This is a genomic window from Caulobacter sp. SRI_014 (genome assembly GCF_057586315.1).
In genome coordinates this window covers 1-53799 of record NZ_JBYCZQ010000012.1, presented here as the reverse complement: position 1 = coordinate 53799, position 53799 = coordinate 1, and the positions used below count along the sequence as shown (strand labels likewise).

Genomic DNA, 53799 nt, shown 5'->3' with positions numbered 1-53799 from the left:
GAACAGGCTCATCTGGGCCGTCAATGGCCGGGCAAGATCGACAAAGGGCGGAAGAACCGCGGTGAAGAACAGCAGGGCCTTGGGATTGGACAGCTGGACCGCGAACCCGTCGCGGAAGGCGGACCGCTCCAGGTGGGTCTGCGGCGTCTCGCTGTCGGGGTCATTGCGCACGCCGCTGAGGATGGACGAGACGCCCAGCCAGGCGACGTAAGCCGCGCCCAGCCAGGTGAGGATCTGGAACACCTGCGGGAAGGCGGTGACCAGGGCGCTGAGGCCGAGCGCCGCCCCGATGAACCAGACCAGGGTGGCGCAGCTCATCCCCGCCACGCCACGGATCACCGCGCCCTTGCCCCGGTGCATGCCGGTGGCGATGGAGAACAGGTTGGCCGGCCCGGGCGTCACCGCCAGCACCGCCATGATGCCCAGGAAGGTGACGTATTTGTGCGGGTCGACGGGCAGCTGCATGGCGGCTGCTGCTTGAAGCGGTTGGGCGATGGGGTCAATGATAGCAGTGTGAGACACCGGTGTCATAACCCTGACGGAGCCTTTCCATGAGCCTGCTTGCGCCCCTGATCGCCGCCTTTCTGGTCGCCGCGCCGCCGGCCGTTATCGTCCGTGAGGCGGATGTCGCCCGGCAGGAGGTTCCGCCGCACAAGGGCGTCGGGATGAGCACGGCCTACCGGATGTCGGATGCAGCGCCGGGCCGCAACTTCGAGTTCCGCAAGCGAGCGATGGACCCCGGCTCGTCGATCGGCCTGCATGTGCTCGGCCACGACGAAGTCTATTACGTGCTCTCGGGAACCGGGGTGGTGACCTCCGACGGCAAGGAATTCCCGGTCGAGGCGGGGACGGCGGCCTACCTGTATGAGGGCGCCGATGTCGGCGTCCGCCAGACGGGGACCGAGCCGCTGGTGCTGATCATCGCCTATCCGCTGAAGGAACGGGTGGCGGTTCCGAAGCCCTGAACCGTCATCCCGGCCGGAAGCCCGCAGGGCTGGAGAGCCGGGACCCAGGGGCGGCTTCACCCGACGGTCGCGGCGGCGTGTCTGGCGCCTTGTCACCCCCTGGGTCCCGGATCGACCCTTCGGGTCGTCCGGGATGACGATCTGGAGTCAGAGGCCCAGCCTTTTGGCCCGTCCGGCAATGGTCAACGCCAGCCTTTCGGCGATCAGTCGGTCCGGGCTGCCCGTCTGTTTGCAGGCCTTGTCCGCCGCCAGAATCTCCGGCTGCAGGGCGTCCAGGTGGTCCAGCTTCCAGGCCCGCGCCTGACGCAGGAACTCCTTTTCCTGCTTCCAGAAAACGCCGCTGGCCTTGGCGGCCTCGGGCAGGCCGGCGCCGCTGGCGACCAGGGTCAGGGTGCGGCGCAGCTTGGCCAGGTGCATGCCCATGGCCCGGACGGCCGGCGGGCCGCTCTCGCCCTCGGCGGCGGCGCGGGCCAGGCCCTGATGCGCGGCCCCGAGGCGGCCCCCGAAGGCGTCGTTGGCGGCGTCGAACAGCGAGGCCTCGGGCTCGACCCCAAGAAACTCTTCCAGCTCGGCGCTGGAGACCTGGCGCCCGCTGCCGGGGCCGATCCACAGGATCAGCCGCTCGATCTCCTGACGGGCGACGCCGCGTTCCTTGGGCATGCGCGAGGCGAAGAGGTCGAGGGCGGCCGAATCGAGGCTGACCTTGTCGGCGGCCAGGGCCTCACGGGTCATGCGGGCGACATCGCCCTGCTCGTCCTCGTAGCAGGGGATGGCGGCGGCGGCGTTCGCCTTCTCGGCCGCCTTGCGCAGGGCCGAGTCGCGGCCGAGCGCCCCGGCCTCGATGATCAGGAAGGCGTCGGGGTTGAGCTTGCCCTCGGCATGGGCGGTCAGCGCCTCGGCGGCTGTCTTGTCGGGGGCCGCCCGCTCGCCGGTCAGCCGCACGCGGATCAGCCGCCGGCCGCCCATCATCGAGAGGGCGGTGAGTTCCTCCTCCAGCTTGCCCGCCTGGTCGAGATCGGTCTCGGTCAGCATGGCGACGTTGAAGGGGTCGTTCAGGTCCGGGGTAATGCGCTTGGCCAGCATGTCGGCCCGCTCGCGCACCCCGCCCCGGTCCTTGCCGTACAGCAGCACCGCCCGGATGTTGTCCGGCGGGCCTTTCAGGATGCGGTCGACGTCGGGGCGTTTGGAAACGATCATGGCGGGGTCAACCTACTGACTTTGCCGGGCGAGGCCCAGATAGGCGCGGCCGAGACGGACCAGTTCGTCCTCGAAATCCTGTGAGGTCAGGAACGGCGCGTCCTCCAGCACCGCCGCCCGCATGGCGCCGTGGATGGCGCGGGAGAGGACGAACTGCTGGACGGGGGTGAGGGGCTCTCCGTCACGGGCCCGGACCGGGGGCAGGCGGTCGAAGCCGGCCGCAAGGGCCTTGGGATCGCGGACCGCCAGCTGGGCGCGCACCGCCGCCTTGCGCGCCGTCTGGCGGCCGTCGAAGGCCTGCAGAAAGGCGCGGATCATCGCCCGGTCGGCGGCGAGGCCTTCCGGCGGGACGGCGGCGACGGCGTCGACCTTGGCCTGCTCCCGTTCGGACAGGGCCACGAGGATGGCCTGCTTGTCGGGGAAGTAGCGGTAGACGGCGCCGATGCTGACCCCGGCCCGAATGGCCACGGCGTTGGTGTTGAAGGCGCCCTCGCCGCCGGTCTCCAGAATCTGAGCCGCCGCTTCGAGGATGGCCTCGACGCTGGCCCGGGCGCGGGCCTGGCGGGGCGTGACGCGCCGCAGGGCGGGGGGTTGGTCGGTCATGGTCTCGGCGGGGGAAAGCTGAGTAGCTAAAAAGTGAGCATTGCTCATATTTGGCGGGAACCGCAAGGAGCCGCCATGACCTGGGCCACTGACCGTCTCGACCTGATTGTCGCCGGCAAGGCCGATCCGCCGCCGGTGGTCGCGACCCTGAAGCTGGGCCTGCTCGACGCCTGGGGCGACGGCTGGATCCGCAAGGTCTGGCGGCCGTCGCCCGAGCTGGAGAATGGCGACGGCACCATGTTCGGCGGCTATCTGGCGGCCCTGGCCGACCAGGCCCTGGCCTTCGCGGCGATGACGGTGGTGGGCGAGGCCCAGGCCTATCGGACGATCAACCTGCAGATCAATTTCGTACGGGTGACGGGGATGGTCCCGCTGACCATCGAGGCCAAGGTGGTGGCGGTGACCAAACAGGTGATCACCGTCCGGGCAGACTTCCGCCGCGAGGACGGGGCGCTGGTCGCCGAGGCGACCGCGCAGCAGTTCCTGATGCCGTTTCCGGGGGCAGGTTGAGGGCCGGAGGGCGCGCGATGCCCACCCCCGCCCGCTACCGTCATCCCAGGGCTTGTCCCTAGGATCAAGCTGTCCGCTAGCTCTCACGGTGGGGTGGAGGCGCGGCCGCGCCTCCAAGGCAAAGGCTTGTCGCGGCTGAACCTGGATCCTAGGCACAAGGCCTAGGATGACGGTAGCGGGGAGGGGGGGCGGGCCGGGTCTCGGGACCCCTAGCCGTTCCGCTTCAGCATCCACACCGCCAGGTCCATCTGGATCTTGCGGGCCAGTTCGTCGGCGACCTTCTGTTCGGCGTCCTGCTGGGCGGCGATGGCGGCGTAGGGCTGTTCGGCGCGGTCGAAGGTGACCTCGGCGGTGCTGATGCCCTGGGTCGCCGTCGAGCCGTCGGCGCGGCTGACCAGCTTCCAGTTGGCGACCACGACATATTCGTAGCGGCTGGCCACCCCATCGGTGCGGCGGCCGCGCGGGATGCGGCTTTCCTTGAGGGTCAGCTCGAGGCGCCATTCGGCGGGCCGGGAGTCGCGGGCCAGGGCGTCGTCGAGGGACTCGCGCAGCAGGGCGCCGGTGCGGCCCTCCGGCGCGATGGTCTCGACCGCCGACAGCCCCGGCGAGACGCCGGGGGCCGCGTACAGGGGGGTGAAGCCGCAACCGCCCAGCGGCAGGCTGAAGAGGGCAAGCACGGCGAAGAGGACAGGTGTGCGCATCAGTTGGCCACGATGTTGATGATGCGGTCCTGGACCACGATCACCTTGCGAACGGTCAGACCGGCAAGATGGGCCGAAACGCCGGCGTCCGCCAGCGCCAGGGCTTCGACATCGGCCGAGGCCGCGCCCTTGGGGGCCACGACCTCGCCGCGCCGCTTGCCGTTGATCTGCACCGGCAGGGTGACCTCGTTGTCCGAGGCCAGGGCGGCGTCGGCCTTGGGCCAGGCCGCATCGACGACCATGCCGGTCTTGCCCAGCCGCTCCCAGCAGGCTTCGGCCAGGTGGGGGGTGAAGGGGTTGATCAGCCGGGCCAGCACATCCAGCGCCTCGGCGCGGGCGGCCAGGACGGCCGGAGAGGCGCCGGCGGCCGGGTAGCCTTTGAGGATGTTCAGGAACTCGTACAGCTTGGCGATGCCGCTGTTGAACCGGAACCGTTCGATGGAGTCGGTGACCGGGCCGATCAGCTTGTGGGTGGCCTTGCGCAGGTCCAGGGCGGCGGCATCGCTGTCGTCGAAGGCCGGCGCCGCGCCCTCAGCTTGCGCGTCGAACTCGGCCCAGACGCGGTGGACGAAGCGGCCGGCGCCCTCGACGCCGGCGTTGGTCCACTCGACGTCACGTTCGGGCGGGCTGTCGCTCATCACGAACAGGCGGGCGGCGTCGACGCCATAAGTTTCGAAGATGCCTTCAGGCGCGACGACGTTCTTCTTGGACTTCGACATCTTCTCGATGTCGCCGATGACCAGCTGTTCGCCGGTCGCCTTCACCCGGGCGACGCGCACGCCGCTCTCGGTGGCGAACTCGATGCAGTCGGGCTCGACCCATTCGCCGTCGGACGACTTGTAGGTCTCGTGGGTGACCATGCCCTGGGTGAACAGGCCGGTGAACGGCTCGGCCACGCTCAGCATGCCCTCGTCCTTCAGGGCGCGGGTGATGAAGCGGGCGTAGAGCAGGTGCAGCACGGCATGCTCGACCCCGCCGATGTACTGATCGACGCCCAGCCACTTGTCGGCGGCGGCCTTGTCGATGGGCTCCTTCGCATGCGGGTTGGCGAAGCGGGCGAAGTACCAGCTGGAGTCCACGAAGGTGTCCAGGGTGTCGGTCTCGCGCTGGGCGTCGGCGCCGCAGCTCGGGCACTTCACATTCTTCCAGGTCGGATGGCGCAGCAGCGGGTTGCCGGGGACCTCGAAGCTGACGTCCTCGGGCAGGACCACGGGCAGCTGGTCGTCCGGCACCGGCACGGGGCCGCAGGACGGGCAATGAATGATCGGGATCGGACAGCCCCAGTAGCGCTGGCGGGAGACCCCCCAGTCGCGCAGGCGGTAGACGGTGGCGCCCTTGCCCTGGTTCTGGGCCTCGACGCGCTGCACGGCGGCGGCCTTGGCCTGTTCGACCGTCATGCCGTCCATGAAGTCGGAATTGAAGATCTTGCCGGGGCCGACATAGGCCTCGGTTCCAACCGTGAAGCTGGCCGGGTCGGCGTCGCCGGGCAGGACCACCGGCTTGACGGTCAGGCCATATTTGCGGGCGAAGTCCAGGTCGCGCTGGTCATGGGCCGGACAGCCGAAGATGGCCCCCGTGCCGTAGTCCATCAGCACGAAGTTGGCGATCCAGACCGGCAGCTTCCAGGTCGGGTCGAAGGGATGGACGACCGACAGGCCGGTATCCAGGCCCAGCTTTTCGGCCCCCTCGATCTCGGCCTCGCTGGTGCCGCCGGCGCGGCACAGCTTGATGAACTCGGCGACCTTGGGGTCGGAGGACAGCTGTTCGGCCAGGGGGTGATCCGGGGCGATGGCCAGGAAGCTGGCCCCGTACAGGGTGTCGGGGCGGGTGGTATAGACCTCCAGGCCATCCTCGAATCCCGCGGGGGACGAATCGAACTTCCAGGTCAGGCGCAGCCCCTGGCTCCGCCCGATCCAGTTCTCCTGCATGATCCGGACCTTCTCCGGCCAGCGGTCCAGGGTCTTCAGGCCCTCGATCAGGTCGTCGGCGTAGTCGGTGATGCGCAGGAACCACTGGGTCAGCTTGCGCTTCTCGACGATGGCGTCGGAGCGCCAGCCGCGGCCGTCGATGACCTGTTCGTTGGCCAGGACGGTCATGTCGACAGGGTCCCAGTTGACCGTGGCTTCCCGGCGATAGACCAGGCCGCGCTGCAGCAGCTTCAGGAACCACCTTTGTTGCTGGCCGTAATATTCGGGGTCGCAGGTGGCGAATTCGCGCGACCAGTCGATGCTGGTGCCCAGCACCTTGAAGGGCTCGCGCATGGCCGCGATGTTGTCGTAGGTCCAGCCCTTGGGATGGACGCCGCGCTCCATGGCCGCGTTCTCGGCCGGCATGCCGAAGGCGTCCCAGCCCATCGGGTGCAGCACCGCATGGCCTTGCGCCCGCTTGTAGCGCGCCACCACGTCGCCCATCGTGTAGTTGCGCACATGGCCCATGTGCATGCGCCCCGACGGGTAGGGGAACATCTCGAGGATGTAGTATTTCGGGCGCGGATCGTTGTCCGCCGTGCGGAACACATCGGCGTCGGCCCAGGCTTTACGCCAGCGGGGCTCGGTTTCCTTGGGATTGTAGCGTGCCATGGCCGGTCCTTTAGGGCGCGGCCTGCGTGGCAACAAGAGTCACGACGCAGGAGCGCCGTGACTCCTGAGGTTTATTCGCCGCCGAGGTTCGCAAGCCGAAGCTTGCGGGCCCGGTCGAGGATGGCGTTTTCCATGTCGGCTTCGGTCTGGGCGGCCGTCGGCGCGTCGACCCAGTTGCCGTTGTCGTTGACCTGCTTGAAGACGCTGACGTTCAGGGCGTCGGCGCGCAGGCGGGTGTCGAGGATGTAGACGGTGACCTTGAAGCGCTCGTTCGGCGTCGCGGCGTCGGTGTACCAGTCGGTGATGATGACGCCGCCATAGGGATCGGCCGAGGCCAGCGGCATGAACTTGATGACGTCGGTGGCGGCGCGCCACAGATAGCCGTTGACGCCGATCTCCGTGCCCTTCGACGCCTTCTTGCCGCCGATGCCCAGGAAGCCGCCGTTGCCGTCCTTGACGGTCTTCGGACCGCTGGACCCGCAGGCCGCCAAAGCGCCCGCCAACATCACCACCGCGCCCAACCTGAACGCCCCGCGCGCAAACCGCATGCTCTATCGCTCCAAATCCACTAGCGCCCTGCGCTGCAGATATTCTGTTCGGTGCGTCTACATCATGGCAAGAGAAGGTCCAACGCTGAAATCTCGTGACCTTCCCGCCACAGGCGAGGTTTGAATCGACCGGCGGGCGTTGGAGTCCGTTGACCCAAAGTCGCCCAGATCGCTTATATAATAGGAATTGAGCTGACGGCCCGCCCCCGGGCGACACAAGTCGGCATCGGGGTTGAAGGTCTCAAAAGGCGGAAATGAGCAAGGCGCGTTACATTGCGACGGCTGCCGCGCTGGTCCTGATCGGATCGGCGGGGATCGCCCATGCGCAATCGGCCGCCAAGCCGAAGCCGGCCGAGGACTTCCGCGTCCGTGGCGATTTCAACCTGCAGGACAGCCGTCTCGGCCCCGGCCGCTCGGACCGCAGCGTTCAGTTCGACGCCAAGACCGGCAAGTGGGGCGTCAAGCTCGGCCTGCAGTCGCCCGTCGGCCGTGAAGCCGATGCGAAAGACCTGGAAGCCGGCGCCTACTTCAAGGTGACCCCGTCGCTCCGCGTCGGCGGCGCGGTGGGTCTGGCCTCCGAACGCGACAATCCTGTCCGCCGCAACGGCGGCAAGGACGAGGCGCCCCGCGTGCGCCTGGAAACGACCTTCAAGTTCTAAGAATTGGGCGATTCCGCTCTCCGCCTTGGGGCGGAGGACAGGTTTGGAGCGTGAGCGACAAACCAGGAGGCGGGACTTCCACCGGCGGTCGTGCGCTGCGTCCGAGGGCGCCGGCGTGTAAGGGAACGGCGCGAAATCCCCACCGCCTGTGAGCCCGCCTCCTGCTTTCTCGCTTAGGCTCGAAAGCGGTCCTCCCCCCACTTCGCGGGGGGAGAGCATGGAAACGGCTCACCTGCGCCCTGCTACGGCCAGGCCGCCAGCAGCTCCCGCAGCGCCGCCGCGGTGGCCAGCGGCTGGTCGATCATCACATGATGGTCTGCATCCGGGATCGAGAACTTGACGATGTCGTCGGGCAGTTCGCGCAGCATGAACGCCATCGTGCCCGGGAACATCAGCTTCGACCGCTCGCCCCAGACCATCGCCACCGGGCAGTTGACCTGGCTCAGCAGCTCGCCCAGCGCCGGCATGGTGAAATTGTGCCAGAGCTCGGGATCGAACTTCCAGGTCCACCCCGTCCCCGAGCCGTCGGTCATCGGCGCCTGGCGCAGGGCCTTGCGGGCGATCCAGTCGGCGACATAGTCGTTCTCGCACCCCTGCGGCGGGGCCAGGCGGAAGCGGGCCAGGGCCTCGGCCAGGGTGGCGTAGACCTTGTTCGGCCCGGTGCGGCGCGGCGGGCCGTTCCACTGGTGCTCCGGCGGGTGAATGGTCGAGTCCAGCATGACGATGCCGGCCAGGCGCTCGCCCTGGTGCACCGAGGCGTAGAGGGTGGGGAAGCCGCCAAAGCTGTGGCCAACCACCACCGGCTTGCCGCCGTCGGCCTCCAGCTGCGCCGCCTCGATGGCCCCGAAGATCTCGGCCATGAAGATTTCGGCGCTGTATTTCGGCCGCCAGTCGCTGTCGCCCATGCCCGACCAGCTGATCGCGGCGACGCGATAGTCGTTGCTGAGCAGCGGCGCGATGAAGCTCCACCAGTCGGCGTGGGCGCCGTTGCCGTGCAGCAGCAGGACGCCGGGCTTGCCGACCTCGCCCCAGGTCAGGAGTTCGATCTCGGCGCCCAGCACCTCGAACTTCGAGCGTTCCGGTTCCTGCGCCAGGGCCTTCTCAAACCAGGCCGGAGCCGGCGGCTTGTCGCCGTTGTAGGGCGCGAGGGGTGGCGGCACGTCCGGCCAGATTGGGTGGCCGTCAGCCATGGAGGACCTCTTCCTTCGGCTCAACGTAAGCCTTTTCCCCGGGGCGCGGCGGGCGCGGGCCGATGGCCTTGAAGACCCCCATGCCGGTCATGATCAGCCGGTCGCCGGCCCAGATGCGGCCGCGCACGGTGAAGACGTCATTCTCTTCCGAGACCAGTTCGGCCCGGCCCTCGATCCAGTCGCCCAGCTTGCCGCCGGACAGGAAATCGCAGGTCAGCCGCACGGTGACCCAGTAGTGGCTGCGGGCGACGCTGATCACCCGGCCCCAGGCCATGTCGGCGAAGCTCATCAACATGCCGCCGTGGCAGTTGGCCATGCCGTTGGTGTGGTGCTCCTCGACCCGGAAGGCCAGGGTGGCGCCCTGGGGGTCATGCTGTTCGTACAGCGGACCGATCTGGCGCCCGAACCCGCGCGTCCAGTTGAGGATCTTGTAGCCCTCGGGGATGTCGGCCGTCTGGGCTTCTGTAAGGTCGTCGGACATGGGGAGAAGTCTAACGCTCGTTTGAATGGCGGTGAAGCGAGTTTGTCAGACAGCGGGGTTGAGGATTTCTGCCTGCTGCGCCGCCAGGTCGGTCAACCAGGACCGCACCAGCCGGATGCGGGCGATGTCGGCCACATCGCGGTGGGTGCTGAGCCACAGGCCCCGTTTGAGATTCACCTGGGCGGGCAGCACCCGCTCCAACCCCGCCGCCATGAAACAGGGAAGGACGCCGATGCCGCCGTCGGCGGCAATGATCTCGCGCTGGGCCCGGATCGAGGAGCTGGACAGGGACGGGCGCAGCCCGGGCAGGACCTCGTCGAGGTATCTGAGTTCCGGGGCGAAGATCAGGTCGTCGACATAGCCGACGATCTCGTAGCGTTTCAGGGTCTCGACGGCGGAGGGACGGCCCATGCGGTCGAGATAGGCGGCCGAGGCGTAGAGGCCGAGGCGGTAGTCGGTCAGCGGCTGCACGGCCAGGCGGGTGGAGACCGGCGGGCTGAGGGTGATGGCCATGTCGACCTCGCGCCTCGTCAGCGACAGGAAGCCCGTGCTGGCGGCCAGTTCGATGCGAATGTCGGGCCGGGCCAGACGCAGGGTCGGCAGGGCCGGCGCAATGACGGCCGTGCCGAAACCCTCGGCGGCGGTGATGCGGACCGTGCCGCCGGCGGCGTCGGGGTCGGCGCTGCGCGAAGCGAGGTCCATCGCCGCTTCCGCCTCCAGGCCGATCTCGAACAGGCGCTGGCCGGCGGAGGTCAGCTGCAGCCCAACGGCCGAGCGGATCAGCAGGGTGGACTTGAGCGAGGTCTCCAGCCGGGCGATGCGTCGCCCGACCGTCGCCGCATCGACGCCCAGGCGCGGGGCGGCGGCCGACTGCGACCCGGCCCGGGCGGCGGCGAGGAAGATGCGCAGGTCGTCCCAGTCGAACATCTGATGCGGTTTCGCAGATTGTCACATGCAATTCTGCAATACGCGGTTTGATCGGAGAGTGCTATTGCCCCGCCACACCTCATCGACATCCGCCAAGGAGCGCCCCATGCGCGACATCCAGCACTTCGTGAACGGCCAGACCCTGGCCGGGACCTCGGGCCGCTTCGGCGACGTCTTCAATCCCAATACTGGTGAGGTGCAGGCCCGCGTCGCCCTGGCCACCCCGGCCGAGCTGGACGCCGCCGTGCAGGTCGCGCTCAAGGCCCACCAGGGTTGGTCGGCGACCAATCCCCAGCGCCGGGCGCGGGTGATGTTCGAGTTCAAGCGGCTGGTCGAGGCCAACATGCAGGACCTGGCCGAGCTGCTGTCGAGCGAGCACGGCAAGGTCATCGCCGACAGCAAGGGCGACATCCAGCGCGGCCTGGAAGTCATCGAGTTCGCCTGCGGCATCCCGCACGCGCTGAAGGGCGAATACACCGAGGGCGCCGGCCCCGGCATCGACGTCTATTCCATGCGCCAGAGCCTGGGCGTGGTGGCCGGCATCACCCCGTTCAACTTCCCGGCCATGATCCCGATGTGGATGTTCGGGGTGGCCATCGCGGTCGGCAACACCTTCATCCTCAAGCCCTCGGAGAAGGACCCGTCGGTTCCGGTCCGCCTGGCCGAACTGATGATGGAGGCCGGCGCCCCCGCGGGCGTGCTCAACGTCGTCCACGGCGACAAGGTCAGCGTCGACGCCATCCTGCAGCACCCCGACATCAAGGCCGTCAGCTTCGTCGGCTCCTCGGATATCGCCCACTACGTCTATTCGCAGGGCACGCTGCACAACAAGCGGGTCCAGGCCATGGGCGGGGCCAAGAACCACGGCATCGTCATGCCCGACGCCGACATGGACCAGGTGGTGAAAGACCTCTCCGGCGCCGCCTTCGGCTCGGCCGGCGAGCGCTGCATGGCGCTCCCCGTCGTCGTCCCGGTCGGCAAGAAGACCGCCGATGAACTGCGCGAGCGGATGATCGCCGAGATCGAGACCCTGAAGGTCGGCGTCTCCAACGACGCCGAGGCCCAGTACGGCCCGGTCGTCTCGGCCGCTCACCGCGCCAAGATCGCCGAATACATCCAGATCGGTAAGGACGAGGGCGCCGAGCTGGTCGTCGACGGCCGCGACTTCAAGCTGCAGGGTTACGAGAAGGGCTTCTTCATCGGCCCCAGCCTGTTCGATGGCGTCAAACCCGGCATGAAGACCTACCACGAGGAAATCTTCGGCCCCGTGCTGCAGATGGTCCGCGCCGAGAGCTTCGAGGAAGCCCTCGAACTGCCCTCGAGCCATCAGTACGGCAACGGTGTCGCCATCTTCACCCGCAACGGCCGCGTGGCCCGCGAGTTCGCCGCCCGGGTCAACGTCGGCATGGTCGGCATCAATGTGCCGATCCCGGTGCCGGTCGCCTACCACACCTTCGGCGGCTGGAAGCGCAGCGCCTTCGGCGACACCAACCAGCACGGCATGGAAGGCCTGAAGTTCTGGACCAAGGTCAAGACCGTCACCGCTCGCTGGCCGGAAGGTGAGGTGGCCGACTCCTCCTTCATCATCCCGACGATGAAGTAGCGCCTAAGCGACGACGGCATAGTCCTTGAGGATTCCCAGCGGCACGATCGCCAGGGTTTCCTCATGGGTGGACTCCAGCACCACCTGCGGGGCGCAGCCGTCGTCCAGCGCCTCCTTCCAGCGCGGCGCGCAGAGGCACCAGCGGTCGCCGGGCTTGAGGCCCGCAAAGCCGTACTCCGGCCGGGGGGTGGACAGGTCGTTGCCCTGCCGGGCGCTGTAGGCCAGGAAATCGGCGGTCATCACCGCGCAGACGGTGTGCAGGCCCAGATCCTGCGGCCCGGTCTCGCAACAGCCGTTGCGATAGAACCCGGTCACCGGGTCCAGCGAACAGGGGATCAGTTCGCCGCCCAGCACATTGAGGGCCTCGGGATCGTAGCGGGTCATGTGCCCATACTGATCCCGCCAACGAAGGTTGGCGAGGGGTCTTGGCGTGAAGGCTCCAGCCTGAGACGATGTTCCCCAGTTGGGGGAGTAGATCGATGCTGAAACTGTGGCCCGCCGCCGTCGCCGGCCTGGCCGGGATGGTCCTTGCCGGATCGGCCCTGGCCGTGACGCCGGAGGAGATTGTCGCCGGCTGCCAGCCGGGCGGCGCCTACGGCCAGACCTTCGGATCGACGACCCTGGCGGGCCAGCCGGCGCCACGGCGCCTGGGCGAGGGCCCTTCGGTGGTTGCGCCCGCGGACCTCGCGCCCTTCCGGCGAATCGAGACGACGCCCACGCCGGCGAGCGGAAGGATTCACACCATCGGCCTGGTCGCCGAACTGGCCGACGCCAAGGCGGCGAAGGCGCTGCAGGAGACCCTGGTCGCGGCCATCGTCGCCAGCGGGCGCTTTGCCCACCGCGATGAGGAGGAGGAAGCCTGGCCGACGTTCGACGCCGAGGCGACTGGCGAAGACGAGCCGGGCCGGGGCCTGCGCATGGAGGTCTTCACGCTCGGCGACGAGTTGACCATCAACTGTATCGACCGGGTCCTCTATACGGTTGCCTGGGATGAGGCGCTCGGCCGAAACGTGACCGAAAAGCCGACACCGCCGAACCTGCCGATGCCGGGGCCCCCGCCGACCCTGGCGGTCTGCGCCGATCCCGTCACCCGCAAGAGCTTCGTCACCGGGTTGGAGGAACAGTTGATCGACCTGACGGAGTTCAGCCGGCGCAACTCGAACTACACCACCCGCCTGGTCAGCTGGCGCTCGGATCAGCTGGTCAAGGCCGGCGTCTGGACCGAGGAGCAGTCCTTTTCCGAAACCATGGCCATACTCACCGATCCCCGGATCATGGGACCGGCGGAAGCGAACATGAAGCTGATGATCCCCTTGATCAGCGACCTGGCCACCTTCGCCGAAGCCCTGGAGACGGGCGACGAGGACAAGGCCTGCAAGCTCGGCGTCTCCGTGATGAGCGTGTTGCACCGGGCGACGGCGTCCAATGCCCGGCAATGGCAGGTGATTGAGGAACGCTTCGCCGCCGTTGCCAAAGCCAAGGGCGTGACGCTGGACTAAGCGGCCGATTGACGGCATGGGCCTTGCAATTGCCCGCTTCTCCGGACCCCAATCGTACATGACCGACACGCCCCGTCCCCGCCGCAGCGCCCTGTACATGCCGGCCTCGAACGCGAAAGCCATCGAGAAGGCGCGCAACCTGGCCTGTGACGTGGTCATCCTCGACCTGGAGGACGCCGTCGCCCCCGAGGCCAAGGAAACCGCCCGGATGCAGGCGGTCGAGGCGGTGAAGGCCGGCGGCTTCGGCCGTCGTGAGGTGGTCATTCGCGTGAACGGCCTCGACACGCCCTGGGGCGCCGACGATCTGGCCATCGCCGCCGGGGCGGGAGCCGACGCCATCCTGGTTCCCAAGGTCAGCAGCGCCGCCGACGTAAAGGCCTACAACGCCGCCATCGAAAAGGCGCCGGCGGCCACCAGGCTTTGGGCGATGATCGAGACCTGCGCCGCCCTGTTCGCCCTCAACGAGATCGCCGCCACGGCGAAGGACACGCGGCTGAGTGCCTGGGTCATGGGGACCAACGACCTGGCCAAGGAAATGCGCTGTCACCAGACCGCCGACCGCGCCCCCTTCTGGGGACCCCTGAGCCTGTCGGTGGCGGCGGCCCGCGCCCATGGCCTGACCATCCTCGACGGGGTCTACAACGATATCGAGTACATCGACGGCCTGGTCGACGTCTGCCAGCAGGGCGTGAATTTCGGCTTCGACGGCAAGACCCTGATCCATCCCAAACAGATCGAGCCCTGCAACCTGGTCTTCTCGCCGGCTCCCGGCGAAGTCGACTGGGCCCGCAGCGTCATCGCCGCCTTCGCCCTGCCCGAAAACGCCGGCAAGGGGGCCATTCGCGTCGAGGGCCGAATGGCCGAGCTGCTGCATCTGTCGCAAGCCGAGCGGCTGGTGGCGGTGGCCGAAGCGATTGCGGAGGCTGACGCCGAATGAGGGGAAGGATCGCCCTTGCGGCCCTGATGGCGTTGCTGGCCGGGCCGGTCCTGGCCCAGGAACAGCCGCCCTCGGCCGATCCGATCGGCGATGTGCTGTCGGGCCTGGCCGCCAGCCAGGGCATGGATGACGACGCGGCCGAGTCGGCGACCGCCACCGCCCCCGACGCGGCGGCGGCCTCGCAGGCCAACGATGCGGGCGCCGACGGCGACGCCGAAGATCCAGGCGAGGCGCCCGCTCCGGCCGAGCCCCCATCGCGGCCGGCCTATGCGCCGATCTATACGGCCCCCACGCCCTACACGCCGCCGCCGATCTCGCGCCTGCCGCAGCTCGACCGGCCGGTGATGATCGACGAACTCTATCGCACCCCCGAGGCGCCGCCGACGGCGGTCGAACAGGCCTATGAGAGCCGTATCCGCGGCGGGCTGAACGCCGCCCAGGGCCTGCAGGGCCCGCTCGACGGCGGCTGGGTGCTGCGCGGGGCCGACGGCCGGACGCTGTACGGGCTGCAACTGGTCGACAAGGGGGCCGGGGCCATCGCACTGGAAGGCGCCTGGCGGTCGCTGAAACAGGGTCAGCCGTCCGGTCAGGTCGGGTTGGTCGATGTCATCGAACGCACTGGCACGGGCGGGGTCTATATCCGCTTCACCCCGCGCGGCGCGACCGAGCCCCTGATCCTGCAGCTCGACCCGGCCGGCGCGGGCTGGTCCGGCACCCTGTGGGAAGCGGGGAACACCCGTTCGGTCACCCTGCGCCGGAACTAGAGTCCCAGCGCCTTGCGGGCCACCAGCACCGCATCGGCCGCGTCTTCGTAGGCCTGCGCCGCGCTATGGCCCCAGACCGGTCCCGGCCAGGCCGGATCGTCGGCGCAGCGCCCGACCACATGGACGTGCAGCTGGGCCGTGACATTTCCCAGGGCGCCGATGTTGAGCTTGCCGACCTCGAAGCCGGTGAGGCCGGCCATCACCCGCACCGCCTTGCCGGCGGCGACGGCCTCTTCCATCAGCCGGCCCCGGTCCGCCGCCGACAGCTCCTCGACCTCGACCAGGCCAGGCAGGCGCGGGATCAGCACCAGCCAGGGATAGCGGGCGTCGTCCTGCAGGCGGACGTGGCACAGGGGCAGGTCGCCGACCGCATGGCTGGTGGCGACGAAGGCGGGGTCGAGGATGAAGTCCATGGCGAGTCCTTCACGTCCGGCGTCCTGGCGGTCAAGCGCCCTGTTCAGGCGAACGCTGTTATGCAATGCTGGGTTGTCAACGGGAGGCGGTCATGGCGTTCACCTTCGCGACCTGGAATGTCGAGAAACTGCGCGGCGACGCGGCGCGGCTGAAACGGGCCGCCGACTTCATCAAGGGCGCCCATCCGGGCGGAAAGCCGATCGACGTCTTCGGCATCCTGGAGGTTGCCCATGTCGACGTCAGTGTGCTGATCCAGACGGAGTTTCCCGACTACGACTTTCACCTGACCGACGGACCGCAGGTGCAGGAAATCCTGGTCGGGGTGCGGCGCGGGGTGTTCGACCAGAAGGCCTTTTCCCAGAAGCGCGAGTTCAAGGCCGGCAATGAATTCCTGCGCCCCGGCGCCCTGTTGTCGGTCCGCCAGGGGGTGGTCTGGACGCACCTGCTCTACATGCACACCGATTCCGGAGTCGATGCCGACGCCTTCGGCAACCGGTTCAACATGTTCAACAATATCCGCAAGATGAAGGGGGCGCTGGACGGCAAGGACCCGTCGGGCGCGGCGCGGCTGATCGTCATGGGCGACCTCAATACCATGGGGTTGCAGTATCCAACGGCGATCAAGGCCAACATCCGCATCAAGGCAGCCGAGGAGATTCTGGAACTGCCGACCTTCGCCGGGCTGCGGGTTGCGACCAAGAGCCACGACCGGACCTGGAAGGGCTCGGCTGGCGAGAGCGACCTGGACCACATCCTGGTCACCCCGCCGGTGACCTTGGCGCCGCTGGGCAAGGCGGGCGCCGAAATCCGGGACGTCTGCGTCAGGGGCTGGGTCGAACTGGCCGACAAGGCGGCGGTGAAGGCCTTCCTGAAGGATATGAGCGACCACTGTCTGCTGCTGGGCGAGACCGCCTGGCCGCGCGTTGGAACCGCCGCCCAGTAGTCGAAGTCGAGGATGACCTCGCCAGGATAGGCGCCGGCCTCGTCCTTGTCCGGCAGGTCGGCGCAGGGCCGGTCCCTGGTCGCCACCAGCCGCAGGCGCAAGGCCCCGACGCCGGGCTCGAGCAGCGCCTTGTCCAGCACCTCGCTCCAGGCGAACACGGTGCCGCCGGCGAAATAGGGGTTCACATGGCGCCCGCCGTTGATGCCGAGGATCAGCCCGGCGTTCTGCAGGCCGTTGAAGCTCAGCGCCTTGGCCGTCGAGATCACCACCCCGCCGTAGACGAGGCGCCGCCCGGACGGGTCCTTGGCCCGCTCATACTGGTTGAAATGGACCTTGGCGGTGTTCTGGTAGAGCCGGGTGGCCATCTGATGCTCGGCCTCCTCGATGGCCATGCCGTCGACATGGTCGATCTTCTCGCCGACCGCATAGTCCTCGAAGGCATGGGCGGCGCCGGCCAGGGCGAAGTCATACTTCGAGAAGTCGAGGGTCCTGGGGATCACCAGGTCCGAGGCCGGCACGGCGGCCTTGAGGTCCGGGACCTTCTGTTCGGCGATGTTCGCCGCCTCGTCGCGCTTCCGGACCATCACCCAGCGAACGTAGCTGAGCACCGGCTCGCCATCCTGGTTCTCGCCGGTGGTGCGGACGTAGACGACGCCGGCCTTGCGGTTGGAGTTCTCCTTCAGCCCGATGACTTCGCTGGTCGCGGTCAGAGTGTCGCCCGGGAAGACAGGCTTGAGGAACAGGCCCTCGGCGTAGCCCAGGTTGGCCACGGCGTTGAGGCTGATGTCCGGCACCGTCTTGCCGAACACGACATGGAAGGCGATCAGCGGGTCCACCGGCGCGGCCCGCAGGCCGCAGGACCGGGCGAACTCGTCCGAGCTGAACAGGGCGAAGCGCGGGCCGTAGAGGGCGGTGTAGAGGGCGACATCGCCGGCGGTGACCGTGCGCGGCGTGGCGTGGCGAAGGATCTGGCCGAGGCGGAAGTCCTCGAAGTAGTTGCCGGGATTGGTCTTCGACATCTGCGCCTCCTGCGACGCGCTCCCCTAACCCGGCGCGTTGTTGCTGGCCAGAAAATCGAAGTAGCCGTCCAGGAAATCCTGGTCGGCGACGCTTCCGAGGGCATGGGACCAGTAGTCGGCGATGCAACAGGGCGCCACCGTGTCGATCGCCTGAAAGGCCTTGAACAGGGTGTTCAGCTGATCCTCGTCCGCCGTCGCCGCCTCGAACCAGATAGCCCGGACCAGATCGTCCCTGGCGTCGACCTTCACGAAGCAGTCCCGGTCGAAGCCATAGCACCAGGCCTCTGTCTCATAGGAGGCGAAGGGATCGGTCTTTCCGGGCGCCATGCTGGACGGAAGGCCGGCGTTGAACCGTTTCACCCGAGGCATCAACGGCGCCAGCACGGCGGCGACGGCGGCCACGGTCAAACCGTCGTCGGCGAAGCTCCTCTCCGGCTCCTGGATGGCGTACACCGCCGTCCAGCCGACCCCGTCGAAGTTGGCCTCGCCGGCGGCGTCGGACGCCGCCATGTCGGCCCGCACATGGGCCAGGGCCGAGACGGGATAGAGGTTGCGCATCCCCCAGTCGTCCTCGTGAATGCTGATCACGGGCTCGTCCGAAGGCGCCGGCTTGGGATCCAGCCAGCGGCGCAGGGCCTGGGCGAATGGCAGGGGCACCGCTAGCGGACCGGCAACAGCAGGTTGGGCGAACTGGCCGACAGGGGCGCGATGACCTCGGCCCGCGCGGTCTTCTTGCCGGTCGGAACCAGGCGGACGGCGCCGCCGAGGATCGGCATCACCACCGAGCCGTCGGCCTGGCGGGGCAGATTGGTCTGGCCGACCCAGGTCTCATAGCCACCGACGGAGAGGTAGAGGTTGATGTCTGCGTCCTTGGCGTCGAACTCCAGCAGCCGGTAGGAAAAGACCATCGGGACGCCGAAGTCGGCCGGGCCGGCCTTGACCATCGGCGGCCGGACGCTGTTGTCGGAGCGATCCGACGACAGCCGGAAAGGAAGCAGGGTGAAGGGCTCGGTCCACAGGTAGATCCCGACCTGGGTCTTCGGCAGGCAGATGGTCTTCCAGCGGTTGGGCTCGCTCTTCGACGGGGCCTTGCGGTGGGTGCACCAGACGACCACGGCGTCGGCGTCCGGGCGCCACATCCGGCCATAGATCATGGCGAACATCGGCTGTCCGGCCGGCAGGGGCTCGTCCTTGACGAACCAGCCCACGGGCGTCACCGGCGCCTCGAGAACGCCTGTGAAGCTGAAGCGAACGGGGACGGTGAGGATGGCGCCGCCCTTGCCGATCTCGCCGCCGGCGACTGCGGGCTCTCCGGCCGGAAACAGCGGGCCGGTATAGCTGCCCTCGGGGGGCGTCTGGGCGCCGGCCGGGGCGGCCAGCGCCAGCAGGGCCATCGCCAGGCCAATCATCATCCTACGCATCGCACACCCCCAAACCGCCCCGACCCTAGCGCGCAGGGGGGCGGCTCACAATCGGCGGGCGCCGCAGTGCAACACCCGACGCTTGCGGTCCCGCCGCGCCGGGTCTAGACCGCGCGCGACCCTTTTCATCACTTCAGAGAGACCTGCTCCATGGCTCGAGCCAAGATCGCCCTTATCGGCGCCGGCATGATCGGCGGCACCCTGGCCCACATCGCCGCGCGCGAAGAGCTGGGCGACGTCATCCTGTTCGACATCGCCGAGGGCATCCCGCAGGGCAAGGCGCTCGACATCGCCGAAGCCAGCAGCGTGTTCGGCAAGGACGTCTCGCTGAAGGGCGCCAACGACTACGCCGACATCGCCGGCGCCGACGTCTGCATCGTCACCGCCGGCGTGCCCCGCAAGCCGGGCATGAGCCGCGACGACCTGCTGGGCATCAATCTGAAGGTCATGAAGGCCGTCGGCGAGGGCATCAAGGCCCATGCCCCGAACGCCTTCGTCATCTGCATCACCAACCCGCTCGACGCCATGGTCTGGGCCCTGCGCGAGTTCAGCGGCCTGCCGCACGAGAAGGTGGTCGGCATGGCCGGCGTTCTCGACAGCGCCCGCTTCGCCTACTTCCTGGCCGAAAAGACCGGGGTCTCGGTCGAGGACATCCACGCCTGGACCCTCGGCGGCCACGGCGACGACATGGTGCCGATGGTGCGCCACTCGACGGTCGGCGGCCTGCCGCTGCCCGAACTGGTCGCGCAAGGCTGGATGACCCAGGAAGAGCTCGACGGCATCGTCAAGCGCACCCGCGGCGGCGGCGGCGAGATCGTCGCCCTCCTGAAGACCGGCAGCGCCTATTACGCCCCGGCCGAGAGCGCCATCGCCATGGCCACCAGCTTCCTGAAGGACAAGAAGCGCGTCCTGCCCTGCGCCGCCTACCTGAACGGCCAGTACGGCCTGAAGGACCTCTACGTCGGCGTGCCGGTGGTCATCGGCGCCGGCGGCGTCGAGAAGATCATCGAGTTCTCCACCAACGACGAAGAGAAGGCGATGTTCGCCAAGTCGGTCGAGTCGGTGCAGGGCCTGATCGAGGCCTGCAAGGGCATCGAGCCGTCGCTGGCCTGATCCACACTTTTGACGTCCAGAGCGGCCCTCTTCCCATCCGGGAGGGGGGTCGTTTTGCGTCCGGGGTGGCGCGCGCGCCCGCGCGGCGCTAACTGAGCGCCATGCCCGATCACGCCTTCACCCTGCGCCCCACTCCCACGGTCCCGGTCGAGGGCGACAAGCCGTTTCCCGTGCGCCGTATCCTCTGCGTCGGCCGCAACTACGCGGCCCACCGGGCCGAGATGGGCGGCGACGACCGCGATCCGCCGTTCTTTTTCGCCAAGCCGGCCGACGCCGTTGTGCCGCCGGGCCAGGACGTGCCCTACCCCTCGGCGACGTCCGACCTGCACCATGAGATCGAGCTGGTCGTGGCCATCGGGCCGGACGGCATCTTCGGCTATGCGGTCGGCGTCGACCTGACCCGCCGCGATCTCCAGGCGGTGGCGAAGGCCAAGGGCCAGCCGTGGGACAGCGCCAAGGGCTTCGATCACTCGGCCCCGATCAGCGCCATCCGCAAGCTGGAAAGCATTGGCGATGCGGCCATCAGCCTGTCGGTCAATGGCGAGGTGCGCCAGAAGGCCCACATCGGCGACATGATCTGGTCGGTGCCCGAGATCGTCGAACAGGCCGGCCTGCTCTGGGACCTGCAGCCCGGCGACCTGATCTTCACCGGCACCCCGGAGGGGGTCGCGGCCGTGCAGAAGGGCGACCTGGTCGAGGGCTCCGTCGAAGGGGTCGGTTCGCTCAGCTTCGAGATCGTCTGATGAAACTCTACAGCGCCTGGCGGGCGTCCGGCCCCTACCGGCTGCGGATCGCTCTGGCCCTCAAGGGCCTGGCCTACGACTACGTCCCCGTCGACCTGGTGGCCGGCGAGCAGCGCGGCGAGGCCTACCACGCGGTCAACGCCCAGATGCTGGTGCCCAGCCTCGAGGTCGACGGCGAGGTGATGACCCAGAGCCTCTCCATCCTCGAATGGCTGGAAGAGACCCACCCGGAACCCGCGCTTCTGCCGACAAGCCCCCTGGACCGTCAGCGGGTGCGCGCTATGTGCGGTGTCGTCGCCTGCGACATCCACCCGGTGAACAACCTGCGCATCCTCAAGCAACTGAGTGCGCTGGGCGTCGATGAGGACGGCCGCAATACCTGGGTCGCCCGCTGGATCGCCGAGGGGTTCGCGGCGTTGGAGCCGATGATCGCCCGACATGGCGCCGGCTATGCCTTTGGAGAGACGCCGACCATGGCCGACTGCCTGCTGGTGCCGCAGATCTACAACGCCAATCGCTTCGGCGTTGACCTTGGCCCCTACCCGGCGCTGGTGGCGGCCGGTGAGCACGCCCTCAAACACCCGGCCGTGGCCGGCGCCCACCCCAATCTGCAACCCGACGCGAAGGCCTGATCCATGCTCGACGATCTGAAAGCCAACAACCGCGCCTGGTCGGCCAAGAAGACCCAGGTCGACCCCAACTTCTTCAAGCGGCTCGAGAACCAGCAGGCGCCCAAGTATCTGTGGATCGGCTGCTCGGACAGCCGGGTGCCGGCCAACGACATCGTCGGCCTGGATCCGGGCGAGCTGTTCGTCCACCGCAACGTCGCCAACCTGGCCCCGCCGCAGGACGCCAACTACCTGTCGGTGCTGCAGTATTCGGTCGATGTCCTGAAGGTCGAACACATCATGGTCGTCGGCCACTACGGCTGCGGCGGCGTGGCCGCGGCCGTCGATGGCCAGCGCCGGGGCCTGATCGACCACTGGCTGCACCCTATCCGCGAGGTGCATGAGCACCATCGGGGCGAAATCGAACAGATCGAGGGCGACCAGGGCCGCTGGGACCGGCTGGTCGAGCTGAACGTCATCCGTCAGGTCAAGAACGTCGCCTCGGACATCTTCGTCCAGGACGCCTGGGCCCGCGGCCAGGCGCTCAACGTCCATGGCTGGGTCTATTCGCTGCGCAACGGCCTGGTGAACGACCTCGGCGTCACGGTCAGCAACTTCGACGAAGTCCAGGACCGCCTTTTCGACTTCTAGCCGCTACTCGCCACCCCGGAGCTTGGCGACCAGGCCCTTCAGATCGACCTTGCCCGTCGACAGGGCCCCGGCGCGGAAGGCCCGGCCGGCGATCCACATGACGAAGGCGACGGTGGCCAGCATCAGCAGGCCTGTGGCGACCACCTGCCACAGCGGCGGGCCCGATGCCGCGCGGGCGGTCATCATGAAGGGGGTGAAGGGTGGCACCCAGGAGAGGATCTCCAGGGCCGGGGTGTCGGGCCGCTTCAGCGCCTGGGTCAGGAACAGCACCGGCACCATGAGGAGGATCATGATCGGACCCAGCAGGGTCTGGGCCTCGCGCGTGGTCTCGCAGAAGCTGCCGATGGCGGTGAACACGCTGGCGTACATCAGGTAGCCGCAGATCAGATAGAAGGCGAAGTAGAAGATCAGCCCGCCGCTGAACAGCACCTGGCCGAAGGCGGCCGCCTGGCCGGGCGCGAAGATGTTGAGCAGCACCGCCCCCACGACGCCCCACACCCCCATGACGGTAAAGGTGATGCCGGCGACGCCGAGGATCTTGCCGAACAGGATCTCTGGCACGGTGGCCGAGGACAGCAACACCTCCAGCACCTTGGACGACTTCTCCTCGATGACGCCGTTCAGCAGGATTCCGGCCCCGGTGAAGATGACGCTCCACAGCAGCATGGCGGCCGCGAAGCCGATGAAGCCGGGCATCTTGGTCAGGACGGTGGCCTTGCCGGCGGTCTTGGGTGAGTAGTCGGTGACCTTCGGGGTCAGGGCCTGGGCCTGGGCCAGCAGCTGCGGGCTGACGCCGGCGGCCTGAAGCTTGGCCTGCTCCATGCCGCCGGCGATGGTCCGACGGACGGTCTCGGTGGCGCCGAGCAGCGGATTGTCGGTCCAGGCGTCGACGGCGATGGCCTCGCCGGAGCCATGGATGACATAGGCGCCGGCCAGTTTGCGCTTGCCCGGCAGGCGTTGCTCGCCGGCCAGCCAGGGCTTCAGCGCTGGACCGATGGCGGCTGGATCGGTCGGCAGGGCCAGCGGCGGCGGCACGACCTCGTTGCGCGGCCGGCCGTTGCCGCCCTTGGCGCTCAGCGCCTCGGTCAGCGGGGCGAGATAGGTCTGACCTGGCGTCTGATCGATCAGAACCAGCGCGGGCGGCGGGGCGGAGGCCTCCATCCAGCCGGTCGCCCCGATGACCAGGGCCATGCCCAGCGGCAGGGCCAGCATCGACAGCCAGAAGCCGACGGTGCGGACGTAGGCGATGTATTCGCGGACGGCGATGCGGATCAGGCGTCTCATGCGGCCATCTCCGGGGTGTCGAGCTGTTCGCCGGTGAGGACGATGAAGGCGTCGTGCAGGCTGGGCTCGCGCAGTTCGAACCGCTGGATGTCGAGGCCCTGGGCGAAGGCCTTCTTCAGGGCCTCCTGGCCGGAGGCGCCGGCCTTGAGGGCGCAGACGTGGCGCTGGCCGGCCTCCAGGGGCGTCGAGCTGACTCCGGCGATGCCCGGCAGGGACCCGGCCGCTTCGGCCTCCAGCTGGCCTTCCAGGACCAGGGCGCGGGGGGCGCGGGCCTTGGCCTCGGCGACGCTGCCGTCGAAGGCCTTCTTGCCGCGCGCCAGCAGGACGACATGTTCGCAAAGCCGTTCGGCGTGCTGCATGACGTGGGTCGAGAAGACAACCGTCGCGCCGCGCTGGGCCAGGCCCCGGATGGTGGCCTCCAGAGTCTGCTGGTTGACGGGATCGAGGCCGCTGAACGGCTCGTCGAGGATGACCAGCTCCGGCTCATGGGCGACGGCGGCGATCAGCTGAACCTTCTGGGCCATGCCCTTGGACAGCTGGCGGATCTGGCGGTTCTGGGCCTCGGCCAGGCCCTGCTCTTCCAGCATGGCGATGGCGCGCTTCTTTGCGACCGGGGCCGGCACGCCCTTGAGGCCGGCGAGGAAGACGATGGCCTCGATCGGCGTCATCCGGCGGTAGAGGCCGCGCTCCTCCGGCAGGAAGCCGATGCGGTCGCGCACGCTGCGCCCGTCGGGGGCGCCCAGCACGCTCAGGGTTCCGGCCGTCGGCTCGCTGAGGCCCAGCACCATGCGCAGGGTCGAGGTCTTGCCAGCCCCGTTGGGTCCCAGGAAGCCGAGGATGCGGCCGCGTTCGGCGGTAAAGGACAGGTCGTCGACGGCGGTGAAGGCGCCGTAGCGCTTGGTCACGTTGGTCAGGGCAAGCGCGGCGTCGGTCATGGTGCGGACACTGGCCCCTCAGGCGTTAACGTTGGATTCCCGCCGCCCGCACCTTGAGGATGGCGTCGACGATCACGTCCCGATGCTTCAGGCCCAGCATGTCGGCGTGGCCAGCGTCGTCGATATTGACGTGGAAGCCGGTCTTGCTGACCCGGGCCGGCTCCGACTGGAAACGCTTCCAGTCAGACAGGGCGCCCTGGCGCGGCGGCCCGGCGGTAACGACGCCGACGGGAAGGTCGGGATCATAGGGCGCGGCGGCCTTGCCCTGGACCGAGCTGGCCAGCCACAGGGACACCTCGCGCGCCGACCAGCGGTTGTGGCGACCGGAGGCGAAGGCGCGGCGCTTCTCCGCCGCGGCGGCGGGCGGCAGGCCGATGCGATCACCGATGACAGGACCCAGCGGGGCGAAGAGGCCGAGGGTGGCGGCGCCGCCGGCCAGATGCGAGACCGTGCCGAAGCGGCCGATCCAGGTCTTGGCGACGGGCAGGTCAGCGGCCTCCGGCGGTGCGGCGTCGAGCAGCACCAGGCCAGCGACCTGCGCCCGGTTGCGGGCCGTGAACAGCCGCAGGTGCAGCCCGGCCATGGAATGACCGACCAGGATGTAAGGGCCAGTCTCGCCCGAGGCGGCCAGCAGTTTCTCGAGGTCGCCGACGATGGCGGCGGAGTCGCGGGGGCTGGGGCCCGGATCGGAGCGGCCAAGACCCGCCCGGTCATAGGCGCAGCTGCGCAGGCCCTTGGCCGTCAGGCCCCCCTGAACGGCGCCGAAGTCGGCCGACAGACCGAAGGCGCCGGCCTCGAACACGACCAGCGGACCATCGGCCTTCTCTGGCCCGGCGCAGACCAGGTTCAGCTTGCGGCCGCCGATGTCGACCAGGCGGCCGGGCGGGTTGGCGGCGGCGAATGCGGACACGAGGCCTCCGAAGGCAATGGCGAGGAGCAGGGCGAGCGTCAGGACGGCGAGACCGCGGCTGACCCCCCAGACAGTCCGGCGAACGGCGGTCTTGAGCATGCGGTCAATCTAGGTACGGTCGCGGCATATCGGAAGCGGGGAGGCTTCTCAAAATGCTGCGCACCATTCTGGGCGTCATCGTCGGCGCGCTGGCCGGCGGGACCGTGGTCTATGGCTGGGAGATGCTGGGCCACGCCATCTGGCCGCTGCCGCCGGGCATCGACTTCGACAACACCGAGCAGATGAAGACCCTGATGCTCGCCATGCCGCTGCCTGCCATCCTCTGGGTGGCGGCGGGTTTCGGAGTCGGAATCTTCGCCGGGTCCAGCGCCGCCAATGCGGTCGGCAAGGGAAACATCGTGGCCGGCTGGATCGTCGCGGCGCTGCTGTTCGCTGGCGCGATGTGGTCGGTCTTCGCCATTCCGCACCCGGTCTGGTTCGGCCCGCTGACCGTGGTGGTCTGCGGCCTCGGCGGCTGGCTGGCCCAGCGCTGGCAGGGCCGAAAGGCCACCTGAACCTTACGAGGTCGGGATCGCTTCGTCGTCAGCCGGGACGGCCTTCACGGCCGCCTTGGGAGCCGGCTTGTTGACTTCCCGGACCATCAGTTCAGGGCCGCCGGCGTCCTGCATGGCGCGGAGCTTGGCGCGGGCCTCGGCGGCCTTGACCGGGTCGCGGGCGACCATCTGGATCGGACCGGCCGGGTTGATCACGGCATGCACCCGGCCGTCGGTGCTGGACGCCAGTTGGACGACGGCGCCGCCATTCTTGCCGGGCTGGGTGTTGTTGGCGGCGGCGCGGACGCTGGCCGGCCAGTTTCCGACCACGGCGACGCGGGTGCGGCCGACCTTCATGGCGTCCTTGACCGGCAGCAGGTCGGCGGAGGCGAAGCTGCGACCGATGAACAGGGCCGGATTCATCGGCCGGCCGTTCTGGCGGATCTCGAAGTGCAGGTGAGAGCCGGTCGAGCGGCCGCTGCCGCCGACGTAGGCGATGGTCTGGCCGGCAGTGACCGGCGAGCCGGCCTTCAGGCCCTTCGCCGTGCCCGACAGGTGGGCGTAGAAGGACACCAGGCCGTCCTCATGCTTCACCTCGATGAAGCGGCCGTAGGACAGGCTCATGCCGGTGCGGGTGACGACGCCCGGCAAGGTGGCGGTGACCCTGGTCCCGGCCGGGGCGGCGATGTCGACGCCTTCATGCAGCCGGCCGCCCTCTTCCCAGGGCATGCGGCGCATGCCGAACGGCGAGTTGATCGAAAAGCCCGCGACCGGGGCGTTGAAGGCCAGGACCTTGAGCATCGGATCGCGCGAGGCGGCGACCAGGTGCGGATTGGCCTTGCCGGCGGACTTGGGGGCCTGTTTGGCCGCGATGATGACGTCGGCCGGACGGTCCGGGCGGGTCACGTTGCCCATGGCGAACGCCGCCGTCATGGCGAAAGCGCCACCGACGATGCCGGCGACGACCGGAATAGCGGCGCTATAGGGGCCCTTCTGGGCCGGGACGCTGGGTTTCACTGGTCAACCTCGTACTGGGCCGCGCCATAGGTTCGATCAACGAGGTTGGATGATCGGACGCGACAAAGGGGGCTCGCCTTGGAGCAGATCGAGCGGCGCATTAGCCCGGTCAATCTGGCGAGAAGAGGGCGGCCTCTTAGAGGTTTGATGTCGGGAAGGCAACCTTTGGGGCCGCGCGAGGTTCGGCGCGGCCCCGCAGGGCAGGGGTCCTAGTGGACGGAAACCGGGGCCAGTTCGTGGGCCAGGGCGGCGGAAATGGCGCTGTCGCGGTCGCTCATCACGGCCAGGCGCTCACCATCGGCGCGGTGCACGGCATAAAGGGTTTGCTCGGGTTCGAGCTCGACATGGGCCAGCGCGGCGGCCGGCGAGGACGCGATGATCTCGGCGCCGCTCACGGGGCGCACGTAGACCAGGCTGGGGCCGCCGAGGGCGGCAAAGGCTTCGTTGGTCAGTCTCACGGGTGTCATTGCGACCACCTCCTTCACAAAACGAACGCGGGACAGGCGCTTATGGTTCAGCCGCCGGTCCGGATGGGAATGCGCTGGATCAGGCGCTCGGCCTTGGGGCGATCCAGATCGACGTGCAGCAGGCCGTGCTCGAGGGTGGCCCCCCCGACAACCATGCCGTCCGCCAGGATGAAGGTCCTGAGGAACCCTCGGGCGGCGATGCCGCGATGCAGGAAGGCCCGGTCCTGGCCCTCGGCGCCGGCGTCGCGCTTGCCGGCCACGGTCAGCATCTCGCCCTCGACGCTCACCTCCAGCTGGTCCGGCGAGAAGCCGGCCACGGCCAGGGTGATGCGCAGCCCGCCGTCATCGCGGGCCTCGACGTTGTAGGGGGGATAGCCTTCGGTGGCCGCCCGCTGGGCCCGTTCGATCAGGCTGCGGGTGTGGTCGAAGCCCAGCAGGAAGGGGCTGTCGAACAACACGGTCCGGGTCGTCATCGTCTTCGTCCTCGAGTCCTGTTCAAGCGACTCCCGCAAGGTTTGGCCCGAGATCGGCGCCGGCCCTTGCGGCAAGAACAATAGGTGGCGATTGTCGGCGAGGTTCGCAAGTCAGCGAAGCCATGGGGGGTGCAATGCGTAACTTTGCAGGTCTTGTTCTGGGGGCGGTGTTGGTGGCGATGGGGGTGGCCTCGCCGGCCATGGCGCGGCAGGACCCGATCGAGCTGATCGAACAGGCCAACGCCATCGTCGACAGCGACCCGGTCAAGGCCTTCGGCCTGATCCGGCGGGCGGCGGCCAGCGGCGATCCGACAGCTCTGGATGCTATGGGCGTCTATCTGAAGTTCGGCATCGGCGGCGAGCCGGACCTAGAGGCGGCGGCCGACTACTATCGCCAGGCGGCGGAAAAGGGCCATCCGGTCGGCCAGTGGCACCTGGCCATGGCCTTGCTCGAGGGCGAGGGGGTCGACAAGGACGCGGCCGAGGCCTGGACCTGGGTCGAGAAGTCGGCCCAGCGCGGCTACGTCAACGCCCAGATCAGCGCCGGGGTGATGCTGGCCACGGGCGAGGGCGTCGCCGAGGACGACGTCGCCGCCCGTGGCTGGTACCGCAAGGCGGCGGAGAAGGGCTCGGCCCATGCCCTGCGCAGCCTCGGCTTCATGATGCTGACCGGCGAGGGCGGCCCGGCCGACGCCCTGACCGGCCAGGCCTACGCCGAAATGGCCCGCGAGGGCGGCGACAAGAACGCCGGGGCGGTGCTGCAACAGTTCGGCAAAGAACTGTCCCTGGAGGACCGCCGCAAGGCCGAAGAGATCAAGATCGACTGGAAGCGCCGCTACGGCGATCCGCGCTAGACCCTTTCAAGTTTTGATGTACGCATCAAAACCTGATCAAAAGGGTCTAGAATCAAACATTTAGAGCATGTCCGGGCGGGCGAACCGCATACACTTCGCCCTGACATGCTCTAGCGTTCGATCAGGTCGCGGATGCGGCTGCCCAGGGCGGCCATGGCGAAGGGCTTGGTCATCACCTCCATGCCGGGGGCCAGGTGGCCGTTGCCGATGGCGGCGTTCTCGGCGTAGCCGGTGATGAACAGCACCTTGAGGTCCGGGCGGTCGACGCGCGCGGCGTCGGCCACCTGGCGGCCGTTCATGCCGCCCGGCAGGCCGACATCGGTGATCAGCAGGTCGACCCGCGCACCGGTGTTCAGGATCTTCAGACCCTCAGGACCGTCGGCGGCCTCGATGGCGATGTAGCCGCTGTCCTGCAGCACCTCGACGATCAGAGCGCGGATGGCCGGCTCGTCGTCGATGACCAGCACCGTCTCGCCGTCGCCGTGGCCGGGAGCCTCCGCCTCGGGCCCGCGCACGACCTCGGCCTCGCCGTGGAACCGGGGCAGGTAGAGGCACATGGTCGTGCCCTTGCCGACCTCCGAATGGATGCGCACCTGGCCGCCCGACTGGCGGGCAAAGCCGTAGACCATCGACAGGCCCAGGCCCGTGCCCTCGCCCAGCGGCTTGGTGGTGAAGAAGGGATCAAAGGCGCGGGCGACGACGTCCGGGGCCATGCCGGCGCCGGTGTCGGTGACGCAGATCGACAGATACTGGCCGGGCGGCAGGTCGCGCTCGGCGGCGGCCCGCTGGTCCAGCCATGTGTTGGCCGTCTCGATGGTGATCCGGCCGCCGTCCGGCGCCATGGCGTCGCGGGCGTTGATGCAGAGGTTGAGCAGGGCGTTTTCCAGCTGCGAGGGATCGATCCGCGCCGCCCACAGGCCGGCGGCGCCGACGATCTCCACCTCGATGTCCGGCCCGACGCTGCGCCGGACCAGTTCCTCGAAACCGCTGATCAGCCGGTTGACGTCGGTGGGGCGCGGATCGAGCGTCTGGCGGCGCGAGAAGGCCAGCAGGCGCTGGGTCAGGGCGGCGGCGCGGCGTGCGGCGCCCTGGGCGTTGTCGATGTAGCGCTCCAGACCGCTGAGCCGTCCGGCCCGCAACCGCATCTCCAGGAGTTCGAGATTGCCGCTGACGGCGGCCAGCAGGTTGTTGAAGTCGTGGGCCAGGCCGCCGGTCAGCTGGCCGACCGCCTCCATCTTCTGGGCCTGGCGCAGGGCCTCCTCGTGCAGGCGCAGTTCGGCGGTGCGAGCCTCGACCTGTTCCTCGAGCGTGGCGGCAAGCTCGCGCAGTTCGGTTTCGACACGGCGGCGTTCGGTGGCGGCGCGGGTGCGGTCGGCGACCTCGCGGACCAGCTCCATCTCGTCCTCGGTCCAGGGCCGGGCCTCGGCGTGGTTGAGATAGAGAAGGGCGACGAAGTCCCCCTGTTCGGTCACCGGCATGTTGAGCACCGCCTGGGCGCTGATCGCCTTCAGGGCGGCGCCGTTGTCGGAGGTGCGCGGATCGGTCTCGGCGTCCTCGATCAGCACCGTGCGGCCGACCTTGAGGTCCTCGATGTAGGAGCCGTAGTCGCGGAAGTGCAGCACTCCGGCCAGGCTCTGGATGCCCGGCGCATTCCAGTCGCGGGCGATGGTGATGGTCTCGGCCTGCTTGTCGATGACGCCGTAGCCGGCCCGGCTGACGTTCAGGGTGCGGCCGAGGATTTCGGCGGCGGCGTAGGCCAGCTCGTCGGGGTCGTCGAACTCGCGGATGCGGTCGCCCAGTTCGACCAGGGCCAGTCGCCGCTGTTCGAGGGTGGCGCGTTCGGTGACATCGACCCCCTCGACGAAGATGCCGGTGACCTGGCCGGTGGCGTCGCGGATCGGCTGGTAGAGGAAGTCGAGGGTGCGCTGGTCGATCGGCCCATCCGGCTCGGTCTGCATGGCGTAGGTGGCGCTGGTGGCGACATAGGCCTCGCCGGTCTCGTAGACCCGGTCCAGCAGGTCCAGGTAGCCCTGCGCCACGGCCTCGGGCAACGCCTCGGCGACGGTCAGGCCCAGCACGGGGCGATGGCCGACCAGCCGCATGTAGGCCGGATTGGCCAGATCGATGCGATGCTCCGGCCCGCTGAGCATGGTCATGAAGCTGGGCGCCTGGTCGAACAGGCGGGCGAACTGTTCGCGCTGCGAGCCCAGGGCGGCGATGGCGCGGACCTTGTCGGTGGTCTCGGTGACCACGGCATAGACGCCGGCCACCGCGCCGCCGCCGTCGCGCACCGGGTTGTAGGAGAAGTTGAACGAGGCCTCGACGGTTTCACCGCCCCGCACCAGCGGAACCGGCAGGTCCTCGAACCGCTGGGCCTCGCCCTGCAGCACCTGATCGAACAGGGCCCCCACGGTCGGCCAGGCGTCGGCCCAGACCTGCGCCGTCGGACGGCCCAGGGCGGTGGGGTGCTTGTCGGCCAGGATGGGCACGAAGGCGTCGTTGCACATCCAGGTGAGGTCGGGCCCCCAGGCGATGAACATGCCATGCCGGGAATCCAGCATCAGGGCGACGAGGGTCTTCAGGCCGTCGGGCCAGCTTTCGGGGGCGCCAAGGGGCGTGGCGGTCCAATCGAACGCCCGCATGCGCCGGCCCATCTCACCGCCGCCGACGAGAAACCATGGCGCGGCGCCGTCCTGGCCGTCCAAAGCTGTCACGAAGTTCGCCCCGACATCATCCGCCCCGAAGGGCGCGCAAGCGCCCTCAAGCGAGAATACCTCAGTGGTCTCGAGGTTCCGACGGGGGAGCAGAAATGGAAAGGGCCGCATCCTCGTCGGATGCGGCCCTTATGGTGGAGCTAAGCGGAGTCGAACCGCTGACCTCTTGAATGCCATTCAAGCGCTCTACCAGCTGAGCTATAGCCCCGAAAGGATCGGGCTCGTCATCGGTGGCCCGGCGGCGAGGGCGGGGTCTTAGTCTGTCGGCTTTCGCCGATCAAGCCTTCCCCGTCAGTTTTTTTCGTCGCGGGCCGGGCCCCCTCGCGGAGACCCGGCCTCACAACGGTTTTCATCAGACGTCGTCGTCGCCCTCGCCGGGCAGGCCGTCGATCTCGTCTTCCGGGAAGTCGTCGTCGTCTTCGTCCTCGAGGAACGGCACGTCGTCGGTTTCTTCCTCGTCGAGGGTCTCCTCGTCGTCGGCGAAATCGACGCCGATGTCGTCGGCGGGCTTGGCGGCGGCGTCGCCTTCCTCATCGTCGGTTTCGAGCGGCTCGGCGGCGGCCTCGTCGTCGATTTCCGGCGTGGTGTCGGGTTCTTCCTCGAAGCCGTCCTCGTCTTCCGACACGGCGGTCTTCTTGGCTTCCGCGGCCTCGTCGTCCTTTTCGCCATCGTCCTCGTAGTCGGGGGTGATGGCGCGGGCGCGGACGCGGCGGTTGCGGACGGCCTCTTCCGGGTCGAACGACTCGCCGCACTTGGGGCAGGTCGCCGGACGGCGGTTCAGGTCATAGAATTTCGCCGAGCAGTTCGGGCAGAGCTGCTTGACGCCGAGTTCAGGGCTGGCCAAGGCGGGCGGCCTCTCTATGTAGGGTGTGGAAAAGCGGCGGCTCCCTTGCCACGCGACAGGGGCGCTGTCAAAAGGCTTTCCCCCAATTCCAGCCCATTGCCAAGGGAGCCGAAGCCTCGGCATGACCACCGCCGCCCTCCGAGCCCGCCCCGGCGCGGCCTTGCGCGGGACCATCCGGGTCCCCGGCGACAAGTCGATTTCCCACCGGGCGTTGATCCTGGGGGCGCTCAGCTCGGGGACGACAACCATCACCGGTCTGTTGGAAGGCGACGACGTGCTGGCCACCGCCCGGGCCATGCAGGCCTTCGGCGCGACGGTTACCCGCACCGGCGAAAAAGCCTGGACCGTCGAGGGCAAGGGCGGCTTTTCCGAGCCGGCCGACATCGTCGACTGCGGCAATGCCGGCACCGGGGTGCGGCTGATCATGGGCGCGGCGGCGGGGTTCGATGTCCGCGCCACCTTCACCGGCGATGCCTCGCTGAAGAAGCGGCCGATGGGCCGGGTGCTGAACCCGCTGGGCCTGATGGGGGCCAAATGGCTGTCGCGCCAGGGCGAGCGCCTGCCCCTGACCCTCAGCGGCGGCCATCTGACCGCAATCCGCTACGTGCTGCCGATGGCCTCGGCCCAGGTGAAGAGCGCCGTGCTGCTGGCCGGCCTGAACGCTGCCGGCGACACCTATGTGCTGGAGCCGGAAGCCACCCGCGACCACACCGAACGGATGCTGCGGGCCTTCGGCGCGACCGTCGAGGTTTCCGACCAGCCGGAAGGCCGGCTGATCAAGCTGGCCGGCGGCCAGAAACTGAACGGCTGCCACGTGGACGTCCCGGCCGACCCCTCCTCGGCCGCCTTCCCGCTGGTCGCGGCCCTGATCACGCCCGGATCCGAGGTGACCGTCGAGGGCGTCATGCTCAACGCCACCCGTACCGGCCTGTTCGACACCCTGGTCGAGATGGGGGCCGATCTGACGATCACAAACCGCCGCGAGGCTGGCGGTGAGGAGGTCGGCGACATCACCGCCCGCCATTCCGCCCTCACCGGCGTCGTCGTGCCGCCCGAACGGGCCCCGGCGATGATCGACGAGTATCCCATCCTGGCCGTGGCCGCCGCCTTCGCTTCCGGTTCGACGGTGATGCGCGGCGTCGGCGAGATGCGGGTCAAGGAGAGCGACCGGATCGCGTTGATGGCGGGTGGCCTGGCTGCCTGCGGTGTCGGGGTCGAGGAGGAGCCGGAGGGCTTCACCGTCGTTGGCACGGCTGGCGGCAACCACCCGGTGCGGGGCGGGGCCCGCGTCATCACCCATGGTGACCATCGCATCGCCATGAGCCATCTCGTGCTGGGCCTGGCGGCGCAGGGCGACGTCGAGGTTGATGAGCCGGGCATGATCGCGACGAGCTTCCCGGGGTTTGTGGAACTCATGACCGGCCTTGGCGGGGAACTCGGCTGATGGGTTTCGTGATCGCCGTCGACGGCCCGGCCGCCTCCGGCAAGGGCACCATCGCCACCAGGCTGGCCGCCCTCTACGGCTACCCCGTCCTCGACTCCGGCCTGCTCTACCGGGCCGTCGGGGTGCGCGTCCTCGCCGAGGGGGGTGAGCTTGGCGACATGGCCCACGCCACCCGCGTCGCCCTGACCCTTGATCCCGCCACCCTGGAAAACCCCGAGGTCCGCACCCGCGCCGCCGGCGAGGCCGCCAGCCGGGTGGCCGCCTACACGCCCGTCCGCGAGGCTCTGCGCCAGTTCCAGCGCAGCTTCGCCGCCCAGGAACCGGGCGTGGTCATCGACGGCCGCGATATCGGCACCGTCATCGCCCCCCACGCCGATGCGAAGCTGTTCGTCACCGCCTCGCCCGAGGTCCGGGCCAACCGCCGCTGGAAGCAGTTGACCGGTCAGGGCGAGCAGGTGGCCTACGAAGACATCCTCGCCGACATCCACATCCGCGACGAACGGGACAGCGGCCGCAGTGACAGTCCGATGATCATCGCCAAGGACGCGGTCTTGCTCGACACCTCCGAAATGGATATAGACCGCGCCTTCGATGCGGCCCGCCGCATTGTCGAAGTCGCGCGCGCTCGAGGTTCTTGAAAAAGAACCGGGGGCTAATCCAACCGCGCGGCAAGCGGGCCAACACCATTACCCTGAAAAACCGAACGTCCGGACTCCGCCCCTGCGCGCGTCCTCGTTCCCCAACAGAGACGTAAGTAGCCACATGGCTGATGATATGAACTTCAACCCGACCACCGCCGACTTCGAGGCGCTTCTCAACGAAAGCCTTGGCGGCGCCAGCGACTTCGCTGAAGGCACCGTGATCAAGGGCAAGGTCGTCGGGATCGAAAAGGACGTCGCGATCATCGACATCGGTCTGAAGACCGAGGGCCGGATCAGCGTCAAGGAATTCGGCGTCGACGCCGACGGCAAGGCCACCCTGAAGGTCGGCGACACCGTCGAAGTCTTCCTCGAGCGCGTCGAGAACGCCCTCGGCGAAGCCGTCATCAGCCGCGAAAAAGCCAAGCGCGAAGAAGCCTGGACCCGTCTGGAAGAAGTCTTCGCCCGCAACGAGCCGGTCAACGGCGCCATCGTCGGCCGCGTCAAGGGCGGCTTCACCGTCGACCTGGGCGGCGCCAGCGCCTTCCTGCCCGGTTCGCAAGTCGACATCCGCCCGGTGCGCGACGTCGGCCCGCTGATGGGCAAGGAACAGCCCTTCGCCATCCTGAAAATGGACCGTCCGCGCGGCAACATCGTCGTCTCGCGTCGCGCCATCCTGGAAGAAGCCCGCGCCGAACAGCGCACCGAGCTGGTCAGCCAGCTGCAAGAGGGTGAAATCCGCGAAGGCGTCGTCAAGAACATCACCGACTACGGTGCGTTCGTGGACCTGGGCGGCATCGACGGCCTGCTGCACGTCACCGACATGAGCTGGAAGCGCGTCAACCACCCGAGCCAGGTGCTCGCGGTCGGCGACACGGTGAAAGTCCAGATCGTCAAGATCAACCCCGACACCCAGCGCATCAGCCTCGGCATGAAGCAACTGCAGTCCGACCCCTGGGACGGCGTGGAAGCGAAGTACCCGGTCGGCGCCAAGTTCACCGGCCGCATCACCAACATCACCGACTACGGCGCGTTTGTTGAGCTGGAAGCCGGCGTTGAAGGCCTGGTGCACGTCTCGGAAATGTCCTGGACCAAGAAGAACGTCCACCCCGGCAAGATCGTCTCCACCTCGCAGGAAGTGGACGTCATCGTGCTCGACGTCGACAGCTCCAAGCGCCGGGTCAGCCTGGGCCTCAAGCAGGCCGCGGCCAACCCGTGGGAGAAGTTCCTGGCCGATCACCCGATCGGTTCGACCGTCGAAGGCGAAGTCAAGAACGCCACCGAGTTCGGCCTGTTTATCGGCCTGGACGGGGAAATCGACGGCATGGTCCACCTGTCCGACCTGGACTGGGCCGTGTCGGGCGAAGAAGCCCTGGCCAAGTACAAGAAGGGCGACATGGTCAAGGCGCGCGTTCTCGACGTCGACGTCGAGAAGGAACGCATCAGCCTGGGCGTCAAGCAACTGGCCGGCGATCCGATGGCCGGCGACAGCTTCCGCAAGGGCCAGACCGTCACCTGCACCGTCACCGAAGTCACCTCGGGTGGTATCGAAGTGAAGTTTGGTGAAGACGACGCCCCGATGAGCGCCTTCATCCGCAAGTCGGACCTGTCGCGCGATCGTCAGGAGCAACGTCCGGAACGCTTCGCCGTCGGCGACCGCGTGGACGCCCAGGTCACCGCCGTGGACAAGGCCGCTCGCCGCGTCTCGGTGTCGATCAAGGCTCTGGAAATGACCGACGAGAAGGAAGCCATCGAACAGTACGGTTCGTCCGACTCGGGCGCCTCGCTGGGTGACATCCTCGGCGCGGCCCTGCGCGAAAAGGCCTCGAAGGACTAACCTTCAAGCCTATTGAGCATCTACGTAGAGCGGCGGCCGGGGCGACCCGGCCGCCGTTTTCGTTTCCGCCATCAGGCTCTCGCCGCCGGGCTGGATATCGAGGCTGGCCCAGCTGGCCCCGGCGTGGCGGGCGACGGCCAGGGCCGCCACCGAGCGGACCCCATGGATCAGCACCGTCGGGCCGATAGTCTGCAGCAGCAGCACCCGCCGCAGCATGGCGTCCTCGTTCTCGGCGCCATCCAGGCCGTCGGCCTCTATGGCCGCGCCCGTGAAGCCGCAGTCGGTCAGATGGCGCACCTGCGCCGGCCGGGGCCGGGTGCGGGCCAGCACGCCGCGGAAGATGGGCATCAGCGCTCCAACGGCCTCCCGGATGGCGCCGCGCGGCACGCCGGGTTCCAGGCCCAGCACCTCGCAGACAGCCAGAACCCCATGATCGATCTGGCCGGCGGCGACCCGGCGCAGGAGGCGGCGGCGCGGCTTCTCGGCCCGCAGGGTGCTCCAGCTGACCGGCAGCAACAGCAGCGGCGGCCGCTCGCCCTGTTCGGCCGGATCCAGGGCGGCGAAAGCTGCGTCGATGACGGCGAGATCGACCCGCTCGGCGTCGACGAAGTTCAGGCTGGTGACGTCGAGGCGTCGCTTGTCAGGATCGGCCTCGACCAGCCCGTAGCTCAGGGCCCGGCCACGCAGGGCGCCTTCCTTCAGGCTGATGGCCGGACGCAGTCGCCCGTCGATGATCAGATCGACCCCGACCGAGGCCGCCAGCCGGGCGCGCACGCGAGGACCCCGCATGGCGTCCAGGCCGGTCGCGGCCGGGGCTGAGGTTCGCGCCTCGGGGGAATGCTGCATGTTTAAGCGCCTGTACTCGACTTGAGTATAGGTCGGCAGGCTTGATCCGGTTTTAACAGCCGCAAATTTCACGCAACCCCTTGAAGACTCAAGGTGAGTTAGGCAAAGGTCGCGACGCCGTGAGGCTGGGGATACCGGGGATAGCATGATCAAGTCCGAGCTGATCGCCAGTCTGGCGGCGGAAAACCCGCACCTGACACAGCGCGATGTCGAGCGCGTCGTTGGCGTCATCCTCGAAAAGATGATCGCGGCGCTGGAAGACGGCGGCCGTGTCGAGCTGCGCGGCTTCGGCGCCTTCTCGGTGCGTTCGCGTCCCGCCCGGTCGGGCCGCAACCCCCGAACCGGGGAAACGGTGGACGTGCGGGCCAAACATGTGCCCTTCTTCAAGAGCGGCAAGGAACTGCGGGCCCGGCTGAACGCCGACTAGAGCCCGCCTATCAGCGGAGCTTGGTCATGAGTGTGGTCAGCGAATTTCGGCAATTCATCTCGCGCGGCAACGTCATCGACCTGGCGGTCGGGGTCATTATCGGCGCGGCCTTCGGCAAGATCGTCACCGTCTTCGTCGACGGCATCATCATGCCGCCGATCGGCCTGGCCCTGGGCAAGGTCGACTTTTCAGACCTGAAGATCGTCCTCGCCCCGGAAGATGTGACCACCAAGACCGCCGAGGTGGCCATCACCTACGGCGCCTTCATCAACACCATCATCCAGTTCCTGATCGTCGCCCTGGCGGTGTTCATCATGGTCAAGCTGGTCAACGCCGCCCGCCGCGAGGAAGCGGCGGCGCCCGAGCCGGCTGAGCCGGCTCCCACGCCGAGCGAGGCCCTGCTGACCGAAATCCGCGACCTGCTGGCCGCGCAGAAGGCGGTGGCTCCTGCCCCCAAGGTAGTTCCAGTCAAGGCTGAGGCGGCCCCGGTCAAGGCCGTGGTCCGCAAGCCGGCGGTCAAGAAGCCGGCCGCGGCGAAAAAGGCCTAAAGATGCGCGCTTCGGTTCGGCTCGCGGTCATCGCGGCCCTGGCGTTCTGCACGCCCGCCCTGGCGGCGCCGCCCGCTGTGCATATCCCAACGCCCAAGGGCGGGCTGTTCAATGTGCAGGTTCGGCCCTTCAAGGCCGGCGATCACTACAGCTTTGTCTCCGAAACCAAGAGCAGCGAGACGGGTGGAGAACGCCCGGGCGGCCAGTCGAGCCGCTTTCGGTTCGACCTCGACATCGTGTCGGTTGATGCGGCCAGTGGTCAGCCGGTGCTGCGCTACACCCTGCGAGAGGTGACGATCGAAGACCCGCGCGAGCCGGGCATCCAGCAGATCATGAACGCGTTCGTCGGCGTGCCGCTGGAGTTCCGCACCGTGATCGGCCTGCATCCGGGCGAAGCCCTCAATGGGCCGGCAGTGCGGGCCGCAGTCACCGCCAACCTCAAGCGCCAGAACGGTGCGCCGGAGCTTCAGGACGTGCTCGCCAAACTGTTCGACAGCCTGATGGCCACCCCGGACGGCCTGCCCGGCTGGATGGCGGCCGACGTCACGGATCTGGCCGGCATGTTCGAGCCGCGGGTGCCGAACGAGCCCCTTACCCTGCCGACCATTCAGGAGCGCCTTGAGGACGGCTCGACCTGGGTCCGGGACGGAACCGTCAAGGTGATCTCGGTCGATGACGCCCTCTGCCGTCTGACCTTCGCCCGCTTGAGCCGCACCGGGATCGAGGCCAAGGGCTATACCGAGGAACTATCGTCCCAGGCCACGGCGGCGACGGACGGCCTGGCCGTCGTCCTGACCCAGCGCCAGATCAAATCGGGCCCTGGCGGCTACGCCTTCGAAGAAAACGAGACCATCACCCGCCAGAGCGCGGCGCCGGGCTGCCTCTGATGGCTGACGCCAAGATCTGCGGCCTCTCCACTCCGGAGACGGTCGAGGCCGCCATGGCCGCCGGCGCGGCCTGGCTGGGGCTGAACTTCTTTCCGGCCTCACCGCGCTACTTGACCCCCGAAGCCGCCGGCCGCCTGGCCATCCAGGCCCGGCGCGATGGGCCGCGTCGCCCACCCTCGCTAGTGGCGGTGACGGTCGATCCGTCCGACGCCCTGGTCGATGACATCGTCCAGGCGATGCGGCCGGAGTTCATCCAGCTGCATGGCGACGAGACGCCCGCCCGGGCACAGGCCATCCGCACCCGGTCGGGCGTCGGCATCATCAAGGTGCTCCCGGTCACCGACGCCTCCGACATCGCGCTTGCCGACAAATGGGATGGCCTCGCCGACCACCTCATGTTCGACGCCCGGCCGCCGACCGGCAGCGACCTGCCGGGGGGCATGGGCGCGCGGTTCGACTGGACCCTGCTGGCCGGCAAACGCTACGCGCGGCCACACTTCCTGGCCGGCGGCCTCGACCCGTGGAATGTGAAGGAGGCTTTGGCCCTCTCAAATGCCCCGATTGCGGACGTTTCCTCTGGCGTGGAGCGGGGTCGGGGGATAAAGGACAGCGCCTTGATCAAGGCCTTCCTCGACGCCGTCCGCAGTCTGTGAGCACCCTTTGAACGCCCCCGCTAAACCTAATGACTGGAACGCGCTGCCCGACGCGCGCGGCAAGTTCGGCGAGTTCGGCGGTCTCTACGTCGCCGAGACCCTGATGCCGCTGGTCCTGGGCCTGGGCGAGGCCTACGCCGCCGCCAAGGCCGACCCGGAATACCAGGCCGAGCTGACCTGGTTTCACAAGCACTACACCGGCCGCCCCAGCCCGCTCTATTTCGCCGAGCGGCTCACCGCCTACTACGGCGGCGCGAAAATCTACTTCAAGCGCGACGAGCTCAATCACACCGGGTCGCACAAGATCAACAATGCGCTGGGCCAGATCCTGCTGGCCCGCCGCATGGGCAAGACCCGGATCATCGCCGAGACCGGGGCCGGCCAGCATGGCGTCGCCACCGCCACCGTCTGCGCCCGCTTCGGTCTGCCCTGCGTGGTCTACATGGGCGCCACCGACGTCGAGCGGCAGAAGCCCAACGTCTTCCGCATGAACCTGCTGGGCGCCGAAGTTCGCCCCGTCACCTCGGGCACCGGCACCCTCAAGGACGCCATGAACGAGGCGATGCGCGACTGGGTGACCAACGTCGAGGACACCTACTACCTGATCGGCACCGCCGCCGGGCCGCACCCCTATCCGGCCATGGTCCGCGACTTCCAGTCGATCATCGGCCATGAGGCGCGCGAGCAGATCCTTAGCCAGGAAGGCCGCCTGCCCGACGCCGTGGTCGCCTGCATCGGCGGCGGCTCCAACGCCATCGGCCTGTTCCACCCCTTCCTGGCCGACGAAGGCGTGCGGCTGATCGGCGTCGAGGCGGCGGGCCATGGCATCGAGACCGGCGAGCACGCCGCGTCCCTGACCGGGGGCCGCCCCGGCGTCCTGCACGGCAACAAGACCTACCTCTTGCAGGACGACGACGGCCAGATCATCGACGCCCACTCGATCAGCGCCGGCCTCGACTATCCGGGCATCGGCCCCGAGCACAGCTTCCTGCACGAGACCGGTCGGGCCGAGTATGTCTCGGCGACCGACAAGGAGGCGCTGGCCGCCTTCCAGCTTTGCGCCGAGCAGGAGGGCATCATTCCGGCCCTCGAACCGGCCCACGCCCTGGCGCGCGTTGGTGAACTGGCGCTGGAGCTCGGCAAGGACGGCGTCATCGTGATGAACATGTGCGGCCGCGGCGACAAGGACATCTTCACTGTCGCCGAAGCCCTGGGGCGGACGATTTGAGCAATACCCGTATCGACAAGCGTTTCGCCGCTATCGCGGCGGAGGGCCGCGCCGCGTTCGTCGCCTATGTCATGGGCGGCGACCCCGATTTCGCGACCTCGCTGGACATCCTCAAGGGCCTGCCGAAGGCCGGGGTCGACCTGATCGAGGTCGGGTTCGCCTTCTCCGATCCGATGGCCGAAGGGCCGTCGATCCAGCGCGCCGCCCTGCGGGCGCTCAAGGCCGGCATGACGCTCAACCGGACGCTCGAGCTGATCGCGGAGTTCCGCAAGACCGATGCCGACACGCCGATCGTGCTGATGGGCTATCTCAACCCGCTGTTCAGCGCCGGCTATGAGGCCTTCGCGGCTCGCGCTGCCGACGCTGGGGTCGATGGCTGCATCATCGTCGACTGTCCGCCGGAAGAGTCCGAAGAACTGGGCGACGCCCTGGAGACCGTTGGCCTGTCGCGCATCTGGCTGACGGCGCCGACCACCGACGACAAGCGCCTGCCCGCCGTGCTCGCCCGCACCTCCGGCTTTGTCTACTACGTCTCGGTGGCCGGGGTGACCGGGGTGAAATCGGCCGACGCCGGCGATGTCGGCAAGGCCGTGGCGCGGATCAAGGCGGCGACGCCGCTGCCGGTCTGCGTCGGCTTCGGCATCCGCACGCCCGAACAGGCGGCGGCGGTGGCCAAGGTCGCCGATGGCGTCGTGGTCGGATCGGCCTTTGTCGACGCCGTTCAGGATGCTCTTGAGGGCAAGACGAACGAAAACGTGACCGAAAGCGTTCTTTCCAAAGCCGAGGCATTGGCGAAAGCTGTGCGTTCGGCGAGAGTCGGTCAGGCTTGAGGCTTCAAAGACGATGGCTATGGCAGAATCCAAGGGCGACAAGCCCACCCGTCCCCCCGTCTCCGGCAAGGAGCGCAGCGGCGGCTGGCTGAGCCGGATCGCTCCCGGGGTGCGCGGGGCCTTCGCCAAGCGCGAAACGCCGGAAAACCTGTGGGTCAAATGCCCCGACACCGGCGAGATGATCTACCGCCCCGACCTGGAGGCCGCCCTGTGGGTGACCCCGGCCGGCCGGCACATGCGGATCGGCTCCAGGCAACGGTTCCAGTACACCTTCGACGGCGGGACCTATGAAGCTCTGCCGACGCCCGAGGTGCCGGAAGACCCGCTGAAATTCTTCGACGGCAAGCCCTATCCCGAACGCCTGGCCGCCGCCCGCAAGGCGACGGGCGCGCCGGACGCCGTGGCCATCGCCGCCGGCAGGATCCGTGACGTGCCGGCCGTGGTGCTGGTCCAGGACTTCGCCTTCATGGGCGGTTCGCTCGGCATGGCCGCTGGCGAAGCCTTCATCGCGGCCGCCCGCGAAGCCATCAAACGCCAGTGTCCGCTGGTCGCCTTCACCGCCGCCGGTGGCGCGCGAATGCAGGAAGGCACGCTCAGCCTGATGCAGATGGCCCGCACCACCCTGGCCATCCAGGAACTGAAAGCGGCAAAGCTGCCCTACATCGTGGTGCTGACCGACCCGACCACGGGCGGGGTCACCGCCAGCTACGCCATGCTCGGCGATATCCATCTGGCCGAACCCGGCGCCCTGATCGGGTTCGCCGGCCCGCGCGTCATCGAACAGACCATCCGCGAGACCCTACCGCCGGGCTTCCAGCGGTCGGAGTATCTGGTCGAGAAGGGCATGGTCGACCGAGTGGTCCCCCGCGGCGACCTGCCGGCCATCCTCGGCAGCCTGATGGGCACCCTGATGATGGGGCGGGCCCGCAAGGCGGCTTAGCTCATGAGCCCTTCCCCTCGAGGGGGAAGGGTTGGGTAGGGGTGTTTGCGCCGGCCTTCCCGCTGGAGCGCATGAGGCATAGGCGCCCTTTGATGATCGACCCGATGACCGCAGTGGCACACCCCCACCCAACCCTCCCCCCTCGAGGGGGAGGGCTATGACCGACCACCTGCTCCCCCACGATGCCGCCCTCGAGCGTCTTCGGCTTCTCCACCCCAAGCTGATCGACCTGTCGCTCGGCCGTATGCGGCGGCTGTGCGCCGCTCTGGGCGATCCCCAGCGGCATTTCCCGCCGGTGGTCCATGTGGCCGGCACCAACGGCAAGGGCAGCACGGTGGCCTTCCTGCGGGCCATGGCCGAGGCGGCCGGTCTGCGGGTCCATGTCTTCACCTCGCCGCATTTGGTCCGCTTCGCCGAGCGCATCCGCCTGGCCGGGACCCTGATCACCGATGAGCACCTGGCCGCCGTGCTGGAAACGGTGGAGAAGGCCAACGCCGGCGAGCCGATCACCTTCTTCGAGATCACCACGGCGGCCGCCTTCCAGGCCTTCAGCGAGGTCCCGGCGGACCTGATCCTGCTGGAGGTGGGCCTCGGCGGCTCGCTGGACGCCACCAACGTCATCGAGGCGCCGGCCCTCAGCGTCATCTGCCCGGTCGACCACGACCACAAGGAGTTCCTCGGCGACTCCATCACCGCCATCGCCGGCGAGAAGGCCGGCATCATCAAGCGCGGGCGACCTGTCGTCACCGGCTGGCAGGGCGAGGAAGCCTTCGGAGTCATCGAGGCCCGGGCCCGGGCGCTTGGCGCGCCCCTGACCGCCATGGGCCGCGATGTCGACGCCTATGTCACGGCCGGCCGGCTGACGGTGCAGGCGCAGGACCGGCTACTCGACCTGCCGATGCCGTCACTGCCCGGCCCGCACCAGATCGCCAATGCCGGCGTCGCCGCCATCGCCGCCCTGCAGCTGCATTGGCCCGAGGAGGCCATCGCCCGGGGCGTCGAGACCGCCCGCTGGCCGGCCCGCATGCAGCGGCTGACGGCCGGGCCCCTGGCGGCCCGGGCCCGGGCCGCCAACACCGACCTCTGGCTCGACGGCGGACACAACGCCCATGCCGCTCGCGCGTTGGCCGACGCCCTGCGAGCCTTGCAGGCTCGCGATGGGCGGGAGACGGTGCTGATCTGCGGCCTGCTGGCCAACAAGGACGCCGAGGGCTTCTTCGACGCCTTCCGGACCCTGGGGCCCCGCATCATCGTCACCGCCTTCAACGCAGAGGCGGCCAGCCCGCCCCAGCGGCTGGTCTCGGCCGCCAGCGCCGCCGGCTTGAGGGCCAGTTCAGCCGAGAACGTCGAGGCGGCGCTTGAGCAGGCCCTGGCTGTCGAGGGCCTGCCACCCCGGGTGATGATCTGTGGCTCGCTCTACCTGGCCGGCGAGGTCCTGGCGCTCAGCAGAGAGACCTGGCCCGACTAGCCGAGCACGAAATCCCCAGCCGCCGGCGGCGGAAGCTTCAATCCCCCGATCAAGGCGCGAAGGGCCAGGCGATAGCCGGTGAAGGTCTCCCGGTCGGCGGTCAGGGCTACCCGGTCGAACAGGGCCGCCATCAGGTCGGCCAGGGGGACGATGGGCAGCTCGGGCACGATGCCGGCGGCCACGATCTGGCGCAGGCCGGTTTCCAGCCGGGTCTTCAGATGCTGGCCGCGCAGGGCCTCGATCCGCTCGGTCCCCAGGACGACGGCGCCCTCGACCAGCAGGATGCGCCGCCGGCCCGGCTCGGCCATGGCCAGCACATAGGCCTCGCCGCCGAGGATCAGCTGCTCGACCGGGTCGGGATTGGCCAGCGCCGCCTTGGCCATGCGCTGGCCGACGTCGGCCAGCTCGGCGGCCACCACGCCGGCGAACACGGCGGCCTTGTCGGCGAAGTGGTGGTACATGGCGCCGCGCGTCACCTTGGCGGCGGTGACGATGGCCGGGGTCGAGGCGGCGGCGTAGCCCTTCTCGGCGAACAGCTGACGCGCGGCCCACAGAATCTTGCCGCGGGTCTCACGCGCGCGCTGGGCGTTGGGGCGGCGTTCGGGCATGAATGGAAAGAAACAGATTGCCTGTTTGTGAGCAAGGGGTTGTGGAGCGTCGCCGTCAAAAGCTCTCCCCCCGCGAAGTGGGGGGAGGACAGATTTCGAGCCTAAGCGAGAAATCAGGAGGCGGGCCCCACCGGCGGTAGGGAGGTTCCTCCTGCAACGGAGTTGCCCCCCCCTCCTGCTTTGTCGCGTCCGCTCCAAAGCAGTCCTCCCCCCGCAAAGCGGGGGGAGAGCTTGGAAGGGGCGGCCGTCGTCGCACAACGAAAAAGGGCGGCTCTGTCGAGCCGCCCTTTCCGTATCTCCGCAGGAGACGCGCGTCTTACGTGTTGACGGCGTCTTCCGGTTCGACCGCTTCCTTCTTGGAGAGGTCTTCGCCGGTTTCCTGGTCGACGATCTTCATCGACAGCTTGGTCTTGCCGCGATCGTCGAAGCCGATGAGCTTCACCTTGACCATCTGGCCTTCGGTCAGCACGTCCTGCGGGCGGGCCACGCGTTCGTTGCTGATCTGGCTGACGTGGACGAGGCCGTCCTTGGCGCCGAAGAAGTTCACGAAGGCGCCGAAGTCGACGACCTTCACGACCTTGCCGTTGTAGATCGCGCCGACTTCCGGTTCGGAAGCGATCGACTTGATCCAGTCGCGGGCGGCGTCGATCTTGGACTGCTCGGAAGCAGCGATCTTGATCGTGCCGTCGTCCCCGATGTCGACCTTGGCGCCGGTGGTGGCGACGATCTCGCGGATCACCTTGCCGCCGGTGCCGATCACTTCACGGATCTTGTCCGCGGCGATCTTCATGGTCTCGATCTTCGGCGCGTACTCACCCAGCTCTTCGCGGGGCGCGTCCATGGCCTTGTTCATTTCGCCGAGGATGTGATCACGGCCTTCCTTCGCCTGGGCAAGGGCCTGCTTCATGATCTCGATGGTGATCCCGGAGATCTTGATGTCCATCTGCAGCGAGGTGATGCCATCGCTGGTGCCGGCCACCTTGAAGTCCATGTCGCCGAGGTGATCCTCGTCGCCCAGGATGTCGGACAGAACGGCGAAGCCGTCGCTTTCCAGGATCAGGCCCATGGCGATGCCCGAGACCGGACGGATCAGCGGCACGCCCGCGTCCATCATGGCCAGCGAGGAGCCGCAGACCGTGGCCATCGAGGACGAGCCGTTCGACTCAGTGATCTCGGAGACCAGGCGGATGGTGTAGGGGAAGTCTTCCTTGCTCGGCAGCATCGGGCGCAGGGCGCGCCAGGCCAGCTTGCCGTGGCCGATTTCGCGGCGGCCGGGGCTGCCCATCCGACCGGTCTCACCGACCGAGTAGGGAGGGAAGTTGTAGTGCAGCAGGAAGGATTCCTTGTAGGTGCCTTCCAGGGCGTCGATGAACTGCTCGTCGTCGCCGGTGCCGAGGGTCGCGACCACCAGGGCCTGGGTCTCACCACGGGTGAACAGGGCCGAGCCGTGGGTGCGCGGCAGGATGCCGACTTCACCCAGGATCGGACGCACGGTGCGGACGTCGCGGCCGTCGATGCGCAGGCCGGTGTCGAGGATGGCGCGACGCACGACGTCGGCTTCCAGTTCCTTGAACACGCCGGCCAGCTTCAGCGGGTCATGGCCGTCCGGATTGGTGTCGCTCTTGGCGAGGGCCGCGATGGCCTTCTTCTTGGCGGCGCCGATCGCTTCGTAGCGGTCCTGCTTCTTCTGGATCTTGTAGCCGGCGATGATGTCTTCGCCGACCAGCGGCTTCATCGCCGCCTTGATGGCGTCGGTGTCTTCCGGTTCGAAGTCGAAGGCGTCCTTGGCGGCGTGCTCGGCCAGGTCGATGATGCCCTGGATGACCGGCTGCATGCCGTCGTGAGCGAACTGGATGCCGCCCAGAACGGTGGCTTCGTCCAGTTCCTGGATTTCCGATTCAACCATCATCACGGCGTCGGCGGTGCCGGCCACGACGAGGTCCATCTTCGAACCCTGCATCTCATCGGCGGTCGGGTTCAGGATGTAACCACCGTCGACGTAGGCGACGCGGGCGGCGGCGATCGGGCCCATGAAGGGGGCGCCGGAGATGACCAGGGCGGCCGAAGCGGCGACCATGGCGATGATGTCGGGATCGTTCTCGAGGTCATGCTGCAGCACGGTGCAGACGACCTGGACTTCGTTCTTGAAGCCCTTGACGAACAGCGGGCGGATCGGACGGTCGATCAGGCGGGAAACCAGGGTTTCCTTTTCCGACGGACGGCCTTCGCGCTTGAAGAAACCGCCGGGGATCTTGCCGGCCGCGAAGGTCTTTTCCTGGTAGTTGACGGTCAGGGGGAAGAAGTCCTGGCCGGGCTTTTGCGTCTTGGCGAAGACGGCGGTGGCCAGGACGACGGTTTCGCCCATGGTGGCCAGAACGGCGCCGTCAGCCTGACGGGCGATGCGGCCGGTTTCGAGGGTGATGGACTTGCCGCCCCACTCGATGGTCTTGCGACGAATTTCAAACATGTTGGGTTTCTTTCTTTTCGGTCCGACGGGCGTATTCCCGGCGGGGCGGACAGGGGCGGCGCCCTCAGGCAGTTCCGGAATCCTCTCCAGTGTCAGGTCCGGTGAGGATCACGGATGAACCCTCTGCGGATAATCGTGGGGTGAACCCCCGCCGCCGACCCCCAGGACCTGAGAGGGATGGGCGGATATGCGAAGAGGCGGGGCCCTGTAACCAGGACCCCGCCCCCGAACTCGTTACTTAGTGCTGACGACGCAGGCCGAGCTTGGCGATGAGGGCCTCGTAGCGGGCCTCATCCGACTTCTTCAGGTGGCCCAGCAGCGACCGGCGCTGCGAAACCATCTGCAGAAGGCCACGACGGCTGTGGTTGTCCTTCTTGTGACCCTTGAAGTGCTCGGTCAGGTTGGCGATCCGTTCGGACAGGATCGCGACCTGGACTTCGGCGCTGCCGGTGTCGCCCGGGGTGCGGGCATGTTCGGTGATGAGAGCGGCTTTGCGCTCGGGCGTGATCGACATCGGATTTCTCCAGCTCAGGCGATTTGAAAAACACGCACCGGATTGAGCGATCCCGCACGCATCTCGGCCAGGGCGACAAGTCGGTCTCCTTCAAAAGCACAAACCGTCCGAGACCCGCCCGAAAGCTGGTCTCGCAAGGCTTCCACCTGTCGCGGAAGGAGGACGATGGCTCGTCCCTGAGCCAACCGGAATGCGTCTTCGGCGGTAACGGCCAGCGCCGGGATGTCGTCCAGCGCGGTCGAGACCGGAAGGAGAGCCTCCGGAAGCGCGGCCTTATGGCCTAAATTTTCCAACATTTCCAGTGTTATCGCGGTTTCTTCCCTGAACGGCCCGACCCGCGTGCGGCGAAGTTCGCTGACATGGCCGCAGGCGCCGAGGGCGACCGCCAGATCGCGGGCCACGGCGCGGACATATGTGCCCTTGCCGCAGTCCATTTCGAGGGTGATGTGGTCGGCATCCGGGACCGCGACAATGCGCAGATCGTGAATGGTCACGAGCCGGCTCTTGAGCTCGAACTCGACCCCGTCGCGGGCCAGATCATAGGCCCGCTCGCCATCGACCTTGATGGCCGAGAAGTTGGGCGGGACCTGTTCGATCTCACCGATGAACTGGCCCAGCTGGGCCTGGACCTCTTCCCGGGTCGGCCGCACATCGGACTCGGCCGTGGTCGCGCCCTCGCGGTCGAAGGTGGCGGTGGTCCGGCCCCATTGAATCGTGAAACGGTAGGTCTTGTCGGCGTCGACCAGGTAGCTGACGGTCTTGGTGGCTTCGCCGAGGGCAATCGGCAGGATGCCGGTGGCCAGGGGATCGAGGGTGCCGGCGTGGCCCGCCTTCTGGGCCGTGTAGAGCCAGCGCACCTTGCCGACCGCCTGGGTGGAGCCCAGGTCATAGGGCTTGTCGAGATTGACCCAGCCGCTGACCGGCAGGCCCTTCTTGCGGCGGGCCACTACTCGTCTTCGTCGTTCTGGCGCAGGTCGGCCTGGACGCGCGGGTTGGCGAACAGGGTGTCCATGGCGGCGGCCGAGTTGAAGCTCTCGTCGTGGAAGAACTTCAGGTCCGGGGTGAACTTCATGTCGATGTGCCGGGCCAGCCGGCCGCGCAGGAACTTCGAGGCGCGGTTGAGGGCGGCAAGGACCTCGACCGTGCTCTGGCCGGTGACCCCGGCGCCCAGCGGTTCGACGAAACAGGTGGCGTGCTTGAGGTCCGGGCTCAGCCGCACTTCGGTGACGGTCAGCGACACGTCCTGCAGCGCCGGTTCGGCCAGCGCCTCGTCGCGCAGCACCTCGACCAGGGCGTGGCGGATCAGTTCGCCGGCGCGAAGCTGGCGTTGGCTGGGGCCGGTCTCGCGACCCTTGGCATGACTGTGGCGGCTCATCGTCTCTAAAACCTTGCGTCCGGCGGGGGATCGAACCTCGGCTGCGGCGGGGAGCGCGGCTTCTAGTCCCGGGGCGCGCCCAAGTCTACCCGTCGAGGCGCTGGTGGAAGAATTCGATCGTCCGCGCCTCGGCCGCCGCCGTCGGGCCGCTGCTGGCAAGATGGACGGTCAGCACCGAGTGCGGCGGCCGCCCCGTGCCCTGCAGGCCGTCCTCCGGCGCAATGCGGTGGCTTTCGAAGCGGTCGCCCAGCTCGCGCTCCAGCATGTCCATGCGTTCGGCCGGGACGAAGGGGTCGCCGTGGAAGGCCAGGCCGATCATCGACAGGTCCTCTTCCTGGAAGCGCCGCTTGGCGCAGCTGAACTCGGCGGCCGAGCAGTCGATCTGGTCGCGGTTCTTCTTGCCCATCGGCATGGACGGCTGGCTCAGCACCGGGGCCACCACGCTGGGCTCGGTCATCATGGCCAGGGCGAAGCCGCCGGTGAAACACATGCCCAGGGCCCCGACGCCCTTGCCGCCGCAGTCTGCGTGGGCCTTGCGGGCCAGGGCCCGCAGCCAGTCGACGATGGGACTGGAGCGGCCGCTGTTCCAGACGTCGAACTCGCGGCGGATACAGATGTTGAGCAGGATCTCGGTGACGCCGTAGCCCGTCGAGATCGGCTTGCCCGGCTGGCCGAACAGGCTGGGCAGGAAGACGGTGAAGCCCGAGGCCACGACCTTCTCGGCGTAGGCGACGACGCCCGGATGCAGGCCCGGGATCTCATGCATGATGATCACCGCCGGCCCGGACCCCTTGCGGAAATAGGTCCGGGTCCAGCGCCCGTCGTCAAACCGGGCCTCGGCCCAGCTCTTCAGGATGTCCTTGTCGGCCATGTCTCGCCCTCCGCCCGTTGAACGAGGGTAGGCGAAACGAAAGCGCCGAAGCCAATAAAATCAGTCGTTAGGCCGTCCATAGGTCGGCTTGGTGACCGCCGCCCGGGTGTTGCCGCCCTTGGGCTTGGGCATCATCCATTCGCCGCGCCAGGTGAAGTCCATGGCCGCGCACAGCTTGACCCCGCCGGCCCCGTCGTCGCCGAAGGCGTGAACACGCAGGGGCTTGCGCGTGTAGACCGGCCCGACGGCCAGCCAGCCCTTGCTCGAGCCCGGGCAGAAGGCGGCGATCATCACCTTGCCCTCTGCCTTTTCGGGATCGATCTCGTAGAGCTCGCCGCGCCCGGCGTCCGGCCCCATCAGGCCGTCGAGCTGGCGGTTGATGGTGTCGTCGCGCGAGGGCCTGGGCACCACGCCGACCGGCACTGCGGTGGCCCGCACCGCCAGGATGTTGGTGCGGAAATACTGGCGGGTGAAGACGAAGGTCAGGCCGGCGCCGGTCAGCCGGCGCGCCTCGGAGGAGGCGCTGTCGAAGGTCACCATCCGCTTGTCGGCGGCCTGGACCGGCGCGGCCATGGCGACAACGGAAATAGCCGTCAGGCCGGCGAGGAGAAGCGAACGGTACATGAAGCCCCTATCGACGTTTGCCGCGCAGGTCGGCGACGTCACCCTCGAACCCCGAGAGCTTCCAGACCCCGTCCGTGCGCGTGAAGATCAGCACGCACGGCCCATCCTTCGATTTTGTGGCGCAAACACGGCCATCGGGCATGGCTTTCAGCGCGCCGGCGATGGCCACCTGTCCGGGGATCGGCTGGCCGGGCTTGTATCCGTACTGATAGGCCACGCTGCGGAAGGTCGAGGGCTGGATCAGGGCCTTGTCGGCGGCCTCGGCCAGGTAAGGCGCTGCAAGCGCGCCAAGAGCCCGCAGGTTCTCGTCCTTGGTGCGTTTGCCGGCCTCATCGACCAGCCGGGCCTCGATGGAGGCCTTCAGCGCCTGGCGATCAACATGGGAATTGAAAGCCGTCTTGTCGTTGTCGCGGATGGCGATCAGCAGGGCATGGACATCGCCGGCCGCATCCAGCCGCGTGGCGGTGGCGCAGGCGCTCAACGAGGCGCTCAGGATGGCCATCAGGCCGATCAGGGCAGTTACGCGAAACAGGCGCATACGGTCGTCTCCGGCCGGGAAGCGTCGAACAGACTTCAGGCTTTTCCGCGACACGGGCGTGGCGGTCAACGTCCGGCTTACCGAAGCGTCGAACCATTGTACCACCGATCCGCCGGCCTACGAAAAAAGGCGGCATCCGGGGCGGGGAAGCGAAAGCCGTGGAAACGTTGGCTCCGGCGTGGGTTCGGGCCTTGTGGAGGTAGCTGCCGGCGTAGGCGGGACGTTGATACGGGCGCGGGGTTTGTAGGCCTGTTTGTGGTGGCCGATGACAACGTTCGCGAGGCGCGCGGCGGGCGGCCTGTCCGGGGCGAATAATTTTCCCCGGGTAGAATTATGGGCGCTTCGCGCACCGCGCGGCGAAACCCAAAGCAAAAGGCGCGGACCTTGCGATCCGCGCCTTTCGACTCTTTCCGGAAACCGGAGCCGTTCGCTACAGCGACCGCGCCACTTCCTCGACGGTGAAGCATTCGATCTCGTCGCCTTCCCGGATGTCCTGGAAGCCGGCGAAGGCCATGCCGCACTCCATGCCGTTGGTGACTTCCGCCACCTCGTCCTTGAAGCGCTTGAGGGTCTGCAGGGTGCCGAGTTCGAGCACGACGATGTTGTCGCGGACGATCCGGACCTTGGCGCCGCGGCGCACGACACCTTCGGTGACGCGGCAACCGGCGACGCGGCCGACCTTGGAGATGTCGAAGGCCTGCAGCACCTTGGCGTTGCCCAGGAAGGTTTCCCGCTGGATCGGCGAGAGCATCCCCGACATGACGCCTTTGATGTCGTCGATCAGGTCGTAGATGATCGCGTAGTAACGGATCTCAACGCCTTCACGCTCGGCCAGGGCCCGCGCCTGGGCCGAGGCCCGGACGTTGAAGCCGATGATCGGGGCGTTGGCGCCCTTGGCCAGCTGGACGTCGCTTTCGCTGATCGCGCCGGCCCCTTGCAGGATGATGCGGGCGCGGACTTCGTCGGTGCCCAGCTTGTCCAGCGAGCCGACGATGGCTTCGACCGAACCCTGCACGTCACCCTTGATGACCAGCGGCAGCTCGTTGACCTTCTTGGCCGAGAGCTTGGCCATCATGTCGGCCAGGCTGGCGCCGGCGACGCCGCCGACAGCCGACTTCTCGCGCTTCACCCGCTGACGGTATTCGGTCAGCTCGCGGGCGCGGGCCTCGCTCTCGACGACGGCGAAGGCCTCGCCCGGAGACGGGGTGCTGTCGAGGCCGAGGATCTCGACCGGGGTCGAGGGGCCGGCTTCGTTCAGTTGCTCGCTGCGCTCGTTGAGCAGGGCGCGAACCCGGCCGTAGGAGGCGCCGGCGACGACGATGTCGCCCTTCTTCAGGGTGCCGCGCTTGACCAGCACGGTGGAGACGGCGCCGCGGCCCTTGTCCAGCTTGGCCTCGATGACCACGCCTTCGGCGGTGCGATCGGCGTTGGCCTTCAGGTCGAGGACTTCGGCCTGCAGCAGGATGTTTTCGATCAGGTTGTCGAGGCCGGCGCGGGTCTTGGCCGAGACCTCGACGATCTGGGTTTCGCCACCCAGGCTTTCGACGACGATCTCGTGCTGCAGCAGCTCGTTGATGACGCGGGTCGGATCGGCGCCGTCCTTGTCCATCTTGTTGACCGCCACGATGATCGGCACGCCGGCCGCCTTCGCATGCTGGATGGCCTCGATGGTCTGGGGCATGACGCCGTCGTCAGCCGCCACCACCAGCACGACGATGTCGGTGATGTTGGCGCCGCGGGCCCGCATGGCGCTGAACGCCGCGTGGCCAGGGGTGTCGAGGAAGGTGACGCGCTGGCCGTCGGCCAGGCGGACCTGGTAGGCCCCGATGTGCTGGGTGATGCCGCCGGCTTCGCCCGCCGCCACGTCGGTGGTGCGCAGGGCGTCGAGCAGGCTGGTCTTGCCGTGGTCGACGTGGCCCATGATGGTCACGACCGGGGGCCGGACTTCCTGCGCTTCGTCGTGATCCTCGGCGTCCAGGAAGCCCTCTTCGACGTCGGCTTCGGAGACGCGGCGGACGGTGTTGCCGAACTCGGTCGCCACCAGTTCAGCGGTGTCGCTGTCGATGACGTCGTTGATCTTCAGCATCACGCCCTGGCGCATCAGCATCTTGATGATGTCGACGCCGCGCACGGCCATCCGGTTGGACAGCTCCTGAACGGTGATGACATCGGGAATGATGACCTCGCGGGCCGCGCGGGCTTGTTCGGTGGCGCCGCCACGGCGCTTTTCCTTTTCCCGTTCGCGAGCCCGGCGGACCGAGGCCAAGGAACGCATACGTTCAACCGCGCCCTCGTCGTCACCGGCCACGGCCTGGATGGTCAGGCGGCCTTCGCGGCGCTTGGGTTCGCCCTTGGTGCGGCTGACAGCCTTGCCCGGACCGGCGCCGGGGCCACCGGGGCCGCGACGACGATCGTCATCCTCGTCCGGACGGCGGTCGGTGACAGCGCCGCCGGGGCGGGGCGCGGAGCGGGTGGCGCGCTGGACTTCGGGCGTCGAGGGCGCGTCGGGCGCCAGGCCGGCGCCGGGGCGCGGACCACGGGGCGCGCCGGGACGCGGCGGCGCCGGACGCGGGGCCAGGGCCGAGTAGCGGACCGTCTGTTGCGGACGGTCGCCGCCACGGTTGTCGCCGCTGCGGTTGTCGGGGCCGCGCGGATCGCGGTTGTCGACGCGCTGCGGACGGTCGCCTTCGGGGCGGGGAGCCCGCTGACCGAAGCTGGTGGCGTCCAGGCGCGGGGCGCGCTGGTTGAAGTTTCCACCGCTGGCCGGGGGCCGGTAGGTGGTGGTGCTGGAGCGGTCGTCGCGACGGTCGCGCGAGGGCTCATAGGTGCGGGTCTGGCCGGCGGCCGGCGGCGCGGCTGGCGCGGCCGGACGAGGCGCTTGCGGCGCCGGAGCGGCGGGACGCGGAGCAGCCGGAGCAGCAGCCACCGGCGCGGCGGGCGCCGGGGTCGG

55 protein-coding genes, 1 tRNA gene and 2 pseudogenes (1 of these 58 only partly in view) are annotated in these 53799 nt (G+C 68.4%); 25 read left to right on the top strand and 33 right to left on the bottom strand.

All coding sequences use genetic code 11. The features are described 5' to 3' along the window. Positions 1-465 carry the 5' portion of a LysE family translocator gene (locus AC2YG9_RS19900; protein WP_487299741.1) on the bottom strand. The gene continues 165 nt to the left of window position 1, outside the view, so the window shows 465 of its 630 coding nt (coding positions 1-465); it begins with the start codon at positions 463-465; its stop codon lies off the left edge, out of view. Between the two features lie 86 nt (positions 466-551). On the opposite strand from AC2YG9_RS19900, the gene AC2YG9_RS19895 reads away from it, so the two are divergent. Next, positions 552-965, top strand: coding sequence for a cupin domain-containing protein (locus tag AC2YG9_RS19895; protein ID WP_487299740.1), 414 nt, complete (start codon positions 552-554; stop codon positions 963-965). 147 nt (positions 966-1112) lie between these two features. On the opposite strand, the gene holA is transcribed toward AC2YG9_RS19895, so the two are convergent. Together holA and AC2YG9_RS19885 are read right to left on the bottom strand one after the other, a co-directional pair. Next, on the bottom strand, positions 1113-2162 hold the full coding sequence (gene holA, locus AC2YG9_RS19890; RefSeq protein ID WP_487299739.1) for a DNA polymerase III subunit delta: 1050 nt from the start codon (positions 2160-2162) through the stop codon (positions 1113-1115). Positions 2163-2174: 12 nt separating this feature from the next. Beyond that, a complete protein-coding gene (locus tag AC2YG9_RS19885; RefSeq protein ID WP_487299738.1) occupies positions 2175-2765 on the bottom strand; it encodes a TetR/AcrR family transcriptional regulator in 591 nt (196 codons plus the stop codon). A gap of 75 nt (positions 2766-2840) precedes the next feature. Between AC2YG9_RS19885 and AC2YG9_RS19880 the strand changes: the two genes are divergently transcribed. Then, a complete protein-coding gene (locus tag AC2YG9_RS19880) occupies positions 2841-3275 on the top strand; it encodes a PaaI family thioesterase (RefSeq protein ID WP_487299737.1) in 435 nt (144 codons plus the stop codon). A gap of 209 nt (positions 3276-3484) precedes the next feature. Here AC2YG9_RS19880 and lptE read toward each other — a convergent pair whose 3' ends face one another. The 3 genes from lptE to AC2YG9_RS19865 form a co-directional block, all read right to left on the bottom strand. Beyond that, positions 3485-3976 carry an LPS assembly lipoprotein LptE gene (gene lptE / locus AC2YG9_RS19875; protein WP_487299736.1) on the bottom strand — a complete coding sequence of 164 codons (492 nt, stop codon included), beginning with the start codon at positions 3974-3976 and terminating at the stop codon, positions 3485-3487. Further along, positions 3976-6555: a leucine--tRNA ligase gene (gene leuS, locus AC2YG9_RS19870; protein ID WP_487299735.1), complete on the bottom strand. Its 2580-nt coding sequence runs from the start codon at positions 6553-6555 to the stop codon at positions 3976-3978. The genes lptE and leuS overlap by 1 nt, the downstream gene beginning before the upstream one ends. A gap of 71 nt (positions 6556-6626) precedes the next feature. Then, positions 6627-7103: a DUF3576 domain-containing protein gene (locus AC2YG9_RS19865; RefSeq protein ID WP_487299734.1), complete on the bottom strand. Its 477-nt coding sequence runs from the start codon at positions 7101-7103 to the stop codon at positions 6627-6629. Positions 7104-7357: 254 nt separating this feature from the next. Between AC2YG9_RS19865 and AC2YG9_RS19860 the strand changes: the two genes are divergently transcribed. Next, positions 7358-7762 (top strand): NtrZ family periplasmic regulatory protein, encoded by a 405-nt coding sequence (locus tag AC2YG9_RS19860; protein ID WP_487299733.1) that lies wholly within the window; start codon positions 7358-7360, stop codon positions 7760-7762. A gap of 242 nt (positions 7763-8004) precedes the next feature. Here AC2YG9_RS19860 and AC2YG9_RS19855 read toward each other — a convergent pair whose 3' ends face one another. The 3 genes from AC2YG9_RS19855 to AC2YG9_RS19845 are packed head-to-tail and all read right to left on the bottom strand — an operon-like array spanning position 8005 to position 10360. Then, entirely contained in the window at positions 8005-8952 is a 948-nt protein-coding gene (locus tag AC2YG9_RS19855) for an alpha/beta fold hydrolase (protein ID WP_487299732.1), read from the bottom strand. Further along, positions 8945-9433, bottom strand: coding sequence for a PaaI family thioesterase (locus tag AC2YG9_RS19850; protein WP_487299731.1), 489 nt, complete (start codon positions 9431-9433; stop codon positions 8945-8947). The genes AC2YG9_RS19855 and AC2YG9_RS19850 overlap by 8 nt, the downstream gene beginning before the upstream one ends. A gap of 45 nt (positions 9434-9478) precedes the next feature. Then, complete coding sequence (locus AC2YG9_RS19845) at positions 9479-10360, bottom strand: LysR family transcriptional regulator (RefSeq protein ID WP_487299730.1); 882 nt, start codon at positions 10358-10360, stop codon at positions 9479-9481. Between the two features lie 106 nt (positions 10361-10466). Here AC2YG9_RS19845 and AC2YG9_RS19840 point away from each other — a divergent pair, with 106 nt between their 5' ends. Next, positions 10467-11963, top strand: coding sequence for a CoA-acylating methylmalonate-semialdehyde dehydrogenase (locus AC2YG9_RS19840; protein WP_487299729.1), 1497 nt, complete (start codon positions 10467-10469; stop codon positions 11961-11963). Positions 11964-11966: 3 nt separating this feature from the next. Here AC2YG9_RS19840 and AC2YG9_RS19835 read toward each other — a convergent pair whose 3' ends face one another. After that, positions 11967-12347, bottom strand: a complete 381-nt coding sequence (locus AC2YG9_RS19835; RefSeq protein ID WP_487299728.1) for a DUF2237 family protein — start codon at positions 12345-12347, stop codon at positions 11967-11969. A gap of 95 nt (positions 12348-12442) precedes the next feature. On the opposite strand from AC2YG9_RS19835, the gene AC2YG9_RS19830 reads away from it, so the two are divergent. The 3 genes from AC2YG9_RS19830 to AC2YG9_RS19820 are packed head-to-tail and all read left to right on the top strand — an operon-like array spanning position 12443 to position 15163. Continuing rightward, positions 12443-13462, top strand: coding sequence for a hypothetical protein (locus AC2YG9_RS19830; protein ID WP_487299727.1), 1020 nt, complete (start codon positions 12443-12445; stop codon positions 13460-13462). A gap of 58 nt (positions 13463-13520) precedes the next feature. Then, on the top strand, positions 13521-14399 hold the full coding sequence (locus AC2YG9_RS19825; protein WP_487299726.1) for an HpcH/HpaI aldolase/citrate lyase family protein: 879 nt from the start codon (positions 13521-13523) through the stop codon (positions 14397-14399). Continuing rightward, positions 14396-15163: a hypothetical protein gene (locus tag AC2YG9_RS19820; RefSeq protein WP_487299725.1), complete on the top strand. Its 768-nt coding sequence runs from the start codon at positions 14396-14398 to the stop codon at positions 15161-15163. Before AC2YG9_RS19825 ends, AC2YG9_RS19820 begins: the two co-directional genes overlap by 4 nt. Here AC2YG9_RS19820 and AC2YG9_RS19815 read toward each other — a convergent pair. Beyond that, entirely contained in the window at positions 15160-15576 is a 417-nt protein-coding gene (locus AC2YG9_RS19815; protein ID WP_487299724.1) for an HIT domain-containing protein, read from the bottom strand. The two genes, AC2YG9_RS19820 and AC2YG9_RS19815, sit on opposite strands and share 4 nt — an antisense overlap. A gap of 65 nt (positions 15577-15641) precedes the next feature. Between AC2YG9_RS19815 and AC2YG9_RS19810 the strand changes: the two genes are divergently transcribed. Next, positions 15642-16520: an endonuclease/exonuclease/phosphatase family protein gene (locus AC2YG9_RS19810; protein WP_487299723.1), complete on the top strand. Its 879-nt coding sequence runs from the start codon at positions 15642-15644 to the stop codon at positions 16518-16520. On the opposite strand, the pseudogene AC2YG9_RS19805 reads toward AC2YG9_RS19810, so the two are convergent. From AC2YG9_RS19805 to AC2YG9_RS19795, 3 genes and pseudogenes are all read right to left on the bottom strand, one after another. Continuing rightward, positions 16493-17539 (bottom strand): annotated as a pseudogene (locus AC2YG9_RS19805) (MaoC family dehydratase); the annotation flags it as partial. The gene AC2YG9_RS19810 and the pseudogene AC2YG9_RS19805 overlap by 28 nt on opposite strands. A gap of 24 nt (positions 17540-17563) precedes the next feature. Beyond that, entirely contained in the window at positions 17564-18196 is a 633-nt protein-coding gene (locus AC2YG9_RS19800) for a hypothetical protein (RefSeq protein WP_487299722.1), read from the bottom strand. A gap of 2 nt (positions 18197-18198) precedes the next feature. Then, positions 18199-18960 (bottom strand): hypothetical protein, encoded by a 762-nt coding sequence (locus AC2YG9_RS19795; RefSeq protein ID WP_487299721.1) that lies wholly within the window; start codon positions 18958-18960, stop codon positions 18199-18201. 150 nt (positions 18961-19110) lie between these two features. Here AC2YG9_RS19795 and mdh point away from each other — a divergent pair, with 150 nt between their 5' ends. From mdh to AC2YG9_RS19775, 4 genes are all read left to right on the top strand, one after another. After that, positions 19111-20073 carry a malate dehydrogenase gene (mdh, locus tag AC2YG9_RS19790; RefSeq protein WP_487299720.1) on the top strand — a complete coding sequence of 321 codons (963 nt, stop codon included), beginning with the start codon at positions 19111-19113 and terminating at the stop codon, positions 20071-20073. Between the two features lie 101 nt (positions 20074-20174). Then, positions 20175-20816 (top strand): fumarylacetoacetate hydrolase family protein, encoded by a 642-nt coding sequence (locus AC2YG9_RS19785; protein ID WP_487299719.1) that lies wholly within the window; start codon positions 20175-20177, stop codon positions 20814-20816. Further along, positions 20816-21448 (top strand): maleylacetoacetate isomerase, encoded by a 633-nt coding sequence (maiA, locus tag AC2YG9_RS19780; RefSeq protein WP_487299718.1) that lies wholly within the window; start codon positions 20816-20818, stop codon positions 21446-21448. Before AC2YG9_RS19785 ends, maiA begins: the two co-directional genes overlap by 1 nt. Positions 21449-21451: 3 nt before the next feature. Further along, positions 21452-22075, top strand: coding sequence for a carbonic anhydrase (locus AC2YG9_RS19775; RefSeq protein WP_487299717.1), 624 nt, complete (start codon positions 21452-21454; stop codon positions 22073-22075). Positions 22076-22078: 3 nt separating this feature from the next. Here AC2YG9_RS19775 and AC2YG9_RS19770 read toward each other — a convergent pair whose 3' ends face one another. From AC2YG9_RS19770 to AC2YG9_RS19760, 3 genes are read right to left on the bottom strand one after another with little or no spacing between them, the layout of a single operon-like run. Continuing rightward, entirely contained in the window at positions 22079-23359 is a 1281-nt protein-coding gene (locus AC2YG9_RS19770) for an ABC transporter permease (RefSeq protein WP_487299716.1), read from the bottom strand. Beyond that, the gene (locus tag AC2YG9_RS19765) at positions 23356-24294 is read right to left on the bottom strand and encodes an ABC transporter ATP-binding protein (RefSeq protein WP_487299715.1); all 939 of its coding nucleotides are present in this window, start codon (positions 24292-24294) and stop codon (positions 23356-23358) included. The genes AC2YG9_RS19770 and AC2YG9_RS19765 overlap by 4 nt, the downstream gene beginning before the upstream one ends. A 25-nt stretch (positions 24295-24319) precedes the next feature. Then, entirely contained in the window at positions 24320-25303 is a 984-nt protein-coding gene (locus AC2YG9_RS19760) for an alpha/beta fold hydrolase (protein WP_487299714.1), read from the bottom strand. Positions 25304-25356: 53 nt separating this feature from the next. On the opposite strand from AC2YG9_RS19760, the gene AC2YG9_RS19755 reads away from it, so the two are divergent. Continuing rightward, positions 25357-25758, top strand: coding sequence for a hypothetical protein (locus tag AC2YG9_RS19755; protein WP_487299713.1), 402 nt, complete (start codon positions 25357-25359; stop codon positions 25756-25758). Between the two features lie 3 nt (positions 25759-25761). Here AC2YG9_RS19755 and AC2YG9_RS19750 read toward each other — a convergent pair whose 3' ends face one another. The 3 genes from AC2YG9_RS19750 to AC2YG9_RS19740 form a co-directional block, all read right to left on the bottom strand. Next, positions 25762-26754 carry a M23 family metallopeptidase gene (locus AC2YG9_RS19750; protein ID WP_487299712.1) on the bottom strand — a complete coding sequence of 331 codons (993 nt, stop codon included), beginning with the start codon at positions 26752-26754 and terminating at the stop codon, positions 25762-25764. Positions 26755-26963: 209 nt separating this feature from the next. Further along, a complete protein-coding gene (locus AC2YG9_RS19745; RefSeq protein WP_487299711.1) occupies positions 26964-27221 on the bottom strand; it encodes a DUF1150 family protein in 258 nt (85 codons plus the stop codon). A 47-nt stretch (positions 27222-27268) separates the two neighbouring features. Beyond that, positions 27269-27694, bottom strand: a complete 426-nt coding sequence (locus tag AC2YG9_RS19740; protein ID WP_487299710.1) for an Hsp20 family protein — start codon at positions 27692-27694, stop codon at positions 27269-27271. A gap of 134 nt (positions 27695-27828) precedes the next feature. On the opposite strand from AC2YG9_RS19740, the gene AC2YG9_RS19735 reads away from it, so the two are divergent. Continuing rightward, complete coding sequence (locus AC2YG9_RS19735) at positions 27829-28548, top strand: tetratricopeptide repeat protein (protein ID WP_487299709.1); 720 nt, start codon at positions 27829-27831, stop codon at positions 28546-28548. Positions 28549-28658: 110 nt separating this feature from the next. Here AC2YG9_RS19735 and AC2YG9_RS19730 read toward each other — a convergent pair whose 3' ends face one another. The 3 genes from AC2YG9_RS19730 to AC2YG9_RS19720 form a co-directional block, all read right to left on the bottom strand. Beyond that, entirely contained in the window at positions 28659-31262 is a 2604-nt protein-coding gene (locus AC2YG9_RS19730; RefSeq protein ID WP_487299708.1) for an ATP-binding protein, read from the bottom strand. 132 nt (positions 31263-31394) lie between these two features. Further along, positions 31395-31470 (bottom strand) — tRNA-Ala (locus AC2YG9_RS19725). 144 nt (positions 31471-31614) lie between these two features. Next, positions 31615-32106 carry a TIGR02300 family protein gene (locus AC2YG9_RS19720; protein ID WP_487299707.1) on the bottom strand — a complete coding sequence of 164 codons (492 nt, stop codon included), beginning with the start codon at positions 32104-32106 and terminating at the stop codon, positions 31615-31617. 121 nt (positions 32107-32227) lie between these two features. Here AC2YG9_RS19720 and aroA point away from each other — a divergent pair, with 121 nt between their 5' ends. From aroA to rpsA, 3 genes are all read left to right on the top strand, one after another. Further along, a complete protein-coding gene (gene aroA, locus AC2YG9_RS19715) occupies positions 32228-33550 on the top strand; it encodes a 3-phosphoshikimate 1-carboxyvinyltransferase (protein WP_487299706.1) in 1323 nt (440 codons plus the stop codon). After that, positions 33550-34188, top strand: coding sequence for a (d)CMP kinase (gene cmk / locus AC2YG9_RS19710; RefSeq protein ID WP_487299705.1), 639 nt, complete (start codon positions 33550-33552; stop codon positions 34186-34188). The genes aroA and cmk overlap by 1 nt, the downstream gene beginning before the upstream one ends. 124 nt (positions 34189-34312) lie before the next feature. Next, the gene (gene rpsA, locus AC2YG9_RS19705; RefSeq protein WP_487299704.1) at positions 34313-36025 is read left to right on the top strand and encodes a 30S ribosomal protein S1; all 1713 of its coding nucleotides are present in this window, start codon (positions 34313-34315) and stop codon (positions 36023-36025) included. 9 nt (positions 36026-36034) lie between these two features. Here the strand turns inward: rpsA and AC2YG9_RS19700 are convergent, their stop codons facing one another. Beyond that, positions 36035-36871: a hypothetical protein gene (locus AC2YG9_RS19700; protein ID WP_487299703.1), complete on the bottom strand. Its 837-nt coding sequence runs from the start codon at positions 36869-36871 to the stop codon at positions 36035-36037. A gap of 145 nt (positions 36872-37016) precedes the next feature. Here AC2YG9_RS19700 and AC2YG9_RS19695 point away from each other — a divergent pair, with 145 nt between their 5' ends. The 8 genes and pseudogenes from AC2YG9_RS19695 (at position 37017) to AC2YG9_RS19660 (ending at position 43852) form a co-directional block, all read left to right on the top strand. Continuing rightward, positions 37017-37298, top strand: a complete 282-nt coding sequence (locus tag AC2YG9_RS19695) for an integration host factor subunit beta (protein ID WP_487299702.1) — start codon at positions 37017-37019, stop codon at positions 37296-37298. A 26-nt stretch (positions 37299-37324) separates the two neighbouring features. Beyond that, positions 37325-37726 (top strand): annotated as a pseudogene (mscL, locus tag AC2YG9_RS19690) (large-conductance mechanosensitive channel protein MscL); the annotation flags it as partial. A 122-nt stretch (positions 37727-37848) separates the two neighbouring features. Beyond that, the gene (locus tag AC2YG9_RS19685) at positions 37849-38733 is read left to right on the top strand and encodes a hypothetical protein (RefSeq protein ID WP_487299701.1); all 885 of its coding nucleotides are present in this window, start codon (positions 37849-37851) and stop codon (positions 38731-38733) included. Further along, on the top strand, positions 38733-39386 hold the full coding sequence (locus AC2YG9_RS19680) for a phosphoribosylanthranilate isomerase (protein ID WP_487299700.1): 654 nt from the start codon (positions 38733-38735) through the stop codon (positions 39384-39386). Before AC2YG9_RS19685 ends, AC2YG9_RS19680 begins: the two co-directional genes overlap by 1 nt. Positions 39387-39393: 7 nt before the next feature. Continuing rightward, on the top strand, positions 39394-40614 hold the full coding sequence (trpB, locus tag AC2YG9_RS19675; protein WP_487299699.1) for a tryptophan synthase subunit beta: 1221 nt from the start codon (positions 39394-39396) through the stop codon (positions 40612-40614). Beyond that, positions 40611-41444 (top strand): tryptophan synthase subunit alpha, encoded by an 834-nt coding sequence (gene trpA / locus AC2YG9_RS19670; protein WP_487299698.1) that lies wholly within the window; start codon positions 40611-40613, stop codon positions 41442-41444. Before trpB ends, trpA begins: the two co-directional genes overlap by 4 nt. Before the next feature lie 13 nt (positions 41445-41457). Then, entirely contained in the window at positions 41458-42384 is a 927-nt protein-coding gene (accD, locus tag AC2YG9_RS19665; RefSeq protein WP_487299697.1) for an acetyl-CoA carboxylase, carboxyltransferase subunit beta, read from the top strand. A gap of 157 nt (positions 42385-42541) precedes the next feature. Then, a complete protein-coding gene (locus tag AC2YG9_RS19660; RefSeq protein WP_487299696.1) occupies positions 42542-43852 on the top strand; it encodes a bifunctional folylpolyglutamate synthase/dihydrofolate synthase in 1311 nt (436 codons plus the stop codon). Here the strand turns inward: AC2YG9_RS19660 and AC2YG9_RS19655 are convergent. The 9 genes from AC2YG9_RS19655 to infB all read right to left on the bottom strand — a co-directional run. After that, positions 43849-44460: a TetR/AcrR family transcriptional regulator gene (locus AC2YG9_RS19655; protein WP_487299695.1), complete on the bottom strand. Its 612-nt coding sequence runs from the start codon at positions 44458-44460 to the stop codon at positions 43849-43851. The two genes, AC2YG9_RS19660 and AC2YG9_RS19655, sit on opposite strands and share 4 nt — an antisense overlap. A gap of 316 nt (positions 44461-44776) precedes the next feature. Next, on the bottom strand, positions 44777-46927 hold the full coding sequence (gene pnp, locus AC2YG9_RS19650; protein ID WP_487299694.1) for a polyribonucleotide nucleotidyltransferase: 2151 nt from the start codon (positions 46925-46927) through the stop codon (positions 44777-44779). Positions 46928-47165: 238 nt separating this feature from the next. Next, the gene (gene rpsO, locus AC2YG9_RS19645; RefSeq protein ID WP_487299693.1) at positions 47166-47441 is read right to left on the bottom strand and encodes a 30S ribosomal protein S15; all 276 of its coding nucleotides are present in this window, start codon (positions 47439-47441) and stop codon (positions 47166-47168) included. Positions 47442-47455: 14 nt separating this feature from the next. Next, the gene (gene truB, locus AC2YG9_RS19640; RefSeq protein WP_487299692.1) at positions 47456-48388 is read right to left on the bottom strand and encodes a tRNA pseudouridine(55) synthase TruB; all 933 of its coding nucleotides are present in this window, start codon (positions 48386-48388) and stop codon (positions 47456-47458) included. After that, positions 48388-48816: a 30S ribosome-binding factor RbfA gene (rbfA, locus tag AC2YG9_RS19635; protein WP_487299691.1), complete on the bottom strand. Its 429-nt coding sequence runs from the start codon at positions 48814-48816 to the stop codon at positions 48388-48390. The genes truB and rbfA overlap by 1 nt, the downstream gene beginning before the upstream one ends. Before the next feature lie 85 nt (positions 48817-48901). Beyond that, positions 48902-49687: a dienelactone hydrolase family protein gene (locus AC2YG9_RS19630; RefSeq protein WP_487299690.1), complete on the bottom strand. Its 786-nt coding sequence runs from the start codon at positions 49685-49687 to the stop codon at positions 48902-48904. A 60-nt stretch (positions 49688-49747) separates the two neighbouring features. Beyond that, on the bottom strand, positions 49748-50311 hold the full coding sequence (locus tag AC2YG9_RS19625; RefSeq protein ID WP_487299689.1) for a hypothetical protein: 564 nt from the start codon (positions 50309-50311) through the stop codon (positions 49748-49750). Positions 50312-50318: 7 nt separating this feature from the next. Next, entirely contained in the window at positions 50319-50849 is a 531-nt protein-coding gene (locus AC2YG9_RS19620) for a DUF2939 domain-containing protein (protein WP_487299688.1), read from the bottom strand. A 430-nt stretch (positions 50850-51279) separates the two neighbouring features. Continuing rightward, the coding region (gene infB / locus AC2YG9_RS19615; RefSeq protein WP_487299687.1) for a translation initiation factor IF-2 at positions 51280-53799 on the bottom strand (2520 nt) is incomplete at its 5' end.

Coding starts and splice junctions, on each gene's coding strand:
- AC2YG9_RS19895 (WP_487299740.1), top strand. CDS start 552: ATGAGCCTGCTTGCGCCCCTGATCGCCGCCTTTCTGGTCGCCGCGCCG.
- holA (WP_487299739.1), bottom strand. CDS start 2,162: ATGATCGTTTCCAAACGCCCCGACGTCGACCGCATCCTGAAAGGCCCG.
- AC2YG9_RS19885 (WP_487299738.1), bottom strand. CDS start 2,765: ATGACCGACCAACCCCCCGCCCTGCGGCGCGTCACGCCCCGCCAGGCC.
- AC2YG9_RS19880 (WP_487299737.1), top strand. CDS start 2,841: ATGACCTGGGCCACTGACCGTCTCGACCTGATTGTCGCCGGCAAGGCC.
- lptE (WP_487299736.1), bottom strand. CDS start 3,976: ATGCGCACACCTGTCCTCTTCGCCGTGCTTGCCCTCTTCAGCCTGCCG.
- leuS (WP_487299735.1), bottom strand. CDS start 6,555: ATGGCACGCTACAATCCCAAGGAAACCGAGCCCCGCTGGCGTAAAGCC.
- AC2YG9_RS19865 (WP_487299734.1), bottom strand. CDS start 7,103: ATGCGGTTTGCGCGCGGGGCGTTCAGGTTGGGCGCGGTGGTGATGTTG.
- AC2YG9_RS19860 (WP_487299733.1), top strand. CDS start 7,358: ATGAGCAAGGCGCGTTACATTGCGACGGCTGCCGCGCTGGTCCTGATC.
- AC2YG9_RS19855 (WP_487299732.1), bottom strand. CDS start 8,952: ATGGCTGACGGCCACCCAATCTGGCCGGACGTGCCGCCACCCCTCGCG.
- AC2YG9_RS19850 (WP_487299731.1), bottom strand. CDS start 9,433: ATGTCCGACGACCTTACAGAAGCCCAGACGGCCGACATCCCCGAGGGC.
- AC2YG9_RS19845 (WP_487299730.1), bottom strand. CDS start 10,360: ATGTTCGACTGGGACGACCTGCGCATCTTCCTCGCCGCCGCCCGGGCC.
- AC2YG9_RS19840 (WP_487299729.1), top strand. CDS start 10,467: ATGCGCGACATCCAGCACTTCGTGAACGGCCAGACCCTGGCCGGGACC.
- AC2YG9_RS19835 (WP_487299728.1), bottom strand. CDS start 12,347: ATGACCCGCTACGATCCCGAGGCCCTCAATGTGCTGGGCGGCGAACTG.
- AC2YG9_RS19830 (WP_487299727.1), top strand. CDS start 12,443: ATGCTGAAACTGTGGCCCGCCGCCGTCGCCGGCCTGGCCGGGATGGTC.
- AC2YG9_RS19825 (WP_487299726.1), top strand. CDS start 13,521: ATGACCGACACGCCCCGTCCCCGCCGCAGCGCCCTGTACATGCCGGCC.
- AC2YG9_RS19820 (WP_487299725.1), top strand. CDS start 14,396: ATGAGGGGAAGGATCGCCCTTGCGGCCCTGATGGCGTTGCTGGCCGGG.
- AC2YG9_RS19815 (WP_487299724.1), bottom strand. CDS start 15,576: ATGGACTTCATCCTCGACCCCGCCTTCGTCGCCACCAGCCATGCGGTC.
- AC2YG9_RS19810 (WP_487299723.1), top strand. CDS start 15,642: ATGCTGGGTTGTCAACGGGAGGCGGTCATGGCGTTCACCTTCGCGACC.
- AC2YG9_RS19795 (WP_487299721.1), bottom strand. CDS start 18,960: ATGCGTAGGATGATGATTGGCCTGGCGATGGCCCTGCTGGCGCTGGCC.
- mdh (WP_487299720.1), top strand. CDS start 19,111: ATGGCTCGAGCCAAGATCGCCCTTATCGGCGCCGGCATGATCGGCGGC.
- AC2YG9_RS19785 (WP_487299719.1), top strand. CDS start 20,175: ATGCCCGATCACGCCTTCACCCTGCGCCCCACTCCCACGGTCCCGGTC.
- maiA (WP_487299718.1), top strand. CDS start 20,816: ATGAAACTCTACAGCGCCTGGCGGGCGTCCGGCCCCTACCGGCTGCGG.
- AC2YG9_RS19775 (WP_487299717.1), top strand. CDS start 21,452: ATGCTCGACGATCTGAAAGCCAACAACCGCGCCTGGTCGGCCAAGAAG.
- AC2YG9_RS19770 (WP_487299716.1), bottom strand. CDS start 23,359: ATGAGACGCCTGATCCGCATCGCCGTCCGCGAATACATCGCCTACGTC.
- AC2YG9_RS19765 (WP_487299715.1), bottom strand. CDS start 24,294: ATGACCGACGCCGCGCTTGCCCTGACCAACGTGACCAAGCGCTACGGC.
- AC2YG9_RS19760 (WP_487299714.1), bottom strand. CDS start 25,303: ATGCTCAAGACCGCCGTTCGCCGGACTGTCTGGGGGGTCAGCCGCGGT.
- AC2YG9_RS19755 (WP_487299713.1), top strand. CDS start 25,357: ATGCTGCGCACCATTCTGGGCGTCATCGTCGGCGCGCTGGCCGGCGGG.
- AC2YG9_RS19745 (WP_487299711.1), bottom strand. CDS start 27,221: ATGACACCCGTGAGACTGACCAACGAAGCCTTTGCCGCCCTCGGCGGC.
- AC2YG9_RS19740 (WP_487299710.1), bottom strand. CDS start 27,694: ATGACGACCCGGACCGTGTTGTTCGACAGCCCCTTCCTGCTGGGCTTC.
- AC2YG9_RS19735 (WP_487299709.1), top strand. CDS start 27,829: ATGCGTAACTTTGCAGGTCTTGTTCTGGGGGCGGTGTTGGTGGCGATG.
- aroA (WP_487299706.1), top strand. CDS start 32,228: ATGACCACCGCCGCCCTCCGAGCCCGCCCCGGCGCGGCCTTGCGCGGG.
- cmk (WP_487299705.1), top strand. CDS start 33,550: ATGGGTTTCGTGATCGCCGTCGACGGCCCGGCCGCCTCCGGCAAGGGC.
- rpsA (WP_487299704.1), top strand. CDS start 34,313: ATGGCTGATGATATGAACTTCAACCCGACCACCGCCGACTTCGAGGCG.
- AC2YG9_RS19700 (WP_487299703.1), bottom strand. CDS start 36,871: ATGCAGCATTCCCCCGAGGCGCGAACCTCAGCCCCGGCCGCGACCGGC.
- AC2YG9_RS19695 (WP_487299702.1), top strand. CDS start 37,017: ATGATCAAGTCCGAGCTGATCGCCAGTCTGGCGGCGGAAAACCCGCAC.
- AC2YG9_RS19685 (WP_487299701.1), top strand. CDS start 37,849: ATGCGCGCTTCGGTTCGGCTCGCGGTCATCGCGGCCCTGGCGTTCTGC.
- AC2YG9_RS19680 (WP_487299700.1), top strand. CDS start 38,733: ATGGCTGACGCCAAGATCTGCGGCCTCTCCACTCCGGAGACGGTCGAG.
- accD (WP_487299697.1), top strand. CDS start 41,458: ATGGCTATGGCAGAATCCAAGGGCGACAAGCCCACCCGTCCCCCCGTC.
- AC2YG9_RS19660 (WP_487299696.1), top strand. CDS start 42,542: ATGACCGACCACCTGCTCCCCCACGATGCCGCCCTCGAGCGTCTTCGG.
- AC2YG9_RS19655 (WP_487299695.1), bottom strand. CDS start 44,460: ATGCCCGAACGCCGCCCCAACGCCCAGCGCGCGCGTGAGACCCGCGGC.
- pnp (WP_487299694.1), bottom strand. CDS start 46,927: ATGTTTGAAATTCGTCGCAAGACCATCGAGTGGGGCGGCAAGTCCATC.
- rpsO (WP_487299693.1), bottom strand. CDS start 47,441: ATGTCGATCACGCCCGAGCGCAAAGCCGCTCTCATCACCGAACATGCC.
- rbfA (WP_487299691.1), bottom strand. CDS start 48,816: ATGAGCCGCCACAGTCATGCCAAGGGTCGCGAGACCGGCCCCAGCCAA.
- AC2YG9_RS19630 (WP_487299690.1), bottom strand. CDS start 49,687: ATGGCCGACAAGGACATCCTGAAGAGCTGGGCCGAGGCCCGGTTTGAC.
- AC2YG9_RS19625 (WP_487299689.1), bottom strand. CDS start 50,311: ATGTACCGTTCGCTTCTCCTCGCCGGCCTGACGGCTATTTCCGTTGTC.
- AC2YG9_RS19620 (WP_487299688.1), bottom strand. CDS start 50,849: ATGCGCCTGTTTCGCGTAACTGCCCTGATCGGCCTGATGGCCATCCTG.